The sequence below is a fragment of the Pseudaeromonas sp. HNCC25DJ182 genome, from assembly GCF_055413365.1.
Genome location: NZ_JBVAYG010000018.1, coordinates 1 through 57671 on the forward strand (window position 1 = coordinate 1; position 57671 = coordinate 57671).

The window sequence follows — 57671 nt, forward strand, 5'->3', positions numbered from 1 at the left end:
CATGACACCTATCGATCGGCGACAGAACAGCTCGATTGTCCCTCCAACCGTTAGCGGTCTAACCACTAGCCGGAAGCTCCTGCTTGCCAGGGAATGGATACTTTTGCCGATGAAATCAGGGACAAGGCGCGGGAGTGTGCGGCCAACACTTGGCGGAACAGCGGCACCAGCAGCTTATTGCCATGCTCGCTCAGGTGATCCTTGTCGTAGTACAGAGCTCTTCCGTCCCGAGTCCCCCAACAACGATCACCATCGCACAGATAGGGTAGTGGATTGAGGATCGCCACACCACAACGACGCACGGCCTCATCCTGAGCATCCCAGATAAATCGATGCCGGGCATGATACTCCGCCAGCGAGATGGAAACCGACACACTTGGCCGACCCCACATCCGATCCCGAGTTATCCGTTTGGCAACCTCGACCGGCATCTCAGGAATAGGCCGCATCAGGAACACAGGACGAGACTTCGCTAGCTGGCAACTACTCTGTACCAGACGTTTCCGGTAGTCGGCCAGAAAAGCCGGATCCGGATCTTCGTAGCGGCGCTCAAAGTAGACTACCGGCCCCTTATCCTCAGCTTGCATATCGCCCAAGGGGTAGAGGGAGCCCCGGTTGATGACCACGACGGGCACCGCCGCAGGTTGCTTTTGTAAATAGTCCCGGGCATGCGCATTGAAGCGGGCGCACTGATGACGCTCGTCAATCCCGGGGCCAAAGCGCTTGGCCTCACTGATACTCGGGCAACTGGAATAGGCCAGCAGGGTGAACCCACGTTGCCGGTCCCCCTGAGCCGCCGTCATGGCACTGCTCAACGCCATGGCATGACTATCCCCCAGCAAGATGGCATCCAGTTTCTCCCCGCCAAAATGGCAAACTGGAAATTGATCGCCACTTCCGGGTAGACACTCTTTACGCCGTGGATTTTCATTCCACTGATCCCGAGCCGCAGCCTCAACCTCAGCGTTCACTCGGCCAGTTAATTCCAGTTTCCGGATGGCCAGTGCGGGTGCTACTACCAGGAGTACGCCACTGAGTAACACCCAACCACAACGTCGGGACGGCAGTTGGCCAAGCCACACGCGCCCCGGGGTTTCGACAAATCGGTAAGAGAGGGCCCCGAGCAGCAGAGTGCCCAGCAGCGCCGCCGCAACAGCCAGGGTGCTGGATTGTAGATTGCCATAAGCCAGTAGGACCACCAGCGGCCAGTGCCAGAGGTAAATCGAATAGGAACAGCGTCCAAGCCACTGAGCCAGAGGATGACCGAGTAAACCGGAGTCGGTCCGCGCCACCAGCAGCACCAGCATAGTCCCCAACACCGGCAATGCGGCCATGCTCCCTGGCCATGGCGTATCCCCGTTGCAACCCGCGATCGCCAGGGCTATCAGGCCTAAGCCCACCCATTCACCGAGGCGGCACCATCGATCAGTGAGATGGACCCGGCTCGACAGGCACCAAATCAACCCACCCGCCACTAGCTCCCAGGCCCGGGAGCCCAGCAGGTAAAAGGCTGACGCAGGCCAATGAGCGGTCGCATAGACAGACCAGAAAAACGAGATAACGGCCAGAAGAGCCAGCCCCCGTACACAACCACGCAGCCCCCACAGTCGCCACAACAACAGCAGGAGTAACGGCAAGAGCAGATAGAACTGCCACTCCACGGCCAGGGACCAGGTATGCAGTAACCATTTGTCGTGGGAAGCAGCATCAAAGTAACCCGCCTCCTTGAGAAACCGCAGATTGGAGATAAACCCCAGGGCGCTGGCGGCATGAGTCGCCAGTAAACGGTAATCCGCCGCGGGCAACCACCACCAACCCAGAAACAGAAGCACCAGACACAGTACCAGCAAGGCTGGGACTATGCGTCGAGCGCGGGCCAGATAAAACTGTTGCCAGGAGAAGCGTCCCATCTGTAAAGCCGAAAGAATGATCCGGGTCATCAAGAATCCGGAGATGACGAAGAAGATGTCGACACCGACAAATCCGCCCTTCCAGCCCGGAAACTGAAAGTGAAAAAGCACTACGGCCGCTACGGCAAGGGCACGCAGCCCGTTCAGATCTGCTCGAAATGAACAGGAGTCAGGGTGGGTTAGAATTCGGCACTTTTCAGCCACAGAGATCTACCTAATACGGAACAAGCAACCAGTTCATTCAGCTGATTGGGTCATGAAAATTGGTGTCAGTCACAAGGCAATCGACACAGGAGAGTAAACCGGCGCAAACCCTAGCATAAGAACCGATCTGCGGTTGTGTGGTCCCTCTCAGCTGCAAGAAAATGTCGAGTTATGTTGGGGTAACGCATGGTTTGGTAATAACAGGTAAAGTCCTGGCGGCTATCGGTGTTTTCGGTCGCTTGAGTGACATACTGAAGATCGGCATTTCTCGACAGGATGTGCGCATGTTGCTTTCACCATTGAATGAAGAAGAACTGGCCTCCTTGCTGCAAAAGCAAGCCTTCGAGCCGGAAGACGTTACCGCTTGGCGTCGTCCCCGGCTACGTTGGATACTCGGCAGCTCATTGTTGGCCCTAGCCAGCCTCTGCGGGCTCTACCGCTGGTATCTGCAACAACCTCAGCTACCGACTCCCCTGCTACTGGAGTGGCAACAGGGCACACCAATCGCCATCGATAAACCGGAGCTGGTGACATGCCTGCAGAGATGGGGGCACAACAAGTCCCTGCCCGCGGCTGAGCACATACTGCTGGAGCCTTCGGATTTAGGTTGGTCTGTGGTCTGGATTTCGGCACAGCAGACTTATAACTACCAATGGACCGAGGCACAGGTACAAGCTTGTCACTGATGCGTCTGTTGCCCTGGATACTGACGATCTTTGCCCTTGGCTGCGCCTTGCTGGTGTTGTGGTTATCCAGCGATGGCCATCTGCAACGGCAACTCACGCACAGAACCTGGGCCTTCGAGCGGGAACAAGAGGTCGCCGAAGAAACCGCAGCCCTGCTGCTGGATCGCAAACTCAATCGTTGGCAAGAACAGGGAGAGTTATTGTTGCTGGCCAATGGTCAATTGCAATTTGAATCGCGGGTTGTATTCGGCAGTCTCACCGACAAACCCGCACTGCGACTATTGATCCAGGGTCAATGGTTACTCTCGGAAGGTTTCGTTTCCTTTACCACCTCGAGTATCAGTTTTCTACCGACCAATACGCCTGGCAAACAGCTATTGGCCGAACATGAATCCATGCTCGAACATCTGGTAAAAAATCGATTCAACCGCATCCGCAAAGTCATGCTGACGAATGAACATACGCTGCTGTTAAGTGAGGATGAGGAAGCGCTTTGGGGACTACAGGAACGCGCTGAAACACCGAGGCCAACGCTTGCAACCACGTTCTGGTAGTGAGCAGTGGTCAGTTCAGCCGTCACTCATGAATTCAACATCACCCCAACCGCCAAGACGTCGGGGTGAAGTGTGATTGCTAGCTAGCCATCAACATACTCATGCCATCACCAGACGATTCCGCCCCGCGGCTTTGGCACGATACAACGCCTGATCGGCGCGATTAAGCAGGACAACAGAACCTTCACTCTGATATTCCGCTACCCCGCCACTCAAGGTAATCGCAATCGTCTCGCCATTGGCCTGAATATCCAGTGCCGCCACAGCCGCTCGGATCTTCTCACCCAGCACACTGGCCGCCAGACCATCACAATCCGGCAGCAACACCAGAAATTCCTCGCCCCCCCAGCGACAGACCACATCGGATTGGCGCACTGTCGCCAGCATGGTTTGCGCCACCTTACGAATGACCATGTCGCCTACGTTATGACCAAAATGGTCATTCACCTGCTTGAACAGATCAATATCAAACAGGATCACCGAAACATTCTGCTGCTGACGCCGCGCCTGAGCCACCAGATGCTCAAAGGTGGTTTCAAACACCTGACGGCTGATCATGCCGGTCAGCTTGTCTGTTGCCGCCATCTGCTCGATACGGCGCTGATAGCGGCCCAACGTCAGATTGGCAATCACCAGTATACCCAGCGTGACCAGGCCGCTCAGTAGCAGGTTACCCCACAGAGTCTGCTGCAGTTTACCTTCTCCGGCATGGCTGGCCTGTTCGACCATCAGATACCATTTGAATTCGGGAACCAGCCGACTATTCAGATAGACCTGCTGCCCCTGGCGTTCGTACTGATAGGAGCCGCCTGGACTGGTCAGGATCTGGGTTGCAAGCGGAGCCAGGGCGGGATCAGCCTGAATCGTTTCCGGGCCCGAGTAGTTTTTCCCGTGCAGCGCCACCCGTCCCTGACGATCGATAAAATAGACACTGCGACTGTAACGCTCCTGATACTTCTCGATCAGCTCACGTACCTTGTCGACCGCCAGACCTACCCCCGTCACACCGATCAGCTTCTTGTTGAAATCATAAACCCGGTAGTTCACGAACACAGTGGTCTTGCTGCGATCTGCAGTATCAGTATCAATATTGATTTCAAAATCTTCGCCCACCGGCAGATCCCGAACCCGGAAATACCACGCATCCTCAGGGCTCTTGGCACTGACGGTTTTCAGTACACCGCTGGAGTGATAGTAACGTCCGGTCTTTTCCGAGACATAGAAGCTGGTGACCGTGCCGAAGCGTTCCTGCAACTCCTTGAGGTAACGCACCATGGGCAGGGCATCACTCTCATCGCTCAAGGCCCAGTCGCGAAGAAAGGTGTCATGCGCCATCAGGGACGAGATAAAAATCGGTCGCAGCAGATCCTGCTGGATTTCCGAATAGATGTTGTCGCTGGTCAACGGCAGAGTATTCGACTCAATCTGCTCGCTTAATGAATGGTGGGCGACCTGATAACTGCTCCAGCTGGTCAGGAAAAATGCGGACATCAATACCAGGGTAAGAACCCAGATAAATTTACGCTTATCACTCCAAAGCGCCTTTGGCATTGCTTCTCTCCTTGCGATCGCGCTGTCGAACCGGGTCCCCTTGGCAGCAGATGTAGATTGCTGTTGCTACAGAACCTCTTGATTCTACCGCCTTATTTCCATCCCGGCCGACTAGTGTACACATCTGTGGCGAAATGAGACATAACTGAAAAACGCGGCGGAGCTGATGTTCTTTCAGCCAGATAAAACAACGGCGCCATCGGGCGCCGTTGATAAATAACAAGTTGAAGCTTACATCTGAGTGCTGGCAGTGGTCTGCGGATTAAGGCGTACCGGCACACCCGTACGCTGCTCCAGCGCCTGCTTGACCACCAGAGAATCGGTATCGGCATGGGCAATAAAGCGGGTGATAGCCGTGCTCATCGGCAGCGGTGCGGCGATAGTAGAGCTCAACTCTTCGTGAGTCCGGGACAAAGGCTGGTGCACTTCCAGATAGCGACCGCCATCCGGCTCGGCACTGGCCTTCACCGGCTGATTGACGAATTGAACACGAGTACCGACCGGAACCTGCTTGAACAGATACTCGATGTCATCATTGCGCAACCGTACGCAACCATGGCTGACGCGCAGGCCAATCCCGAACGAAGCATTGGTACCGTGGATGGCATACAGATTACCGATATACAGGGCAAACAATCCCATCGGGTTCTCGGGCCCGGCCGGGACAACCGCTGGTAGTGGTTCCCCTTTGGCGGCGTACTCGGCATGCACCTTGGCAGTTGGCGTCCAAGTCGGATTAGCCTTCTTACGCTGAATCGAAGTCACCCAGTTTTCCGGGGTATCTGTGCCCAACTGGCCGATACCGATCGGCAGCACTTCAACGATATTCTTACCCTTCGGGTAGTAGTACAGGCGCATTTCGGCGACGTTGATGACGATACCTTCGCGGGGCGCATCCGGCAGAATCAACTGATGCGGGATAACCAGGGTGCTACCCGGCTTGGGCAGATAGGGGTCAACACCTGGATTCGCTTCCAGCATATTGGTCAGACCAATTTGATACTGAGCGGCAATCGCTTCCAGCGGCTGGGTGCTATCAGCTGGAACCACATATTCCATATTTTCACCGATCAACCGACTGTTTTTATCGGGCAATCCATATTCGACAGCAACGGCAGGCAAACTGATGAGGGTTGCAGCACCCAACAGGGCGGCGGCAGTGGAACGAAGGATGTTCATAAAATTCCTGTGAGATGTCCGGAAGACCAAGCAAAGTAAGTCACGTCAGGCCAGGGTGCGCACTTACACACATTTATGACTCATATAGAGCCACCTGCCCTGCTGTAACCCAAGCGGGGCATTTTTCCCCGAACCGGGTAAAAATTCAACTTTTCTGTGACCTCCCATGCATAAATAGTAGTACCCGCCAGTTCCAGGCATCCAGCTCCGAGCCTGTACGATAAATGCGCCGCGATAGTAGGCTGCCGATTGGCCGCTTCGTGATGTCACACAAGCCCGCCATCAACCCGTTACCGGAACCCACCGGGTACAAAAAAGGCGCCGTTAAGCGCCTTATCGACAGATAGGGTGTCTTGACTCAACGCTCCCGGCTCACGGCGCTAATGCCTCACGACTGAACGCCTCACCACCGCACTCGATACAGCTGACGATCCGCTCCGGATGCAACACTAGCCGGCGATGGCCACACTGGTTACACACCAGTACACCCAATGCCATGCGATCTCCGGCTTTGTACAATCCCTTGCGTTGCACTTCATCCAGCACGCTGCGCCACTCGACCTGCGTCCGGTCGGTCAGCTCCAGCAACCAACCCCAGATGGATTCTTGGAGTGCCTGATAAAATGCCGAATCCCGATAACCACCAGGTGCCTCCTCGAACTCCCGCAAGTCCTCTTTGACATATTGCGCGATGAGCGCCAACTCATCCTTGGTCAAGGCCTCCGCGGCCGCGAGATAGGATTGCGTTCGTTCGATCAGGTGGGCAAGCGAAACACCGGGCTCTGCGGCTTGCCATTCTGCCTTCAACCGCGCAATAAAGGCTTCATAACCTTGCTGTTGTTTGGGCATAGCCTTGCTCCTTGGTGAGTGGCAGTACAGGCGGAACACCTCACCGGGCGCCTCGCTCCGGACCACCGCTATTGTTGGCGGGGGGGTTTACCAGTATTCTATGGCCATTTTCCAACAGGATAGCCTATCCAATTCACACATATCGGATGTCACTGATGTCAGCCATGCAAGAACATTATAATCCCCAGGATCTGGAACCTGCCGTACAGCAGCACTGGACCAAGAATCTGACTTTCAAAGCTGTGGAAAAGGTCGACAAAGAGAAGTTCTATTGCCTCTCCATGTTCCCGTATCCGTCAGGTCGTCTCCACATGGGGCATGTGCGCAACTACACCATCGGTGATGTGATCTCCCGCTTCCAGCGTCTCAATGGCAAGAATGTCATGCAGCCCATTGGGTGGGATGCCTTCGGTCTGCCCGCTGAAAATGCGGCGATCAAAAACAACACTGCTCCTGCCAAGTGGACCTACGAGAACATCGAATACATGAAGCGCCAGCTGAAAATGTTGGGGCTTGCCTATGACTGGGATCGGGAAGTCGCAACCTGTACCCCGGAATACTACCGCTGGGAGCAGTGGTTCTTCACCGAGTTGTATAACAAGGGGCTGGTCTACAAGAAGACCTCCTCCGTCAACTGGTGCCCGAATGACCAGACCGTACTGGCCAACGAACAGGTACAAGATGGTTGCTGCTGGCGTTGTGACACCCCGGTCGAGCAAAAAGAGATCCCCCAGTGGTTCATCAAGATCACCGCCTATGCCGAAGAGCTGCTGACCGACCTGGACAAACTCGATGGCTGGCCGGACATGGTCAAGACCATGCAACGCAACTGGATTGGCCGCTCCGAAGGTCTGACCATGACCTTCGCGGTGGATGGTAGTGACGAACACTTCGACATCTACACCACCCGTCCGGATACCCTGATGGGCGTTACCTATGTCGCCGTGGCCGCAGGCCACCCACTGGCCAAGCGCGCCGCCGAGCAAAATCCGGCTCTGGCCCACTTCATCGAAGAGTGCAAGAACACCAAGGTTGCGGAAGCGGAACTCGCCACCATGGAGAAAAAGGGCATGGCCACGGGCCTGTATGCCCTGCATCCACTGGATGGCCGTCGCGTGCCCATCATGGTCGCCAACTTCGTACTGATGGACTACGGCACGGGTGCCGTCATGGCGGTACCGGCCCACGATCAGCGTGATTTCGAGTTCGCCCAGAAATATGACCTGGAAATCCGTGGCGTGATCCGGCCACTGGATGGCAGCGAGCTGGATATCAGCGCCGCGGCCTATACCGACAAGGGCGTGCTGTTCAACTCCGGCGAATTCGATGGTCTGGAATTCCAGGCTGCTTTCGATGCCATCTGCACCAAGCTCGAGGCACTGGGCAAGGGTAAACGCACCGTCAACTTCCGTCTGCGTGACTGGGGCGTCTCCCGTCAACGTTACTGGGGTGCCCCGATCCCGATGCTGACTCTGGAAGATGGCACCGTCGTCCCAGCCCCCGCCGATCAACTGCCCGTGATCCTGCCTGAGGATGTGGTGATGGATGGGGTACAGAGCCCCATCAAGGCCGATGTCGAATGGGCCAAGACCACTTTCAATGGCCAGCCGGCATTCCGGGAAACCGACACCTTCGACACCTTCATGGAGTCCTCCTGGTATTACGCGCGTTACTGCTCACCGGATTACCAGGAAGGCATGCTGGACAGTGAGCGCGCCAACCACTGGTTGCCGGTGGATCAGTATATCGGTGGCATCGAGCACGCCTGTATGCACCTGCTCTACGCCCGCTTCTTCCACAAACTGTTGCGCGACGCCGGTATGGTCAAGAGCGATGAGCCCTTCACCCGTCTGCTCTGTCAGGGCATGGTGCTGGCCGACGCCTTCTACTACACCGAGCATGGTGCCCGTATCTGGGTCAGCCCGGTGGATGTCAAGGTCGAGCGCGACGAGAAGGGACGCATCACCAAGGCCGTCGATAACGAGGGCCGTGAAGTCGTGCACGCTGGCATGACCAAGATGTCCAAGTCCAAGAACAACGGCATCGATCCGCAACTGATGGTTGAACGCTACGGCGCCGATACCGTGCGCCTGTTCATGATGTTCGCCTCCCCCGCCGATCTGACTCTGGAATGGCAGGAATCCGGCGTCGAAGGCGCTCAGCGCTTCTTGCGTCGACTGTGGAAAGCCGTTGCCGAGCATACGGCCCGTGGCGCGGTAGCACCTCTGGATGTTGCCAGCCTGACCAACGAGCAGAAGACCCTGCGTCGTGAGCTGCACAAGACCATCGCCAAGGTTTCCGATGATATTGGTCGCCGCCAGACCTTCAATACCGCCATCGCGGCCATCATGGAACTGATGAACCGTCTGGCCAAGGCGCCCCAGGAGAGCGAACAGGATCGAGCCCTGACTCAGGAAGTGCTGAGCAATGTGGTGCTGATGCTCTATCCCATCACACCGCACATCGGTTTTGGCCTGTGGCAGGCATTGGGTGGTACCGGCACCGTCGATGAAGCCCAATGGCCGATCGCGGACGCCTCTGCGCTGGTCGAGGATGAGAAGCTGGTTGTGGTTCAGGTCAACGGCAAGGTGCGTGGCAAGATCACCGTGGCCGCCGATGCCACTGAAGAGCAGGTGAAAGCCCAGGCATTTGCCGATCCGACCGTGATTAAATTCATGGACGGCAAGGAAGTCCGCAAGGCCATCTATGTGCCGGGCAAGCTGCTGAATCTGGTCGTGGCGTAAGCCTCACTACTGCTAAATATCGAGGTAACGATGAACACAGGCCTGATCCGCTGGTTGCTGGTGCCCTTGCTGGGCCTGTGGCTCACCGCCTGCGGTTTTCATATGCGTGGCGATCTGAACATACCGCCCGAGTACATGAAGCTGCAGTTGAAAGGCGATAACAAAAGCGATCTCTACCGACTGGTCGCCACCCGCATGCAGCGTGCGGGTGTGGAGCTGGTTCCTGGTGGCGAGAATATTCCCCAGCTGACACTGGGCGATATTCTGGTCACCAACCAGGTGGTGTCGGTGGACAGCCGCTCCCAGGCTGTGGAGTACAACATGCAGTTCAATACCGAGTATACGATTGCAGTACCCGACCATGAGCCGCAAAAGTTCAATGCCTCCTTCAGCCGCAACTTCCTGAACAAGAGCTCGGAAGCACTGGCCTCGAGCCGGGAACAGGAACAACGGACCCGCGAGATGCAGGAGCAGACCGCGGATCTGATCATGATCCAGCTCAGCCGCCTGAAGTATTGATGCGGCTGTATCCCGAACAACTCGACGCACACCTCAAAGCAGGGCTCAAGCCCTGCTATTTAGTGTTTGGCGATGAACCCTTGCAGAAAATCGAGACCGTGGATCGCATCCGCAAGGCTGCCCACGGCCAAGGATTTACCGAACGCTATCGCTTCAGTACCGATGACAACCCGGATTGGGATCAGGTGCAAGACTGCTGTCAGGCGCTGAGTCTGTTCGCCAACCGACAAATTCTCGAGCTGGAGCTGGGTGAAAAGCCCCCCAAGGAGTGGGCCGAGCGTATCGGGGCTATCACAGCCGCCCTGCACCCGGATTTGCTGCTGATCCTCCATGGCCCGCGACTCTCGGCCGCCCAGAGCAAAGCCAAGTGGTTCGATAACTTGTCGCGCCAGGGCGTCTATGTCCCGGTCTCCTTCCCGGATGCCCGTTTTTTCCCGCGCTGGATGCAACAACGCGCTGAACAAAGCGGCGTCAAATTGCAAAAAGAGGCGGTGCAGTTTCTGTGTCACGCCTTCGAAGGCAATTTGCTCGGCGCCGCTCAGGAGCTGGAAAAACTGGCCCTGCTCCATCTGCCCCAACCCCTGGGCTTACTGGCGCTGCAGGAGAATGTCACCCGGCAGAACCATTTCACCCCGTTTCAGCTCATCGACACCCTGCTCGAAGGCAAGGTCAATCGAGCCCAGCGCATGCTATTGCAACTGCGGGGCGAAGGCGTCGAGCCCGGCATGCTGGTCTGGAGTCTGGCCAAAGAGCTTGAACAACTGCTCAAGTTGCGGCTGGCCATGCAACAAGGCAAACCATTGGGCCCTCTGCTGGAGCAGGCCCGCATCTGGCAGAGCCGTCAGCCGTTGATACAAGGTGCGCTGCAGCGATTGGATGTACATCAGCTGCAATTGTTGATTGCCGTCACCGCTCAACTGGATCACAGCATTCGCCGTTTCGATCAGGAACAAGCCTGGTTGCTGTTGCAAAGTCTGTGTCTGGGATTCAAGGACCCCAAAGCGCTGGAGTTTTTACTGGCATGAAGCGCGCCATCGGCATTCTAGGGGGCACATTTGATCCTATTCACCTCGGTCACCTGCAACCGGCCCTGGAGGCGATGCAAACTCTGCAACTGGCCTCTCTGCGGCTGATGCCCAATCATATTCCGCCCCATAGACCACAACCGGTTGCCACGGGCAGCCAGCGCTTGGCCATGACTCTGCTGGCCGCCGCAGAGTTACCGGACGTGACGGTGGACGATCGGGAGCTGCGCCGACTCACCCCCTCCTACACCATCGACACCCTGATCGAGTTACGTCAGGAGCTGCCCGATACACCACTGTGCTTCTTGATGGGCATGGACTCCCTGCTCGGTTTGCCCAACTGGCACCGCTGGCAGGAGCTGACGGAGTATGCCCATCTGGTGGTGGCGATCCGTCCCGGCTGGCAGCCCGAACTGAGTTGCGAATTGGCGGAGTTTGTCGCCACGCATCAGGTCGATGATCCCCTTGCCGTGCATCAGCAGTTAGCAGGGCATCTGATATGGCTGCAAAATCAGCCGCTCGCCCTATCCGCTACCGAGTTGCGAACCAGGCTGGCTCAAGGAGACTCACTCGACGGACTGGTACCGCAAAAGGTGGCGGATTATATTCGCCAACAGGGGATCTATCGCCCTGCCGTGTTATAATCCGCGGCCATTTTCTATCAATTCAGACCAACCCAGGGTTGGCCGGAGGTTTCTCTTTGCAAGGTCAGGCTCTACACGATTTCATCGCGGATAAAATTGACGATTTGAAAGGTCGCGACATCACCATTATCGATGTCCGCGGCAAGTCTAGCATCACCGACTGCATGATCATCTGCAGTGGCAACTCCAATCGCCATGTCTGTTCGATTGCCGACCATGTGGCCGAAGAACTGCGTCACTCCGGTATCTCTCTACTGGGGATTGAAGGGCAGGACCTGGGCGAGTGGGTGCTGGTCGATGCCGGTGATGTGCTGATCCACGTCATGCAGGATGAAACCCGGAACCTGTACCAACTGGAAAAATTGTGGAGTGGCCACTTTTCCGAGGCTGCGGCCTGAGCATGAAAATCCAGCTGATTGCCGTCGGCACCAAGATGCCAGACTGGGTCACAACAGGCTTTAATGAATACCAGCGCCGCTTTCCCAAGGATATGCCGCTGGAGCTGGTCGAGATCCCGGCGGGTAAACGAGGCAAGAACGCCGATATCGCCCGTATTCTGCACAAGGAGGGCGAATTGACGCTGGCCGCCGCCGGTAAAAATGCCCGGACTGTCACCCTGGATATACCCGGCAAGCCCTGGACCACGGAGCAGTTGGCGCAACAGCTGGAAGCCTGGAAACTCGATGGCCGCGATGTCGCCTTGCTGATCGGTGGCCCGGAAGGCTTGGCCCCCGAATGCAAGGCGCTGGCCGAACAGAGCTGGTCGCTGTCACCGCTGACGTTACCCCATCCGCTGGTCCGGGTGGTAGTGGCAGAAAGCCTGTACCGCGCCTGGAGTATTACCACCAATCACCCTTACCACAGAGAGTGATCCATGCTGCAGCAGCGCATCTCCATCAAGGATAACAACGCCGAAGCGGCCCTGTTCCGTCGCCGCGCCATGGTCGCCATGGGCGGCGTCTTCGTGCTGACCCTGATGTTGTTGATGAATCTGTATGTGGTTCAGGTGATTCATCATGATGACTACCAGACCCGCTCCAACGACAACCGCATCAAGGTAGTTCCGGTTGCGCCGCCCCGAGGCTTGATCTTCGATCGCAACGGAGTCCTGCTGGCGGAAAATCGTCCGGTGTTCAGTCTGGAAATAATCCCGGAGCAGGTTGATGATCTGCCCCGCGTCCTCGATGAGCTGATCGGACTGCTCAAGCTGGATCCGGAAGAGAAGGAGCGCTTCCTCAAAGAGGTACAGCGTCATCGTCGCTTCAATCCCATCACCCTGGCCGACCAGCTGAGCGAAGAGCAGGTCGCCACCTTTTCGGTGAACCAGCACAAGTACCCCGGGGCCAGCATCGAGGCCTACCTGAAGCGTTATTATCCGTTTGCCGATACCTTTACCCATGCACTCGGGTATGTCGCCCGTATCAACACCACCGATCTGCAAAAGCTGGATGAGCAAGGCAAGTTGGCCAACTACGCCGCCAGTCGCGATATCGGCAAACTGGGTGTCGAAAAATATTACGAAGAGTTGTTGCACGGCCAGGCTGGTTATCAGGAAGTCGAGGTCAATAATCGGGGGCGGGTGATCCGCACCCTCAAGTATCAACCGCCGATCGCCGGGCGGGATATTTACCTAACCCTGGATCTGCAACTGCAGAAAAAGGCCCAGGAACTCCTGGCCGGACGTCGGGCAGGTATCGTGTTGATGGAGCCCAAGAGCGGCGCCGTGCTGGCCCTGGCCTCCTCGCCCAGCTATGATCCAAATCTGTTTGTACGCGGCATCCGTACCAAAGAGTATGCGGCTCTGCTCAATGATCCATCCCGTCCGTTGATCAACCGGGTCAGCCAGGGCGGCTACGCTCCCGCCTCCACCGTCAAACCGCTGCTGGCAGTGATGGGACTGAATGAAGGTGCCATCACGCCATTTAGTCGCTACTTTGGCGGCCCCTTCTTCCAACTCCCAGGCTCCAGTCATAAATTCCGTGATTGGAAGAAGTGGGGACACGGCTGGCTGGATGTCTATCGGGCCATCGAGGTGTCGGCCGATACCTTCTTCTACGATCTGGCCTACCGCACCGGCATTGATACCATCAACCGTTACATGACCGCGTTTGGCTTCGGTAACTACTCCGGCCTGGATATCTACGAAGAGACCATGGGGGTCATGCCCTCCCGGGACTGGAAGCGTCTGCGCCGCAAACAGGCCTGGTATCTGGGAGACACCATCTCCATCGGCATCGGCCAAGGCTACTGGACCGCGACCCCGATCCAGCTGGCTCGCGCCCATAGCATACTGACCCAGCATGGCCACAATGTGATCCCTCACCTGCTGAAGTCAATCCGTGAAGGGGATGGTCATCAGGAACCATTCCGCGAGCCCACCAATCAGGCGCTGAGCGTTAAGGACGACAGTTACTGGAAGGTGGCGATGGAGGGTATGTACCGGGTGATCAACGGCACCGAAGGGACCGGGCGTCGCGCCTTCGCCAATACCCCATATAAAGCAGCCGGTAAATCCGGAACGGCCCAGGTGGTTGGTCTCAAACAAGATCAGAAGTACGATGCCAAACGCCTGAAAGAGGAGCACAGAGACAATGCCCTGTTCGTTGCCTTCGCCCCTTACGAAGCCCCCAAAGGCGTGGTGTCGCTGATCCTGGAAAACGCCGGTGGTGGTAGTGCCAACGCCGCCCCTGTGGTCCGGGCCATGCTGGACGCTTATCTGATTGGCCCTGAAGCAACACCACTTCCCGCTCCTGAGGAACATCCATGAATCAACGACACGGTGTCTCATTCTGGCAGCGCTTCCATATCGATTTGCCGCTCCTGCTGGGACTGCTAGCCCTGCTGTGCGTCAGTCTGGTGGTACTCTACTCCGCATCCGGCATGCATCCCGAGATGCTGGGACGCCAACTGCTGCGTACCGGCATGGCGTTCGGGCTCATGATCTTTATGGCGCAGTTTCCGCCAGCCTTCTATGCCCGCTGGGCACCGCCAGCCTTCGCCGTCTGTATTGTATTACTGCTCTGCGTGATGGTATTCGGCCATATCGGCAAGGGGGCCCAGCGCTGGCTGGATCTGGGATTTATCAAGTTCCAGCCCTCCGAGTTTCTGAAAATCATCATGCCGATGACCATAGCGGCCTATCTGAGTCGTCACGCCCTGCCCCCGACCTTCAAACAGATCGTCATCGCCCTGCTGCTGGTGTTGGTTCCAACCCTGCAGATTGCCGAACAACCGGATCTGGGAACCGCGATCCTGGTGGCGGTCTCCGGGGTGTTCGTCATCTTTCTGGCGGGAATTAACTGGTATCTGATCCTGGCAGCCGGGCTAGCCGCCGCCAGTTTCTTGCCGGTGCTCTGGTTCTTTTTGATGCATGACTACCAACGTCAACGGGTACTGACCTTTCTGGATCCGGAAACCGACCCCTTAGGCACCGGCTATCACATCATCCAGTCGAAGATTGCCATCGGCTCTGGCGGCCTATTCGGCAAAGGCTGGCTCAATGGCACCCAATCCCAGCTCGAATTCCTGCCCGAGCGACATACCGATTTTATCTTCGCGGTGTTCAGTGAAGAGTTTGGTCTGATTGGCTTTATCCTGTTGATGTGCCTGTATCTGTATGTCATCAGCCGTTGCATGAGCATCAGCCTGCAGGCCCAAGGGTCGTTCGAGCGCTTGCTGGGTGGCGCCTTGACGCTGACCTTTTTCTTCTACGTCTTCGTCAATATCGGCATGGTCAGCGGCTTGCTACCCGTAGTCGGAGTGCCGTTGCCGCTCATCAGTTACGGAGGTACCTCCATGGTGACGCTGGCCGCCGGTTTTGGCATTCTGATGTCCATCCATACCCACCGTCGCCTGCTGGCCTGATCCGGAACTCATCCCATGCGCTATCTGCTTGCCCTGCTGCTCAGTTGTTCTGCTTTGGTCGTATCCGCGGCGGAGATCACCACGGCCGATGCACGACGATTGCAGCAGTTGAGTCAGGATCTGCAGATCCCGCTCATCGATCTGCAACAGGCCATCGGTCAGGCGCAACTGCGACAAGCAGTCATCGATGCGATTCAAAAACCCTGGGAAGCCAAGCCCTGGTACCAGTATCGCCCGCTGTTCATCACCGACGCCCGGGTGAGTAACGGAGTCACCTTCTGGCAACAACACGCCGACTGGTTGGCCAAGGCCGAGCAGCAGCTTCAAGTTCCGGCCGAGCTCATCGTCGCCATCATAGGGGTCGAGACCCGCTATGGCACCCAGATGGGGGATCATCCGGTGCTGGATGCGCTCTACTCGTTGGGCTTTCACTATCCGGCGCGGGCTCCCTATTTCAGCAAGGAGTTTGCCCAGTACGTCAAACTGGCCAAACAGCAAGGCTGGCCACTGCGGAACCCGAAAGGTTCCTATGCGGGTGCCATGGGCATGGGACAGTTTATGCCGACCAGTTATCTGCATTTTGCCCGGGACTTCGATGGTGACGGCCACATCGACTTATTCGCCAATCCCGCCGATGCCATCGGCAGCGTCGGCAACTACTTTGCCGAACATGAATGGCATTGGGGGGAGCCGGTTGCGCACCTTGCCCGAGTCGCAGATGCCAGCAAAGTGGCGGCATTACTGGATGGCAAACTGGAGATCAACCAGAGTTGGCAGCAACTACAAGCCGCAGGTGTGACCCTGAGCACAACCTTACCACCAGCCACGCCGGTGAAATTGCTTAAACTGGATCAGGCTCTGGGCGCGGAGTACTGGGTGCTACGCCATAATTTTTACGTCATCACCCGCTATAACCGTAGCCCGCTGTATGCCATGGCCGTTCACCAACTCAGCGAGAAGTTAGCTGCCGCCTATCATGACCAATAATCCGATCCTGCTGCCGTTGCTGTTGATACTGACGTTGACTGCCTGTAGCAGTCCGACGGCCAAGCGCGTTCCTCTACCTGCCCAGCCCAGCCAGGATCTGGATTTAACCGGTGTGGGTGGGGTAACGCCCAGATTCGAGCCTCCCAGCCGTATCGGCAACAAGGATTACCAGGTCTTCGGCCGCGACTATAAAGTCTGGAACGGGATCGAACACTACCGGGAAGAAGGCACCGCCTCCTGGTATGGGCCCGGCTTTCATGGTCTCTATACCTCCAATGGCGAACTCTATAACCAGGAAGATGTCTCGGCTGCGCACAAGAACCTGCCGCTGCCCTCCTACCTGAAAGTCACCAATCTGGAGAACGGCAAGGCCATCGTAGTCCGGGTCAATGATCGGGGTCCTTTCCACGGTGACCGCATTCTGGATCTCTCCCGCGGTGCAGCCAACCAGCTAGGGATCCTGGGGCCTGGCACGGCCAAGGTCCGGGTCGAACTGGTGAAAGTAACACCACCCGCCAACGCTGCCGAGATCATCGCCCGTCATGAGGCGCGGACCATCCAGCTGATGGCGACCAACTCGGCACTCAAGGCCCAAGATGCAGCCCGCGAACTGACCCAGCGCTTTGGCAAACCCATCCGGGTGGTCAACGCTAACCAGATCTATCGCCTGCACCTGGGGCCACTGGAGCGCAAAGAGGCCGAATCCATGCTGCAACGCCTGCGGGGCGCCGGCTACCAGCAAGCCTTTTTTGTGAATTGAACCTTTTGTACATTGAACCCGGGATCCGATCCGGATCCCGCCAGCGATGGTGAAAACTTGACCGTCATCCCCAAGTGGGTCAAAAATACCACCCCTCATCTTGGGCTCATTGAAACCAGCTGCGCGTCACTCTGGACCTGTGGAGTGATTCCGACGGCACTAGCACGACACTGGAATGGAACGACATGAAAGGAATCAGCTATTGGCTTCTGGCCACAGTCATGTTGTCGATATTAACGGGCTGTGTCACCGAGGTCCGTGAATACCGGACCCGCATCGCCAAAACCAAGATCCACACCGAATCCACCGATGACAGCGGCTTTAACTTCCGCACGGTCGCCGGGCCCTTGCCCGAGAGCGAACAAGCCGTCAACCAGCCGAATCGCTATGCGGTCCGCAAGGATTACGGGCGGCTGGACCCGGCCCTGATCCCCGTTGCCGGGGTTGCCCCCCGCTTCGAAACCTACAGCCGGATCGGTAACAAGGACTATGAGGTATTTGGCCAATCCTACAAGGTATGGCGGGATATCGAGCAGTACAGCGAAGAGGGCACTGCCTCCTGGTATGGCCCCGGCTTTCATGGGCAATACACCTCGAATGGTGAAACCTACAACCAGTACGAGATCTCGGCAGCGCACAAACACCTGCCGATCCCCTGCTATATCCGGGTGACCAACAAGGAGAATGGCCGCACCTTGATTGTCAGGGTCAACGATCGGGGTCCCTTCCATGGCGACCGCATCCTGGATCTCTCCTATGGTGCCGCCCAGCGTCTGGGGATCGTCGGTCAAGGGGTCGCACGAGTTCGTCTGGATCTGGTCCATCCCCCGCGTCCGGCCAATGCCGACGAGATGATTGCCCGCAGTGAAGCCAAAACCATCCAGCTACTGGCCACCGACTCGGCACAAAGGGCGCGGGAAGAGGCCAGCCGGCTGAGCCAGAAGTTCGGTACGCCCATCACCATAGTCAACGCCAATCAGGTCTATCGCCTGCACATGGGCCCCATGGCTCCCCAGCAAGCCGATGTCATGCTGGCGGTGGTCAAGGATGCGGGCCTGAACAGCGCTTACTTCGTCTATTGAGTCTGCACGCCCACAAACTTCAACCAATTCCTGGCTGCCAAGGGGATCACACTTTGCTATAGTAGCGCCCTTCGCAGAATTGCCTGCTCACAGGCTACTCACAAAGGATCACGATTTTGAAACTGGCGAAACCCTTTCTGCTTTGTGCCTCTATAGCGCTGTCGATGACGGCTGTTGCTGCAACTTCCACCCCGACGCCCGATGCGCAACCGAAGCCGGATCCGAAGCCGATGCCTGCTCCGGCTCCCGTAGCACTGCCGAGCCCACCGCAAATTGCCGCCAAAGCCTTCTTGCTGATGGACTATCACACCGGCCAGGTGCTGTTTGGCAATAACGAACATGAGCGCTTGCCGCCTGCCAGTCTGACCAAGATGATGACCTCCTATGTCATCGGCCAGGAGCTCAAATCCGGCCGTATCAAACCGGATGACATGGTCACCATCAGCCAGAACGCCTGGGCCAAAAACTACTCCGATTCGTCAAAGATGTTTATCGAAGTCGGCAAGCAGGTCAGCGTGGATAACCTGAACAAGGGGATCATTATCCAGTCCGGTAATGATGCCTGTATCGCCATGGCCGAACACATCGCTGGCTCGGAGGACTCCTTCGCCAGCCTGATGAACCAGTGGGCTGACCGTCTGGGGATGAAAGAGACCCACTTCGTCAACGCCCATGGCCTGTACAACGAAGATCACTACTCCAGCGCCTATGATATGGCCCTGCTGGGTCAGGCACTGATCCGCGATCTGCCGAGCGAATATGCCATCTACTCGCAAAAAGACTTCACCTTCAACGGCATAGTGCAGCACAACCGCAACCGCCTGCTGTGGGACAAGAGTCTGGCGGTAGACGGTATCAAGACCGGCCATGTCAGTGAGGTCGGTTACAACCTGGTGGCATCAGCGACCGGCCCGGACAACATGCGCCTGATCTCCGTAGTCATCGGCTCCGGTAGCGAGGCGCAGCGCGCCGAAGAGAGCAAGAAGCTGCTGACCTACGGTTTCCGTTTCTACCAGAACGTCACCCCGTACAAGCTGGGCGCTGAGCTGGCGACCCAACGGGTGTGGATGGGTGACAAGAGCGAGATCAAGCTGGGAACTGATCGGGACATCAGTCTGGTCATCCCCCGCAACAGCAGTGGCAAGCTCAAGGCTGACTTCCAGTTGAAAAACGAACTGGATGCCCCCATCAAGAAGGGAGAGCAAGTCGGAACCATCTTCCTGAAGCTGGATGGTAAGGATGTCGCCCAGTACCCGCTGGTCGCTCTGGAAGAGGTGAATGAAGGCAGCCTCTTCAGCCGCCTGTGGGATTACCTGATCCTGCTGTTCCAGCGCCTGATTGGCTAAGTCAGCACGCTGAAGACAGACGAAACAGGCCCTGCATGTCAGGGCCTGTTTATTGGTCCAGAATGAATAGAACCCCCGTATCACGCCAGCGCCGGCCATCCGGCGCGGCCAGCAAGAGAGAACACCATGTCGCTAAATACCAAGTTTGATGAACTCCTCGAGTTCCCCTGCCAGTTCCCGTTCAAGGTGCTGGGAGTTGCCCATCCCGAGCTGGCCGACCAGGTGGTTGCCGTGCTGCAGCAACATGCACCGGCCGACTATTCACCAACCCTGCGCCCCAGCGCCAAAGGCAACTATGTCTCGGTGAGCGTCACCGTCACCGCCACCAGCAAAGAACACCTGGAGACCATGTATGTGGCTCTGGGCAAGCTGGATTTGGTGCGCATGGTGCTGTGATCGACCTCACATCTGACTGGTAATCATCCAGTCGCTGGTTATAATGACCGGCGAATTTTACAAAAAGGAAACAATGTTGCAGCAAATGCCCTTGATCGTGCGTCATCTCGGCATCCGTCCCTACCTGCAAACCTGGCAGGATATGCAGACGTTTACCGATCAGCGGGACGCCGACACCCCCGATGAAATCTGGTTGCTGCAACACGAGGCTGTCTACACCCAGGGCCAGGCCGGTAAAGCCGAACACCTGCTGCATCAGACCGATATCCCGGTGGTGCAGTCGGATCGTGGCGGCCAAATCACCTACCATGGTCCCGGCCAGCTGATTGCCTATCTGCTGATTGATGTCCGCCGTAAAGGTCTGGGCGTTCGGCAACTGGTGACGGCGATGGAGCAGGCGGTCATTGCCCTGCTCGCCCGCTCCGGGATCGAAGCGGTCGCCAAGCCCGATGCCCCCGGCGTCTATGTGGCAGGCGCCAAAATTGCCTCACTGGGGCTGCGCATCCGCCGCGGCTGCTCGTTCCACGGCCTGGCACTGAACGTCAACCTGGATCTGACCCCCTTTAGCCATATCAATCCTTGCGGCTATGCCGGTCTGGCGATGACCCAGACCGCCACGCTGGGCGGCCCGCAAACCGTGGCAGAAGCCGAGCCCCTGTTACTGGGTGAGCTGACCCGTTTGATTGACTATTCCACCTGGACTGAACTAACCGAGAGCTGAGTGATGAGCAAACCTGTACGCGTAGAGCCCGGCATCAAACTGCGTGATGCCGACAAGATGGCGCTGATCCCGGTGAAATTCATGCCGGATGCCGATGAGGCACCGCTGAAGAAACCGGACTGGATGCGTATCCGTCTGCCCGCCACCAGCGAGAAGATCCAGGCGGTGAAGAACATCATGCGCAAGAACAATCTGCACTCGGTGTGTGAGGAAGCCTCCTGTCCGAATCTCTCCGAGTGTTTCAACCATGGCACCGCGACTTTTATGATCCTGGGCGCTATCTGCACCCGCCGCTGCCCGTTCTGCGATGTCGCCCATGGCCGCCCACTGGCACCGGACAGCGACGAGCCGCGCAAGCTCGGCCGCACCATTGCCGAGATGAAACTCAAGTATGTGGTCATCACCTCGGTGGATCGGGACGATCTGCGCGACGGCGGTGCCCAGCACTTTGCCGACTCGATTCGCGCCATCCGGGAAGAGTCTCCCAGCACCCGCATCGAGACCCTGACCCCGGACTTCCGCGGCCGCATGGACACAGCGCTGGAGATCTTCAAAACCAATCCACCGGATGTATTCAACCACAATCTGGAAACCGCACCGCGCCTCTACCGCGTGGCGCGTCCGGGAGCCGACTACAAATGGTCGCTGGAGCTGCTGCGCCGTATGGGTGAGCAGCATCCGGATATGCCGACCAAATCCGGCCTGATGATGGGTCTGGGGGAGACCAACGACGAGATAGTCCAGGTACTCAAGGATCTGCGCGCCCACGGCGTCACCATGCTGACCCTGGGCCAGTATCTGCAGCCCAGCCGTCACCACCTGCCGGTGAAGCGCTATGTGCCACCCCACGAGTTTGATGAGCTCAAGGCCATCGCGCTGGATCTGGGCTTCACCCACGCCGCCTGCGGCCCCTTCGTCCGCTCCTCCTACCATGCCGATCTGCAAGCCCAGGGTAAGGAAGTTAAATAATCCCGTCACAGCACACAGCATCACCGGCTGTGTGCTGATCAACCGGTTTAGGGCTGTGCCGGATCTCTGTCCTGAAACGGCCGTTACTCCCCGCAATATCGACGACAACCATCCCATGCTGAAATCCTATAATGAAAGTAGGGTCGAAGCCGGATGGATAGCCTCTATACGACTGGAACAATAACCACTGGGCTTGTCTGAGGGGTTGCTGTGCAAATGAGATCTGTCATTGAGCACCGAAAACTGCCGCCTTATGTGATCGGATTTGCCGGGGCCGGAGTTGTGCTGTGCATGCTATTGGCGGAAGGCTGCGCCTCGCGGCCAGAGCCTGTATCGCAGACCATAGAGGTTCGCATTGCCAGTGATGTGCGGGAATGGCGAGGCCTGATTGCCTGCCAGGCCAGTAATGCACGAGGACATTGGGACTTTGTTGCGCCGGGCGAAGTTACTGTGCTGATGTCGACGACGGCATTGCGCATTGTCTGCCAAGCACCGGTGGGAGCGGTCGCTGAAACCAAGAGCTCGGTCAGTTATGTCTCTCGTCAGCAACAGGGGCAGAACAGCGCTCAAACCGGGGCTTGGGTTGGCGCCGGAGCAGGAACAGCACTTGCGGTGGCATCGGCCCCGTTTTTGGGCGCTGGGGGGCTGCTGTTTATTGTCGGCGGAGCCGGAAAGGGTTACGAATATGGGAGCTTTATCGGCTTGCTACAACCTGACCAAATTCAGGGCTACCCCTCACCCATTACGGTACAACTGCTTCCAGCGGCCAAGAAGAACTAATGGATAACAGACGTGGTAGACGCTCTGGGATTATGAAGAATTTGCAGCACCACCGGGCACATGAGTAAGCCCATCCATGATCGGCAATAGTCTTTTCGCTGGAGTCATCCCAAGACAGCAAATTTTATGTTCTGAAGCACCTATTATCTGGAATATAATGAACAACACTAAACAATTAAAAAAGCGGTGAATAATCATCACCGCTTTGGATAATCACCATTTCGACGATTAATTATTTCAATTTAACAATCAATGCATCAATCTGAGTTTGTGTTAGATAACCATTCGAGATCATATAGGTCGTCATTTCCTGCTGCAAATTAACACTGCTATCATCCAGATCAATCTTGAGCATTTTTTCGAATGAGTATTTCAGCAGTTTATAATCGCGGAATTCTTTAATTGCCATATTATTAGAACTTTGATAATCACTGACAATATCGTTCCATGACGCCCCCATCAAGGAAGCAATCACCGCCGAAAATACTCCTGTTCTATCAGTCCCTAACCGGCAGTGTATTTCCACCGGTGCCTGATTGGCATCACTAATAATAAACTCGACTACTTGTTTAATCCAACCACCAAACTTGGCACTGTCAGAGTTAAAATAGACCGTATTATAGTCCGCATCGGGCAAATACAAATTATGGCCGGCATCAATCAATGCCTGATGATAGCTGGAAATAGTTTCATTTTTTGCCGCATCCAGGGTCGCCGTTTCATCCTTATACAGAGTGATAACGCTCTGAATCCCTTTCTCCTGCATATAGGTCTGTACTTGCGCCACCCGGGCATCTTCGGTATCAAACTGCGAGCGCGATTTCTTGAACGGATGATAAGAGCGATACAATTTGCTGGTCCCGGGAACCAGACGGAAATTGGATACCTTTTGCTTATCCGCTTCGCTGGTCAAATCAAACTCGGCCAGGGTTTTTACGGTATTTGCCGTGTCCAGGTTGGCAATGATTTGTGTCATATCATCGCCCGGGAACACCAGGATATGGTTGCGGTCATTACCGCCGGTAATATAGTCAGCTGGTGTGGTCGTCGACATATCCAGCCAGGCCGCGGTTGCCGCAACCCCATCCACAGTCCCGGTCACGACAAATTTGAATTCCGGTTGTCCACTGTTACCTGGGATCGCCACACTACTGTTGGGTAATGATAAATACCAAATACCATCATCGGTTGTACTGGCGGTCATTGCAAAGCCGGAGGTCAGCGTCCAGCCATTGAATGAACCACGCACATCAATGCTCTCAATCGTGGTTATCTTCTTGGCATCGAGTTGGTCCTGCTCTTTAGCGACATCGAAAATAAACACCGTATTATCACTATCGGCTGAGAATCCACGACTACGAATATCATCCGTTAATGTGACCGGCACATCACTGGTAACCCCCGGATCGACGATAACGTTATCATCCGATGAATCATTACACCCGCTGATTGCCAACACAGCGGCAAATATAAAAGCAGCTGCACTGAACTTTATTTGTTGTTGCATGGTCAGTCCTTGAATATTAATTTGTTTGTGCGTGGTTATGTATTTGTTACGCTACTGTTTAAATCATCAATTGTATTGACTGCTCACGCTATCACGCCACAACGGGTCAAATTCGAGTCCCTATCACATTCGCAATATATATAGGTGACATTTTTTCGCTCACCCACCGGCGATCTCTTATCTCGGTGATCAGTTTTGCCTCTGACTCCTCGTTGATTCGGCGGTTATAGGCTATCGCTTTGCGATACACCCCGTTACAGTAGGACCAGAGCTCAGCGGCTATCTGGCGCAAGGAATGATCATGACAGAAGGACCACCCACTGTGATCGACGGCAACCCGGGCGAGCAGAGTCTGCAGCTACTTGATAACCAATTTCTGGCCAATCTGCGCCAGCAGATGCTGCGATTTGCGCTGCTGCAACTGGCTGACCATGCGCTGGCGGAAGATGCCGTACAAGAGGCACTCACCGGTGCCTTGCAGAATGCCCGAGCCTTCGGCGGCCGGGCGGCACTCAAGACCTGGGTGTTTGCCATTCTCAAGCATAAGATTGCCGATACCCTGAGGTACAAGCTGCGCGTCACCGACGCCAGCAGTCTGCTGCGCAGTGAGGATGAAGAACAGGACTTTGCCGCCCTGTTCGATGCGCGTGGTCATTGGCCTGCCAACGAGCGGCCGGGCGATTGGGGAAATCCCCACGAGGCGGTGCGCGAGGGACAATTCTGGCGCGTATTCGAGGCCTGTCTGGAGAATCTGCCGGGGGCTCAGGCCCGCGTCTTTATGATGCGTGAATTTATCGAGCTGGAATCCGACGAGATCTGCAACGCCGTCGAGATCTCGCTGAGTAATCTGAATGTCATGCTCTACAGAGCCCGCATGCGGTTACGCGAGTGTCTGGATAGCCACTGGTTTATGGAGCAGAAGTCATCATGCTGAACTGTCGCGAGGCCACGCGCCTACTCTCGGAAAGCCTGGATCGGCCTCTGACCCTCAATGAACGGATGATGCTGAAACTACATCTGATGATGTGTAGCGGCTGCCGCAATTTTGACCAACAGATGGGCTCCATCCGTCAGATCACCCAGCTGTATGTGCAGGGAAAACAGCCGCCGGAGGATGACTCCCACTCTTGAGTCGGAGCATCTTGACCCGGCAAGCATCCACAAGGACTTGCCGATGACTCAGAGCGCGGTGACACCATACCGGCGCGCCAACCCATGATCCAGCGAGAAGCGCCCCGCCCCCTTGGCCAGCAAAAACAATAACGCGACCGCCCAGACGCCATGGGTGGCATAGGCATCCGGGTAAACCAGCAGTTGGATGGTCGCTGTCATGACCAGCAACCCGCTCGCCGCCAGGCGGGTACCCAACCCCAGCAGCAGTAGCACAGGGAACAGATGTTCCGCCGAGGCCGCGACGAGTGCCGCCACTTCCGGATCGAGCAGTGGCAGACGATATTCCTCCCGAAACAGATACAGGGCCGAATCACTCAGCCGGGGCCAGCCCAACTCGACAGTCCCCGAGAGCAGATCGATGACCAAGCCTTCGACCTTGGTCTGCCCCGATTGCCAGAAGATGGCGGCGATGGAAAAACGCGCCAGTAAGGCGATAGCACTGTCCGGAATGCGCTGACAACCGTCACGCAGCAGGGCGATGATGGCGAATACGCGACTGATTCCAGCCCGCTTGAGCTCTGTCGGGTTGTTCATCTCTTATCTCCCGGGATTCATGGGACAATGGGGCAATGGGTCAGAAAAGCCCATCACGGCCCCCTGCTGGATCAGAAGCGTCAAGCCTGGGGTTACCTCGAATCCGGCATGCTGCTGGCTGGCCAGTGCCATGGCCGCGCCCAGCGTCAGCCCGCGCTGCAAACCGGTAATGAACGCATGGGTTCCCGCATCCACAGGGATCAGATCTACGGTCAGCCCTGTTCGCAGCAGCAGCGCCTGTTGGGGATCATCGAGTCTCAAGCTTGCCAGCTGTTGCTGGACTGGGGGCGACGTCGTCAGTGCTCCATCCCCCTGATGGGCGGCCCAGATAGAGACCACCGCATAGGGTGAACGGATCAGTTGCAACGACGGATGCAGGATGAGTCGTCGATCCGGCAAGTGCTCGACATCAGCCCAGACCGCCGCCAGTGTGGTCATAGCGACACGAGAGCCATCCGCACTGTGAAACGCCCGGATGCGCAACCATTCCAGCTGCGCAACATCGGCCAGATAGGGTACGGCAGCAGCTGGAGCAAACTGATGGATAAATGGCGGCAGTCGATCGCCGTATTCCGCAAGAATGGGCGACTCAGGAGGGTACTCCCGCACATAGATTAGGGCCATGGCTCGAAAAAATGGCTCCCCGACCAGGGCTTGTACCACCGGAAAACTATCCGCCAAGGCATCGATTAATGACGCCAGTACATTGTTGCGGTAGACAGCAAAGCGGCGACCCGGATCGGAGCCATTCCAGGTGTGGAGCCCCGCCGGCAATTGTCGCTCCGGATCGACTACCCCCTGATAAAAATCCAGCTGGCCGCTCATAGCGCAATCGCCTGCGGTGGCGATTGCCGGATAGCCGCCCCGGCCAGACGCAGTTCAGCTTGTTGCGCCTCGGCGCACAGGGTCGCCAGTGACGGGATATTCTGATCCCGTTCAATCAGGGTCGGAACGGGCCCCAACTGCTGCAAGGCAAACTCATACAAGAGCCACACCGCCTCGGCGATGGGAGCGCCATGGCTGTCGATCAGCAGCGGATCGCCAGCCGCATCCCAGTCCCTGGCAAATCCAGCCAGATGGATTTCGCCGATCCACAAACCGGCCAGCGCCTGAATATAGGCATAAGGATCTCGGCCATGGTTGATGCTGGAGACATAGACGTTATTGACATCCAGCAACAAGCCGCAGCCGGTGCGTTGCAGAATGTCGCGGATAAACTCGGATTCACTGCGATCCGAGGTGGCAAACTCCAGATAGGTCGCCGGATTTTCCAGCAGCAAGGGTCGCTGCAAGGTCTCCTGCACTTGCTCGATATGCATACAGACCCGTTGCAGGGTCCCGGCGTGATAGGGCAGCGGCAACAGGTCATTCAAAAAGTGCCCGCCATGGCTGGCCCAAGCCAGATGCTCGGAGAACAACTCCGGCTGATAGCGATCCAGCAGGGCAGCCAGGCGTTGCAAGTGGGCCTGGTCGAGCGGTTGCTCCCCGCCGATGGATAGCCCGACGCCATGAATCGATAAGGGATACAGCTCGCGGATCCGGGTCAAGTAATGATGAAATGGCCCGCCACCGACCATGTAATTTTCAGCATGGACTTCAAAAAAGCCCACCGCGGGTCGAGTCTCTAGGATCTCGATAAAATGTTCAGGTTTGAGGCCTATTCCCGCACGAAGGGGCATCGCCCCTCCGTGTTGGTATGAGGAAGCAACAGGCCGCATATGATGGAGCCTCACAGTATTCATGGTCGGCTTCCCTCCGTGATGGCCGCTCAGCCCTGTTTGGCCTGGAAGGCGTCTAATTGCCCCATGCCAGTCGGCGATGTCGGGGATGCGGTTTGTACGCAGGTTCCTGCCGGCACCATCTTCCAGGCATTGCCCTGATAATCCATCTTCGCCGTGCCGGCGCAGGTGGTCCCGGCCCCGGCTTTGCAATCATTCTTACCCTTGAGGGCGACGCCGTAACATTTTTCCATCCCGGCGGTATCCGCAGCAAAAGCCGGGACAGCCGCGACAGTCAGTACGGATCCCAACGCCAGGGCAAGGGTGGCAGCAGCAGTTGATTTGGTCATGGTGGAGCTCCTGTAGAGGTCAATCAAGGTGGGCATTGGCCCGGGTCATGGCAGTCGAGAGGAGAAGCCAAATTCGCCGATTCTCTTCTCTTGCTGTGACATAGTCGGAGTCACCTTGAGTTTTCTTACACTAACTTTTAACTTTTTTTACTCGCGCGATCCCGGCCAACCGGCTCCGCCAACCCCAGTGAGCCCCGCACATGGCGGGTGCATAAAAAGGCCAGGGTCTTCTCCGGTACCAGTGAGTTTCCGATGTCAGTGCGTTCACGAAGGCGAGGTACCCTGTTGAGCTAACCATTAGTGCTGGGGATGATGGCAAAGTCACACCGCAGTGGCGCATTTTTGCGCAATCAGCCCCTTGTAACGCCCGGAGGGATGAGCAACCGTTTACCCGCTTCCTTCGGGGTAGTACCCTGAGGGCGTCTTTGAAGGAAACTGGATAGCCGCCATCCGGTTTCACATCGGGAGCCCAACCAGCAGCGATGTCACAGCAACTCCACTCCCGGCAACGACTTCGCGACGCCCTGCGTCAGGGGATGTCTGCCGGATACCAACGGCTCATCCGACTCGCCCACCATCGCCGGGTCTGGCAGTTGCTGGGCTGGACGGCAGCGAGCCTGTTGCTGTTATCCGTGCTACTGGTGATCCTGGCGGACTATCTGGTCTCCGATATGCGCAAATACAGTTATCAGGATGCGGCGCTCATCCCCTACAACAAGGTCGCCGTGGTATTGGGCACCTCGCGCTTTCTCAGCGATGGCGGGCGCAACGAGTACTTTCACAACCGCATCGCCGCCGCCGCCGAGCTCTACCGGCAGGGCAAGGCTTCCTACTTTTTAGTCTCCGGCGACAACGCCACCCTGAGCTACAACGAACCCCGCGAGATGCGCCGCGCCCTGATCCGCGCCGGGATCCCGGCCGAGCGCATCTACAGCGACTACGCCGGTTTTCGCACCCTGGACTCCATAGTCCGCGCCAATGCGGTGTTCGGACAACGCAGCTACACCATAGTCTCCCAGCAATTTCACAATGAACGGGCTCTCTATCTGGCCCGTCATTTCGGCATTCAGGCCATCGGCTTCAATGCCCGGGATGTGGATGCCTACTCGGGGCTCAAGACCCGCATCCGCGAACTGATGGCGCGGGTGCTGTGTCTGCTGGATGTCTACATCCTCGACAAACAACCCAAGTTCCTCGGCGAGCCGGTGCTGATCGGTTGAGCGCCATTGCGCGCCTTTACACTGTCCGCTCCATCACAGAGCCAATAAAACCGGCCGCACAAACGTGTATTCCCGAGCCAGCTTTCGGTAGCATAGCCCCCTGTCATAACCCGCTTTTATCGAGGTAGTTCCGATGAGTCGTCACCCGCAACCGCGCGATCAAGCCTGGCTCCAGATCGCCGTCGGCTTGTCGACCTCGATGCCCGGCGAGTTGCAATACCAGCGTCTGGTGCAGGCGATCTGCGATGTATTGCCCTGCGATGCGGTGGCGCTGTTGAAGTTGCAGGAAGGTGAGCTCCTGCCGGTGGCCCTGCACGGCCTGGCCCCCGAGCTGATGGGGCAACGCTTCATTCCCCGCGAGCATCCGCGACTGGCGCGGATCCTGGAAAGCCGCGACCCGGTGCGCTTCCCCGATGAGGCCGGGCTGCCCGACCCCTTCGATGGCTGGTTGGCCAATGATCCAGAGCGCAAGGCGGATGTGCATGCCTGCATGGGCTGCGCCCTGTATGTGGATCAGCAACTGGTGGGCGTACTGACCCTGGATGCGCTGACCCCAGGAGCCTTCGATGGCATCGACGATATGACAGTGGCCGCCTTTGCCGCGCTCTCGGCCGCCACCCTGCGTAATGTGGCGCTGATCCGCGCCCTGGAGCAGGCCAGCGAGCAACAAAAAGCCCTGGCCCGGGAGCTGGTGCAGGAAGCCCAGCGCCGGGAGGGAGAGCTCATCGGTCATAGTCCCCTGTTGCAGCAGTTGCGGGAGGAGATCCGCCTGGTCGCCGCCACCGATCTGGCGGTGCTGATCACCGGTGAAACCGGCACCGGCAAGGAGCTGGTCGCCCGCACCCTGCACGCCCAATCTCGCCGGGCCGAGCAGGCACTGGTCCATGTCAATTGTGCGGCTCTGCCGGAGTCGATTGCCGAGAGCGAGCTGTTTGGTCATCTCAAGGGCTCCTTTACCGGCGCCATCAGTGATCGGGCCGGCAAGTTCGAACTGGCCGACGGCGGCACCCTGTTCCTCGATGAAATCGGTGAGTTGCCGCTGAGTTTGCAGGCCAAATTGCTGCGCGCCCTGCAACAAGGGGAAGTGCAGCGGGTCGGTGCCGACAAACCGCACCGCGTCAATGTGCGGCTGCTGGCGGCCACCAACCGGGATCTGGAGCTGGAGGTACGCGAGGGGCGGTTTCGTGCCGATCTCTTCCACCGGCTAAAGGTCTATCCCATCGCCGTGCCGCCGCTGCGCGAGCACATCGCCGATCTGGAGTTGCTGTGCGGCTACTTTCTCGATCTGGCCCGCAGCAAGTTGGGGCTCAAACAGATTGGCCTGCATCCGCTGGCACTGCTACGGCTGCGGGAGTATGACTGGCCGGGCAATGTACGCGAACTGGAGCACCTGCTGATGCGCGCCAGCCTCAAGGCGGCGCGGGAGAATGCCCAGCGGCCGCTGATCCGCGCCGAACAGCTGGATCTGCACGCCCAGAGCCACCCTGAGCCCGCTCCATCGGATGCGAGAGCGGCAGAGCAGCCCCCCATCTCCGTTACGCCAACCCTGGATCAGCTGCCGCTGCGCGATGCCGTCGATGCCTACCAGAAACAGCGCATCCTGCAGGCGCTCCATGCCCAGGATGGTAACTGGAGTGCCGCCGCCCGCGAGCTGCAGCTGGATCGCGCCAATCTCAATCGCTTGGCCAAACGTTTGGGACTGGCTTAAACCGCAGCGCCATAGCCGATTGCTGCATGTCGGACAGCAATCATTTGCGGCTGCTCCGGTTTTTCCCCGCTCCCCAGCACGCTAGAGTGAGGCATCTGTTATCCATTGGTGCTGACGAGTCAGCCATTGAGGAGCCATACCATGTCTCAGGATCCCCTGTTCTGCCCGCTGCGACTGGGCCATTTCCAACTTGCCAACCGCATTGTCATGCCGCCCATGACCCGCTCCCGGGCCAGTCAGCCCGGCGATGTGGCCAATGCCCTGATGGCCGAATACTATGCCCAGCGCGCCAGTGCCGGCCTCATCATCAGTGAGGGGACCCAAGTCTCCCCCTTGGGCAAGGGCTACGCCTGGACACCGGGTATCTACAGTGCCGAGCAGGTAGCCGGCTGGCGTCTGGTCACCGATGCGGTCCACGCCAAGGGCGGGCTCATCTTTGCCCAGCTCTGGCACGTCGGCCGGGTCACTCACAGCGATAATATTGGCGGTGCCCAACCCATATCGGCATCGGCCATCAAGGCCGAAGGCGTGCGGGTATTTATCGATAACGGCAGTACCGAGCCGGGTTTTGTTGAAGTATCAGCACCTCGGACGATGAGCCAGCAGGATATCGACACAGTGGTTGCCGAATTTCGTCAAGCCGCCCGCAATGCGATGGAGGCGGGTTTTGACGGCATCGAGCTGCATGGCGCCAATGGCTACCTCATCAATCAGTTCCTCGACTCCGGCTCCAATGCCCGCACCGACAGCTATGGCGGCAGCCTGGAAAACCGCCTGCGCTTCCTGCGCCAGGTGACCAGCGCCGTGATTGCTGAAATTGGTGCCGAGCGGGTGGGCGTCCGGCTGGCACCACTCACCACCCTCAATGGCACCGTCGATGCCGATCCGGAGGAGACCTACACCGCCGCCGCCGCCCTGCTGGGAGAGCTGGATATTGCCTACCTGCATATTGCCGAAGCCGATTGGGACGATGCCCCCGTGATGCGGGATGCCTTCAAGGCTGCACTGCGCGCGGCGTTTCCCAATACCCTCATCTATGCCGGGAAATACGATGCCGAGCGGGCTCGCGCCGCTATTAACGCCGGTTGGGCCGATCTGATCGGTTTTGGCCGTCCCTTCGTCGCCAATCCGGACTTGCCAGAGCGCATCCAGCATCAGCGGCCCTGGACCCCTCATGATCCGGCGACTCTGTTTGGCGGTGGTGCCCACGGCCTGACCGACTACCCGCGCAGTGATTCTTAAGGGAGCTAGGCCAGAAGTTCGACAACCGCAGACACCCAGGGCGGCCATTAGGCCGCCCTGGGTTTTCTGATCGCCTAAAACTAAAGAGTGAGACAGGAGGCGGAGGGAAAATAAACCGATTCGCGCCTATTCATTCACGAAAAACAGGGGCACGCAGCGGAAAGCTACGGCAGCCAAGATGGGGGCCAGGAACATCGCAGGGTTATGGCGCGCTCAGCCAGCTTAATTGATAGCCATGCTTGCCCAGCTGTTTGGCCTGGTACATGGCCCGGTCAGCACAATCCAGCGCCTGGTCGTAACCCACACAGTTCCCCTGCCACAAGGCTACGCCGATACTCATGCCGATCTGGATCGGCTGACCATCCAGCTCCTGATAGTCGGCACTATGGGCCAATAACTGTTCGGCTAACTGGCGGACGGTTGCTTCGCTGACCTGCTGATCCAGATAGATCACAAACTCATCCCCACCCATGCGTGCCAGCAAACCACTAGGGGGCGTCACATGCCGCAGCCAGTCGGCAACCCGTAACAACAGTCGATCGCCACAGGAGTGGCCCAGGGAATCATTGACCGCCTTGAAGTCATCCAGATCGATAAACAGCAAGGCCGCGACCTCCTGCACCTGCGCCATCCGCCACTGACTGGCCTCGGAGAACGCCTGCCGGTTATAGAGTCCGGTCAGCGGCTCGCTCTGCACCTGCTGAGCCAACCGCAGCTCATACTCCTTGCGCTGGGTCACATCGACATGGGCGCCCATGATGCGCAACGGCAATCCATCGGCATCCCGCTCGATGATCCGACCCCGATCCCACAGCCAGGTTACCGAGCCATCCGGCGACAAAGTCCGGTATTCGGCTTCGTAGAAGGGATATTGCCCCTTGAGATGGCCAAAGTAGCTCTCCAGCGCGGCCGCAGCATCCTCTGGATGTAACTTGGCGCGCCAGAGCTCAAAGTGCGGGGCCATCTGGCCATGCTCAAAATGCTGCAAATTGAAAACCGTCAGTTCTCCGGTGGGAATAATTCCTTGCCACAGACAGAGCCCGGTACCATCCAGCGCGGCATTGAGCTTTTCATGCAACAACCGGTTTTCTTGCTCGAGCTGGGCCAGTTGAGACCTTAGCGCCGCCAACTCGTGGGGGGATACCGATGTCATATCGGATTGCGAGTTCATAAGCAGCATCTCTTGTTCATCTGCCTGACGGGCTGACACCATCTCGACTACATCCTTCTTGACTGCACGCATTCCGGGACACCATGACCCATATCTATCACCCGGGCTTCCGGACTCGATCGTTATTCTGGAAAACTCCAATAAACCGGTTGAATCAACTAGATTTTCCGTCATCGAGAATATCGTTGTGAGCGATGAAATAAAAGACGGTTAGTTAGCGATATCCACAACTTCAGGACATAAAAAAACGCCGCAGGGAGCTGCGGCGCCAAGTGTGATCGTAAAAAAGTGTGATCGCGGAATAAGAAAGGCCGATGACAAACTCAGACTCAAACCGGTAGGATAGCCGCGCCTTGTCGTTGTTGGCGCTCACTGACCAGCGTCAATCCCAGCGCCGCCAGCACGATCAGGGCCCCCACCCAAGGGGTGTGCATCAGTCCCAGATGCTCGACCACCAGACCACCGACCACAGAGCCAATGGCAATCCCGATATTGAAGGCCGCAATATTCAACCCCGATGCCACATCCACGGCATTCGGCGCATGATGCTCGGCTTCTTGCACCACCAGCACCTGCAGCGCGGGCACATTACCAAAGGCAAAAGCCCCCCACACCAACACCGTCAACACCACCAGCAGCGGATGGCTGGCGGTGAAGGTCAGGGCTAACAGAATAACAACCAGACCGGAGAACAGGATCTTGAGAGCCGGGAGCGCACCTTTCTTATCGGCCAACTTGCCGCCCCAGATATTACCCACCGCCACGGAAACCCCATACACCAGCAGGATCAAGCTGATACTGGAGGCTGAAAAACCACTGACCTGCTGCAGGATCGGCGCCAGGAAAGTAAAGGCGGTGAAGGCACCGCCATAGCCCAGCGCCGTCTTGGCATAGACGCGCAGCAGCGCAGGCTGGGTCAGCACGGTCAGTTGCTCCCGCAAGGATGCCGTAGCGCCCCGTGGCAGGTTGGCCGGGATCAGACAGTAACTGCCCACGCAGGCGATGAGACCCAATGCCGAAACCACCAGAAAGGTCTCCCGCCAGCCGAACAGTTGCCCAATCCAGGTTCCCAACGGCACTCCAGTGACCAGCGCGACCGTCAAACCGGTGAACATGATGGCGATAGCAGTGGCCGCCTTCTCTTTAGGCACCAGGCTGGTTGCAATGGTCGAGCCGATGGAGAAGAAGACGCCATGGGCCAAGCCGGTCAGCACCCGAGCCAGGATCAGGGTGCCATAATCCGGAGCCTGCCAGGCCAGAAGATTGCCTAGGGTAAACAAGGCCATCAGACCAACCAGCAGCCACTTGCGGGGTAATTTCCCGGTCATCGCCGTGAGCAGAGGCGCGCCGATGGCAACCCCCAAGGCATACAGGCTGACCAGCAAACCGGCCGAGGGCAGAGTGACTTGCAGTTGTGAGGCGATAGTCGGCAGCAAACCGACAATCACAAATTCCGTGGTGCCAATCGCAAAGGCACTGAGGGTAAGGGCAAAAAGCGCCAGTGGCATAACATTCTCCTAGCTGTAGTGAGCGATATAAACCGATGGCGCCTAGTATGGGGGGCTGCTTTATGTGCAAAAATGACGATAAAATCAGAAATAAAATGTTACTGGAGCAGCAATGAAGACCCATTCCGATGAATTGGCCCTCTATGTAGCCGTGGTGGAAGCCGGGAGTTTTCGCCAGGCGGCAGAAAATCTGGGCATCGACAATTCGGTGGTCAGCCGTGGCGTCAAACGACTGGAGGCCAAACTGGCCACCGTGTTGCTCCATCGCACCACACGGCGGATCACATTGACCGCCGAAGGGGAATGGTTCTACGAACGCGCGGCGCTGATCCTCAACGAAATGAGCGCCGCCGAGAGCAACTTGCTGGCCCGACGGGAGCACCCCAGCGGGATCCTCAAGGTGGATGCCGCTTCGCCGTTTATCCTGCATCAACTGGTGCCCATCATCGGTGAATTCCGCCAACGCTATCCGGACATAGAGCTGCATCTGGAAAGTTCGGATGGCTTTATCAACCTGTTGGAGCGCCGCATCGATGTCGCCATCCGGATCGGAGAGCTGACGGATTCTTCGCTGCGTGCCATGCCGCTGGGACACTCGCGACTGCGCATTCTGGCGGCGCCGACCTATCTGGCCCGCGCCGGAACGCCGCACCTGCCAGCCGATCTCGTGCATCACCAGCGCTTGGGGTTTATCACCCCGGAGCATCTCAACCACTGGCCGCTGCTCGGTGAGCATGGTGATCGGCTGCCGATCACCCCCCAGATCCGCGCCAGCAGCGGCGAAACCCTGCGTCAGCTGGCTCTGGCCGGAGAGGGTCTGGTCTGCTTGTCGGATTTTATGACCGCAAGCGATCGGGCCAGTGGCGCCCTGGTCGAAGTGTTGGCGCGCTCCAACAGCGGCGCCTCGCGCCCGATCAATGCGGTCTTCTACTCCGATGCCCAGCGCAATCCGCGATTACGGGTCTGGCTGGATTTCCTGCGCGAGAAGCTGGCTGCAGGCAACCACTAACAGAGCGCTTCATGATGTGACTTCGCCTGCCCCATGAAGCACTCACTTCGCAGCCAACCCGGATCGGGTCGGCATCTATACTCTTAACAGGTCTGTTTCAGCACCGGTGATCCTATGGCTTTGCAACCCCATGTCCGGCTTATATCCCGGCGCCCTGCCCGTCCTGATAGCAAGCAAGATGTCGCGCCCATCGCCAGACGATACGGACTCTTGTCCTTACTGTTCGCCGGGCTGCTCCTTGCCCAGGCGCAGGCAACCTGCCTGATCACTCTGGGTTACCACGACGAGCCGATCCCGCCCTATATCGAGCGGAATGTGCCCAGTGCCGAGCCTCAAGGCAGCGCGTTCCAACTGGTGACCCAAGCCGCCCGCGAGTTGGGGTGTCTGATTGTCTGGCAGCGGCTGCCAAATCTGCGCGTCCTCCATGCCACCATCCACGAACAGAGTGATGGCGCCCTCTTCTACTCCTGGACCAAGGCCCGCAACCAGCAGCTGATCTACCCGCAGCGGGATGGTCGCCTCGATGCCAGTCGGCGCCTGGCAACCTTAAATTATGTGCTCTATCGGCGTCAGGGTGCCGATGTCGATTGGGATGGGCAAACGCTCACCCCGCACGCCTGTGTGGTTGGATTCAATGAGGGGTGGTCGATTGGCGGTTATCTGGACGAACAGGCCATCCCCCACAGCGGTGCCAATGGCAGTGAACAGAATCTCAAACGTCTGGAAAAAGGCCGGATCTGCGCTTATGCCACACTGGAGGAATCCGGTGATGCCGCCATTGCACAGTTTCCGGGACGCTTCGAGAAGTTGCCCATTTCCTTGCTGCGTAAGGACTACTTTTTGGTGTTTAACCCCTTTTACTACCGGCAACATAGTCAGCAGGTGGAGCAGCTCTGGAACAAAATTGGTCAGCTACGCGAGCAGACCCAGGCCCGTCCCGGAATCGAGTCAAAATAACACCCAGAGTCAATATGACTCAGATTCTTGCCAGGTCAAATAGACGCACAACAATCCATTAACAAACATATCTTATTGTTTATATTCAATAAAACTACCTGGCACGCTCCTTGTAATCCCTATTCTGGTCTGGCCCCCGAATGACGAATTCGGCCGCCTCTATTTAGGGATTTGTGCAAGGAGCTCTCCATGTTTTGCGTCCAATGTGAACACACCATTCGAACCCCGGTTGCCACTGGTTGCAGCTACGCCATGGGCATGTGCGGCAAGACCAGTGAAGTTTCGGATCTGCAGGATGTACTCATCTATCTGCTGCAGGGTGTCAGCGCCTACGCCCTCAAGGCCCGGGAGTTTGGCATTGTAGATCGCAGCATCGACGCCTATGTTTGTCAGGCCTTCTTTGCCACTCTGACCAACGTCAACTTCGATAGCCAACGCATCATCGCCTTCATCGATGAAGCACAGCGTAACCGTGCCAGTCTCAAGGAGCGTTATGAAGCTGCCTGTCTGGCCGCCCGTCAAACCCCGACCCTGATGACAGGTCCTGCCGCCGTCGAGCTGACCAGCGAAAAAGCCACCCTGCTGACCCTGGCTCCCAGTGCCGCGGTCAATCGCGGCCTGAGCGAAGTCGGAGCCGATATTCTCGGCCTGCGCCTGCTGTGTCTGTATGGTCTCAAGGGCGCCGCCGCCTACATGGAACACGCCCGGGTGCTGGGTGAGCAGGATGATGCGGTCGGTGCCGAATTCCACGACATCATGGCCTGGCTCGGCACCGATCCGAGCGATATGAACGAACTGCTGGCCTGTGCCATGCGCATCGGCACCATGAACTACCGCATCATGGCCATGCTGGACAAAGGCGAAACCGAAACCTTCGGTCACCCCGAGCCGGTACAGGTCAATATCAAGGCGGTGGCGGGTAAAGCCATCCTGGTCTCCGGCCACGATCTGCATGATCTGCAGAAGATCCTCGAGCAAACCGTCGGCACCGACATCAACGTCTACACCCATGGTGAAATGCTGCCCGCCCACGGCTACCCGGAATTGAAGAAGTATCCCCATCTGGTCGGCAACTACGGCACCGCCTGGCAAAACCAGCAAAAAGAGTTTGCCGCCTTCCCCGGGGCCATCGTCATGACCTCCAACTGCATCATCAATCCGGATGTCGGTCAGTACCGGGATCGGATCTACACCCGCAGCATCGTCGGCTGGCCCGGAGTCACCCACCTGGAAGGAGATGACTTCTCGGAGGTGATCGCCAAGGCACAATCTCTGGCCGGCTACCCGCATAGCGAGATACCGGCTTACACCAGTACCGGCTTTGCCCGCAACGCGTTGATGGCGGCGGCTCCGGCGGTGATCGATCAGGTCAAGGCCGGCAACATCAAGCACTTCTTCCTGATCGGCGGCTGCGATGGTGACAAGTCCGAGCGCAGCTACTACACCGACATGGCCAAGGCGGTACCGGACGACTGTGTGATCCTGACCCTGGCCTGTGGCAAGTTCCGTTTCAACACCTTCGAATACGGCGACATCAACGGCATTCCGCGTTTCCTGGATGTTGGCCAGTGCAACGATGCCTACTCAGCCATCCAGTTGGCCATCGCCCTGGCCAACGAATTCGGTTGTGGCGTCAACGAGCTGCCACTCTCCCTGGTGCTTTCCTGGTTCGAGCAGAAGGCGATTGTCATCCTGCTGACCCTGCTCTCCCTGGGCATCAAGGGCATTCGCGTCGGTCCGACCGTACCGGGCTTCCTGACACCGAACCTGCTGGCCTATCTGCAGGAGAACTTCGATCTGAAACTGATTGGCACCGTTGAACAGGACTTGGCCGATATGCTGGCCGCCTGATGGGCTGGCCCTCTGCTCCTCGAGAGCCGAGGGCCATTATTTCTGTTCACCCGCGGCGACAGCCTGATGACTGAACGATCCGGCGATAACCGAACGACCAGAAATTGCCCAACGATCAGGGATTACCGAGAGAGAACGACCGTAGCAACGGTCAGCTACCGACAGGAACCCGTTATGATGCCACTTTCAACTCTGCTCACAGCCCCACTCTGGAGCGAGGGCGAACGTGAACTGATATGTCTGCACCGGCAGGATGAAACCCGGGATGGCGATACCATCACCGCCACCACCCTGGTGTTTCAGACCCATGCCCAACCGAGCCGTTTTCACTATCGGCCCGGTCAATTTTTACTGTTGAGCGTCACGCTCGACGGAGAGCGCCTCCATCGCGCCTATTCACTCTCCTCCGCCCCCACCCGTCCCAACACGCTGGCCATTACCGTCAAGCGAGTCGCAGGTGGACGTGTCTCCAACTATTTACTGGACACCCTGCAGCCGGGGATGACCCTGCGAGCATTGGCTCCCAGCGGCCAGTTTCATCTGCCCGACACCCTACCCCGCAATCTGCTGCTGCTCAGCGGCGGCAGCGGCATCACCCCCATGCTCTCCATCAGCCGCACCCTGCTGGATCTGCATGCCGATTGCCAGATCCATTTCGTGCACAGTGCACGTCACGCCGGTGATCTCATCGCCCGGCAACAACTGCTGCACTGGGCCCAGCATCATCCCAATTTTCATCTGACTCTGCTGCTCGAGCAGGCCACGAGCGATCTGCCGTGCCACGAAGGGCGTCTGAGTGCCGAACTGCTCGCCCAGCTCACGGCACCGCTGAGCGATTACGCCATCTTCCTGTGTGGTCCCGGCGGTTACATGAATTCGGTCAAGGAGCTGTTGGCTGCAGCGGCCTATCAGCACATTGCCCTGTATCAGGAAGATTTTTCACCCAGTATCGCCCCGGGACCAGCCCCTCATGTCGGTACCAGGCCACAGGGCGCCACTGCCGATGTCGGCCTGTCGGCTCCCGGCTTCAGCCTGTCGGTCCCGGCCTTTGGCCATCAGAGCCATATCGGCGCGGATGAGACCTTGCTGGCCGCTCTGGAGCGCGAAGGATTGCCGATCATCGGTGCCTGCCGGGCCGGGGTCTGTGGCAGTTGCAAGTGCAAGCTCGAGCAGGGCGAGGTCGAAAGCGGCCCGCAACTGGCCCTGAGCGCCGAGCAGATTGCCGAAGGCTATGTGCTCGCCTGCGCCAGTACGCCGCGCAGTGACCTGCAAGTCACCCTGGGCTAAGCCTCTGCCAACAGCAGACCCTATTGATGGTTTATCAGTGCGCTCCGTCGGCGGGGCGCCGATTAGAAGGATCCAAACAATGCACACTCCTCCCAAGCAGCGTCTGGTCGTCGTCGGCAACGGCATGGTCGGACACCGTTTTTTAGAAGAACTCTGTGAGCGCAGCGATGCGGGCCAATTCGAGATCACCGTGTTTTGTGCCGAACCCCGTCTGGCCTATGACCGGGTTCACCTCTCTTCCTATTTCTCTCATCACACCAGCGAGGAGCTCTCCCTGGTCAAGCCCGGCTTCTACGAGAAGCAGGGCATCCGCGTGCTGCTCCATGAGGCGGTCAAGCAGATCGACACGGCTCAGCGGTTGGTGCATTCCAACAAGGGCACAGTCGTCGAGTACGATGCCCTGATCCTGGCCACCGGCTCCTACCCCTGGGTGCCGCCGATCACCGGCAGCAGCCATCATGAATGTTTCGTCTACCGTACCATCGAAGATCTCAAAGCCATCCGCGCCGCCGCCAAGCAGGGCAAGAGTGGCGTGGTCATCGGTGGTGGCTTGCTGGGCCTGGAAGCCGCTGGCGCCCTTAAGGCGCTGGGGCTGGAAACCCATGTCGTGGAGTTTGCACCCGTGCTGATGGCCGAACAGCTGGATCGCATGGGCGGTGAACTGTTACGCCGCAAGATTGAGGCCATGGGGGTACAGGTTCATACCGGCAAGAGCACTCAGGAGATCCTGATGCACGGCGGCAAAACCGCTGCCCACCGCCTGAACTTTGCCGATGGCAGCCAATTGGAAGTGGATGTGGTGGTGTTCTCCACCGGCATCCGCCCGCAAGACACGCTAGGGCGCTACAGCCAGCTGGCGATTGCCGAACGGGGCGGTATCGTCATCGATGATCACTGCGTCACTTCGGATCCGCATATTTATGCCATCGGCGAATGTGCCGCCTGGCAGGGCCGCTTCTTCGGTCTGGTCGCCCCGGGTTACAAGATGGCCCAAATCGTGGTCGATCAGCTGCTCGGCGGCAACAGTCGCTTCGAAGGCGCCGATATGAGTGCCAAGCTGAAACTGCTTGGGGTTTCAGTCGGCTCAATCGGTGATGCCCACGGTCGCACGCCCGGCAGCCATAGCTATGTATTCCAGGATGATCACGCGGGGATCTACAAGAAGATCGTGGTCAGCGCCGATGGCCAGAGCCTGCTCGGCGCCGTGCTAGTGGGCGATGTGGAGGATTACGGCAATCTGCTGCAGATGAAGCTTAACGGGCTGCCATTACCGGCCCATCCGGATAGCCTGATCCTGCCCGCCTATGCCGGTGCCAAACCGACGCTGGGCGTCGATGCCCTGCCGGATAGCGCCCAGATCTGCTCCTGTTTTGATGTCACCAAGGGACGCATCGCCGCCGCCGTGGCCGCGGGTCACCACACGCTCGCCGCCCTCAAGGCCGAGACCAAAGCCGGAACCGGTTGTGGCGGCTGCGTGCCCCTCATCACCCAGGTGCTCAACAGTGAACTGGCCAAGCAGGGGGTCGAGGTCAAGAATCACCTCTGCGAACACTTCCCCTACTCCCGCCAGGAGCTGTTCCACCTCATCAAGGTAGGCCAAATCAAAAGTTTCGAGCAGGCCATTGCGCAACACGGCCACGGCTATGGCTGCGAGGTGTGCAAACCGACCATAGGCTCCATTCTGGCATCCTGCTGGAATGAGTATGTGCTCTCTCCCCAACTGACCGGGCTGCAGGACACCAACGACATCTTCCTTGGCAACATGCAAAAAGATGGCACCTACTCGGTGATCCCGCGGATGGCCGGTGGCGAAGTCACCCCCGAGGGCCTGATGGTGGTGGCCGAGGTGGCGCGGGATTACAAGCTGTATACCAAGATCACCGGCGCCCAGCGCATCGGCCTGTTCGGCGCTCATAAAGATGATTTGCCCGCCATCTGGAGTCGACTCATCGCCGCCGGGTTCGAAACCGGTCAGGCTTATGCCAAGGCCTTGCGCATGGTCAAGACCTGCGTCGGCAGCACCTGGTGCCGTTTCGGCGTGCAGGACAGCGTCGGTCTGGGGGTCGAACTGGAGCACAGATACAAGGGGATCCGCTCCCCGCACAAGATGAAGTTCGGGGTCTCCGGCTGTACCCGTGAGTGTGCCGAAGCCCAGGGCAAGGATGTCGGCATCATAGCGACTGACAAGGGCTGGAACCTGTATGTCGGCGGCAACGGCGGCATGAAACCGCGCCATGCCGATCTGCTGGCCAGCGATCTGGATAAAGAGACCCTGATCCGCACCATAGATCGCTTCTTGATGTTCTACATCCGTACCGCGGACAAATTGCAGCGTACCGCCAGCTGGCTGGACAACCTCGAGGGCGGTCTCGACTACCTGCGCGGCGTCATCCTCGAGGACAAGCTGGGTCTCGCCGCCGAGCTGGAAGCCGATCTGGCGGCGGTACGCGCCGACTATGCCTGTGAATGGCAACAGACAGTCGCCGATGTCAGCCAGTTGCCACGCTTTGCCCACTTCATCAACAGCCCGCAGCCGGATCCCCTGGTGCAATTTGTCGCCGAACGCCACCAGCACAGACCCGCCGCACCAGCCGAACGTATCCCTGTCTATCAGATCCACCTGGAGGAGCAGCCATGAGCAACCCGAACTGGACCACGATTTGTTCCCTGGACGCCATAGTTCCAGGTACCGGCGTCTGCGCCCTGTTGGGGGTGCAGCAAATTGCCATTTTTCGTCCCCGGCTCAATGACGAGCTGTTTGCCCTGGACAATATCGACCCGTTTGCCCAGGCCAGCGTGCTCAGTCGTGGCTTGATTGCCGAGCATCAGGGCGAACTCTGGGTCGCCAGCCCGGTGAAGAAACAACACTTCCGCCTGCGGGATGGTCACTGTCTGGAAAACGGTGACTTTTCGGTGCGCAGCTTCCCGGTGCGCGTGGCAGCCGGTCAGGTGCAGATAGCGATCTAATCTTCTGTCGCGGGATGCGTGCATCCCGCGCTATTCAATCTCAAGGAGCACTCCATGTTTACGGACACCATCAACAAGTGCGCGGCCACCGCCGAGCGAATCGTCAAACTCGACCGGCAAAACCCGTTCGGCTTCTGGGTGGCCTCGGCCATGGCCGGGGCCTATGTGGGGCTGGGGATCATCCTGATCTTCACCCTGGGTAATCTGGTCGATCCGGCCCTGCGTCCTTTGGTGATGGGCGCCACCTTCGGCATCGCCCTGACGCTGGTGATCAATGCTGGTGCCGAGCTCTATACCGGCCACACCATGTTCCTGACCTTCGGAGTAAAAGCCGGTCGTGTCAGCATCGGACAAGCCTCCCGCGCCCTGTTGCAATCTTGGGCCGGCAATTTGCTCGGCTCTGTGTTAGTCGCCTGGCTGTTCTTGCAAAGTGGTGGCGGCAAGTTACTGCCCGATGCCAGCAGCCTGCTGCACTCGGCCGCACTGGCCAAGACCCAGTTGCCGGTCATGGTCTTGCTGGCCAAGGGCATGCTGTGTAACTGGCTGGTTTGTCTTGCGATCTGGATGTGCCAACGGGTGGAAGGCAGCGCCAAGTTCATCGCCATCTGGTGGTGTCTGTTGGCCTTTATCGCCTCCGGTTACGAGCACTCCATCGCCAATATGACATTGTTTGCTCTCTCCTGGTTTGGCGCCCACGGACCGGACTACAGCCTCTCCGGCATCGGCTACAACCTGCTGTGGGTGACGATCGGCAATACGCTCTCCGGCGTGATCTTCATGGGTCTGGGCTACTGGTATGCCACTCCGGCGGCGCAACGCCCCCAGGCTCGCGGCGCGACTGCCGCACCCGTCGCGGCCAACGAACAAACCGCGTAACCCGGTAACCCACTCCACAAACACAAACGCCGGTGCATACCTGCACCGGCGTTTGCTGATGATATCCCTCTGTACACGCCCGGCTGGCGGGTTACTTCTTCTTGGTGGGGTGACGCTCTTCGCCATTGACCAGCAGTTGATGAAAATCACCATTGCTGCGGTAGTAGATCTCCGAGCCTTCGGTGACAGCACCATAATCCTTGCCATCGACACTGACCCGGCTCATCTTCACCGCGACCACATGACCGTCGACCTCCATGTGTCCGCGTCCAACCAGACGCCCCTCATTGGCCATCACAGAGACGTTGCCCTCGTTGGCAGGCCCTTTGTCATATGGACTGGTCCGGTCACACGCCGCAAGCATCCCCACCAGCAACAGTGACACGCCCCAAGTCATCCTACGTTTCATGAACAGCCTCCACGCTTCTTGAACCCATGCCCAGCATTATGCACAAGATTTGCCAATCTGGATGAGTGACACAAAAATTCCAGTTAGCGGCCCCAGGATCCGTAACATCAGCAGGAACCACGCCACGATCTGCCCCAGGAGAGACAAACGTTTGGCTATTTAGCAAAATTAATAGAATCAATCAGATATAAAACTGGATCTCCCAGCACAAGCGCCTAAAATATCGCCCATTTTCAAACCCCTCCCTTCATTGCCAACGAGAAGTTTATGGATACCCAATCGTCACCCCATACCGCGGCAAGCCCACGCCCGGCGTCAAATTCACATCATGATCTGGTCTATGGCCTGGATGCCAGACCACCGCTGCCGCAGACTGTCTTTGCCGCCCTGCAACATATGCTGGCCATGTTTGTCGGCATCATCACCCCGCCACTGATCATTGCCAACGCACTGGGACTCAGCGGCGAGGACACCCGCTATATCGTCTCCATGTCGCTGTTGATGTCCGGGGTTGCCTCCTTTATCCAGAGTCGGCGCTTCGGTCCTGTGGGCTCGGGTCTGCTCTCTGTGCAGGGCACCAGTTTCAACTTTTTAGGGCCCATTATCGCCTCGGGTCTGGCCCTCAAGCAGGCGGCTATGCCAACCGAACAGATGCTCGGCACCCTGTTTGGCACCATACTGATCGCGGCTATCAGCATGATCATCGTCAGTCGCTGCCTGCATCTGATCCGTCAGGTTATCACCCCGCTGGTCACTGGCATCGTCGTGCTACTCATCGGTCTGACCCTGATCAAGGTCGGTCTTATCAGCATGGGCGGCGGTTTTGCCGCCATGGGGAACGGTAGCTTCGGCAGTGGCGAAAACCTCGGCCTATCACTGCTGGTGCTGGTGACCATAGTGCTGCTGCAACGCAGCCAGAACCCCTGGTTGCGACTCTCGGCCATCGTCATCGCCATGCTGGTCGGTTATATCGCCGCCTTCTTCATGGGACGACTCAACCCGCTGCAAGGCGCCGAGGCCTGGATCGCCGTGCCGCAACCCTTCCGCTTTGGCATCGGCTTTGACTGGCAATTCTTCATTCCGATCACCGTCATCTTTGTGGTGACGGCCCTGGAAGCCATAGGTGACATGACCGCCACCTCCGATGTCTCCGGCGAGCCGGTCGATGGCCCGGTTTATATGGCCCGCATCAAGGGCGGCGTACTCTCCGACGGTCTCAACTCCATGCTGGCCGCCGTGGTCGGCACCTTCCCGATGTCGGTGTTTGCCCAAAATAATGGCGTCATCCAGCTGACCGGCGTGGCCAGTCGCTATATCGGTTTCTTCATCGCTGCCATGCTGGCGTTGCTGGGTCTGCTGCCTGGTGTGGCGGCCTTTATCCAGCAAATTCCGGAGCCGGTTCTGGGCGGTGCCACCGTCGTGATGTTCGGCACCATAGCCGCCGCCGGGGTGCGTATCATCTCCCGCGAAGTGCTGGATCGGCGCGCTCTGATGATTTTGGCGGTCTCCCTGGCCATGGGCCTGGGAGTGGCGCAGGTACCGGAAGTGCTGCAACACCTGCCGGAGTTGCTCAAGAGCGTGCTCTCCTTTGGCGTCGCCACCGGTGGCATCACCGCCATGGTACTGAACCTGTTGCTGCCCCGCCGCAAAGTAGTGGTTGCCAGCTAACCTCTGCAACGGCCTAAAAAATCAGGGGCGCTAGAGCGCCCCTTTGTCTTGATGGCCTGAAGCTGTGCCCGCCATGCTCGGAACTTGTGTGAGCATGGAGCCAAGCGCTGGGTGATTGGGATGGGTCAAGCGGAAGTGCCGCAGATGTTCGTCGGCTTGTTGGGGCTCGCCACTGCGTTGCAGGGCCATCGCCAAAGACAATTCGGCCTCCAACACGCCACGCCCGAACGCCTTTTCCAGATAGAAAACGGCACGCTTGTGATGACCCGAGGCCAACAGGAACTGGCCATAGCGGTAGAGGGCATCCCCGTCTTCCGGGCTTTGCAACAACCAGCGATTGAAGGCCAGCTCGGCACGCTCGGCCGCACCGCGAACCCCCAACTGATAGCCCATGGTTGCCAGCAGGGCACAACGCTTGAGCAGCGCGGTCGTCCCCTGCTCCAGTACCGCTAACCCGACAATCGACTCTAGCGCCTGCAGGTCGGCCATCACCCGTTGCCGCTCATGATGGGCATCACCTCCAGATGATGGGGCGGCCTGGGTATGCGCCGCCAAATCGGCCAGCCACGAGTCGAGATAAGCAAAATCAATCTGGCTACGAGTGTGCGCCTTGTCGATCGTCACCAACCGCTCGGAATGATAATGACCATACTCGCCCGCAGATATCTGCTGGGTGAATACCGACAATACCAACCCCATGCAACCCCACATACAGCAGCGCATCTTGATCCTGTGTCTAGGTTAAACGATGAGAGCCATATTAATCCGCAGGTTGCGAACTGTCTGCTTTTTGAACGATGGATGAGCTGAAATTTGGTGGTGGCTCACTCATCACAAGCACGGCCGGGATAGCCGGGTAACGTGGCCGCCGCCGGCAAACACGCCAGAATCTCACTGGCTTTGAGCAAGGTAGGCAGATTATCCGCCGTGACCTGACGCCAGTTGAGTTTTTCCCCCAGATATTGCGCCCAGGCAAACTCGATGAAGTAGATTTGACCCTGCTTGGCATACAGTCCTGCATCTTCGGCAAAGCCTGCCAGGGAGCGATAGGGATAATCGGGTAACAGCGCGATATGATTGGGCAACTGCTCAGGCTTGACCTCATGACCACGCTCATCCTTAAGCCAGGCCCAATGATGGGCCTGCATCTGCGACCAGAACAGCTCAGGTTCGGTCAAGATCCCCTCAATCACCACGGGGACCTCCCGCATCCCCAAGCTCCACAGGGTGCGCGTCAAATGATGACGATCCACCAGCCAGAAACGACCATCCGGACCAATCACCACCGGGATGCGTTTCTTTTCAGCCAGGGCCCATAACTTCTTGGCGCTTTTATGTTTCAACGCCTTGGCTTCGGTCTGCACCTGCAGCAAACCGACACCCGGCTGGGTCGGATGCAACTGATTAATGGCTAATCGACATACACTGCCAATCTTCAAATCAGGCTGGCAGGGATCAGCGGTCTGTTTAGCCCACAACAGGGGAGAGCAAAGAGAGAGAAAGATGAAGATCAGGGTACGACGAATTGCATCCCATACCCGGTACCCGACACGGCACCCTCTTCGAAAATTGCCCAACTGCATGTGTAATTCCGCCATAATTTGCCGACCGAGGCTCAACAAAGAATCCGCGGAGGCTCGAGTCCACCATCAAGTTCTGGCTACTCTACGCCTTGGCAAAAATGGATGGCAATGAAGCACAGAGCCGTCGCCACAAAACCAGGCAAGGGCTTGATGTATATCAAACGAGACTGGAATCAGTGCGGAGCCGGCGTTCCCCACTCCCGTCGAACTTGGTCATACACGGGTAACAAACCATAACGAGACCAGATACCCTGCACTGAATCGGCAAACACTCCCATGGGTAATGCTTTGCGTAACTTATTGAGCGTCGCAGGTGAAAGTTCGGGATGACAAGCCAGCCAGCGTTCGACTCGCGCCAGAACCATGACTCTCTCTATCATCCCCCCCTCCGGCTTGGCCATCAGCAGCTCAGGCAACACATCACTCACCAGCAGATCAAAACGGTTGGCCTGCAACATGGCAATTCCATTCCCGGCTTTGGCTAGCGGTTCATAGCGGATGGCAGCGTTATCCAGTAACTCGTTCAATTCGGCCACATCGATGGCCCCAACCCGATACTGACGCAACTGTTCCAGATTGGCCATCTTGCCGACTGTTCCGGCTCGGGCATAGACAGCTAGCGTAATGGGAGCCACCCGCCCGATATAACGAATGGTCTCTGCCTCTCCGGGAGCAAAATTAACAGCCAAGCCACAACTGTTCGGTTGCACAGCAAGCCGCTTCATCAAGCGCCGAACCGGCATCGCCTGATAATGCACATCGATGCCCTGCTCCTTCGCTAATTGCGTAAACGCGTCTATGTAAGGGCCACCCAGTTGACCACCCTGCAGGATAATAAAAGGCGGATAGAGGTCGGCATATACCTCGATCTGCGGAATTGCAGCCCAGCTACTACCGGTGAGTAAGCAGCCCCACAAAAGAAAGATCAGACATTTCACGGGGATTACTCCTTTGCCATCACGGCAGAGTCACCAATTGAACCGGTGTTTGCACAATACCTGGTAAGTCCGCTTGTTTAGTCCCTTGCGCGAGCGCGTGCAAGGCCAGTTCAATCGCATATTCAGCCTGTCGGTTCGGATACTGATCCGCAGTCACCAGCACGCGACCATCCTGAAGGTAACGGCGAATACCGGGAATGTGGTCATAGCCTGCGATCAGCACCTGTCCCTGTTTATCTGCGGCAGCCACCGCCTGGACGGCCCCAATCGCCATATTGTCATTCCCGCAGAGTAAGGCACGCAATCCGGGTTCCGCTTGCAGCAAATCGGCAGCCGCCAGACGACCTTGCTCCACATCCCAATAACCGGAACGGATGCCCGCCACGGACAAACCGGCGCTCCGCAAAGCAGCGCGAAAACCATCGCTTCTGGCCCGAGCATTAATGGAGCCGGGAGGCCCTTCAATCAAGCCGACACGGCTCCCGGCAGGCAATTTTTTAGCCACAAAATCACCAACACTACGCGCACCAGCAAAGTTACTGGGCCCCACAAAGGGAATGTTAACACCCTCCAGAGCCAAGGCCCGGTCGTCCAACTTATTATCCATATTGATGACCAGAACACCTGCGGCAATGGCTTGCATCAACACCGGCAACATGGCGACCGAATCCGTCGGCACGATAATCAGAGCGTCTATTTTTTGCTCTAGCAAACGACGAATAATCAGTTCCTGTCCCGAAACATCGGTTTCGGCCTTCACCCCTTCCACCGTCAACCGTAATTGCTCTGGATGTGCGGAGGCGTAAGCCTTGGCGCCATCCGCCATCTGAACGAAAAATTCGTTTTGCATCGACTTCAGCACAATAGCTACCGCCGGCGGCTCACTGGCCCATACCCATGAGGATTGGGTTAACAACAAGAGAGGCAGACAACACCAGAGTCTCAACCACGTCATATGGTGTTCCTTCTTTGGAGGGATAAGGACAAGCCATAACAACTGCTGACTTCAAGTGTAAGTGACCGGCCCCTATGCGGTTGAAAATAGAGCCTGGTTTTGATAACTGGCACCACAAAAAACCGATGTGCTCGCTACTTTTCTTGATGTGATTCAAGGCGTACCTTAGAACCCTTGCCACACAGAGCCACCATTCATCCTGATGGTTCATTCGTTTTATCTCTGGAGTATTTCTACCCATGCATCTGGCGCATTCCTATTTCAGCCAACTCAACCACGATTATCTGGCCGTTCACCATCAAAAGGAGACCCTGTTCTGGGACACCTATATGGGGATCAGCGAGGATCACGAAGGTTTCGCCGCGGCCGAAAAGCAGTACAAACAATTCATCGCCAATGGCCAGCGACTGGGGGAGTTGCGCACCCATATCCAGCGTCTGGAGCAGCAAGATCCCAGCACAGAGCGCGATGATTTACTCGTAGGTTTACGGGGCTGGTACAGCTTTTTTGACTGTAACGCCATTGAAAACCCCAGCGCCCAAGCCGAACTGGAGTACTTGATTGAACTCGAAGCCGCGCTGTTCGCCCGTCGCAAGAACTTCAAACCCAGCCACCTGGATGGCAGGGGAGAGCGCGTCGAGGCTTCATTAGGTGCCCTGCTGACGAATCTGGCGACCAACGAGGTGGAGGAGCAGCGTCTAAGCTCCCACCAGGCCCTGCTGGGAGTAGAACAGTGGGTGCTGGAACATGGACTCATCGCTATCATTCAGCAACGCAACCGCTTCGCCCGCAGCCTGGGCTATCGCAACTACTTTGACTACAAGGTCCAGAAAAGCGAACGCATGACCCCGGAACAACTGTTTGCCATCCTCGATCGCTTCGAAGAGCAAACCCGGGATGTGAATCAGCGGAGTCTTGAACAACTCAAGGAACAACGCGGAGCAAGCGCAACTGCGCCCCATAATGTACGCTTCTTCAGCAGTGGCGATGTTAACCGCAAGCTGGATGCCTATATGCCGTTTGCCTCGGCACTGTCACGCTGGATCCGCAGCTTTCAGCGTTTGCGTATCGATTTTTCCGGCGCCAATCTGACGCTGGACCTCCTCGAACGTACCGGCAAGTATGAAAATGGCTTTATGCATGGGCCAGTACCGGCATTTCTCAATGCCGGTCAATGGCAACCGGCGACCATCAATTTCACCAGTCTGGCGAAACCGGATCAGGTTGGCAGTGGCCTCAATGGTCTCAATACCCTGTTCCATGAAGGAGGCCATGCCGCCCACTTCGCCAATATCCGGCAAAATGCTCCCTGTTTCTCCCAGGAGTTCGCCCCGACTTCCATGGCCTATGCCGAAACCCAGTCCATGTTCTGCGACAGTCTGCTAGATGATGCTGACTGGTTGACCCGCTACGCCACCGACCCGCAAGGCATTCCCATTCCCGCCAGCCTGATCCACGAGATGATTGTCGCCAAGCAACCGATGCGCGCCTTCGGTGAGCGTCACATCTTGCTGGTGCCCTACTTCGAGTGGGCCTGTTATCAAATGACCGACGAGCAGATGACACCCGCAGCCCTGACGACCCTGGCTCGCGAGGTGGAACAACGCATTCTCGGCATTGCAGCCAGTCCTCGTCCGACGCTGGCGATCCCGCACTTGCTCTCCCAGGAGTCAGCCTGCTCCTACCATGGCTATCTATTGGCTCTGATGGCGGTCGAGCAGACCCGGGCCTTCTTCTTGCAACGGGATGGCTACTTGACCGACAACCCGGCTATAGGGCCAGACCTGACGCGTCACTATTGGCAACCGGGCAATCGACTGACCCACGACGAGACCCTGCGCAGCCTGACCGGCGAAGGATTCAACCCGGATTATCTCGCCAACGTCTGCACCCTGAGCGTGGAGGCTTGCTGGCAGGCCGCGCAGGCCAGCATTGCAGCCGCCGCCTTACGCCCGATACCGACGGAGGAGTTTGCATTGAATGCTCATATCCGCCTGATGCATGGCAGCGAACTCATTGCCGACAATCAGGAAAGCGATGCTCAGATGTGCGAGCTATTCGCCGCCTGGATCCATAGTCACTACGGGTAGATGCCCACAAAAAAGCCCCGAAAGGGGCTTTTTTTTCCTTCTCTTACAAGGATTAACGTTCTTTGCTGAAGTTTACCCCTCACCCGCTTGTTCGTGTCCCTACTGATTCCAGATACTTGGAACTTGGAAAGTTTGATAAAACGGCAGGCTCGAGATGCTGGCACAGACGGCTGATCGAGTGAGGAATTTGTATATGAAGTCCATGATCTGGTTCAGTGTTGGTCTGTGGGTCTCGACAGCTACCATGGCGCAACCGGGCGCTCCAATGCCCGAAGGCTTCCCCCGCGATCAACCGGGACGCTTCGCTCCCCAACCTCATCGATATATGTCACCACATCCAGCTCCAGGTCTGATGGTCGATATTTTGCCACCAGGATACAAAACAGTGCTGTTTGCTGGCTTGACCTATTTTGTGTTCAACGAAATTTGGTATCAACTCCACGGCGGGCGCTATGAAGTGGTGGCTCCCCCCCCACAAGCAGTCATCCAACCAGTTGCAACAGACAATCCCTATTACGAGAATGGTCTGACCCGGGTGGACATCAACGGCGCTCGCTATTATGTCCGTGATGGGCGCTACTATCGCCGTACCGCTGAGGGTGACTATCTGGAAGTACCGCCTCCGCAGTCATGATCGCTGGTAAAATGTTCCTCACTTACGCCAAACCACCGTCATACATGTGCAAATCTAGCCCGAGTTGGCAATCCAAGGCATGCCTTGCGATCTGAAGAACGTCAACGCCTCGCAAGAGGCTATCCAATCGCGCAAAAAAAGCGTCCTCCGAGGAGGACGCAATACGATCAACGTGGAAACAAAGGATAGTTTTATTGTGCTGCGATTGAGTAAGCCAAGGTGCTGTCATTGAAGGTCACCAGGTAGGTGCCGACAACTGCGGTCTTGATATCCGAACCGCTCAGGTTCGCCACGCCATCGGCATTGGTATCACCGTAGTTTTTGGTCCAGTCGCCCAGAACATCAAACTTGAAACGTTGGGTTCCAGAACTATCGCCCGCACCAGTGAACGTGATGGTTGCTTGCCAAGTATTGTTAGCCACCAGTTTCATCGCCGTTGAACCCCAGTTGTTCGGAGTACCGCGGAAATTGAGGCTGGTCAGATTGCCGGTATAGATAGGGTTATCATTACCGGAAACCTTGGTCAGCGTGTACTTCAGGGTCGAGTCGTTGAACTGAACCTTGTATTGGCCCACAACGGTACTGTAGATATCAGCGCCGCCCTGCTCGGCCGTGCCGTCCTTGTTGGTATCGCCGTAGTTCTGCGTCCAGTCACCCTTGACGTCGAACTTGAAGCGCTGGTTGGCTTGGCCGTCGAAAGTCACAGTGGCTTCCCAGACGTGATCAGCAACCAGCGTCATAGCGGCGTTACCCCAGCTGTTGGCTGTACCACGGAAGTTGAGTGTCGGCAGCGTCTGCAAGAAGATACCGGCATCATTGACCGTTACCACAGCGCTAGCCGTAGAGGTCAGCCCTTCATTATCGGTCACTGTCAGTGTGATGGTCTGGGTGCCCTTGGTATTAAAGGTGACGCTTTCCGTCTTACCGACACCACCGGTTGACCAGCTATAGCTGACGATTTGACCATCATCGGTTGAGCCGGAGGCGTCCAGTACTAGTGTGTCACCCACTTTGACGGTCTGGGTCTTTGGTGAGACCGCCGCCACAGGAGCTTGTCCGCCACTGACCGCAGTCAGCGTATACTTCATGGTCTTTTCATCAACTTCGACATGGTATTTACCAACGCCGCTGAACAGGATGTCACTGGTGCTAGCCTTATCCAGAACCCCGTCGGCACCGGTATCACCGTAGTTTTCGGTCCAGTTGCCATAGACATCGAACTTGAAGCGTTGCGCCCCTGCAGTATCACCGGCACCAGTAAAGGTCACATCGGCAGCCCAAACGCGGGTGGTCGGATTGACCGTCATGGCGGTAGTTGCCCACGCATTCTGCGTACCACGGATAAACAGGCTCGGGAACTTGGGCGTCACACAACCTGCAGGGTTGGTACAGTCACTCTTGGCTCCAATGTGGATAGCCGCAGCTTGCATGGCACCCACGGTGAAGGTGGCATTACCACTGGCATCCACGGTGATGGTGCTACCGCTACACAGGGCGGTACCCGCCAGAATGTTGCAGTAGTTGCCAGCCGGCAAGCCAGTCTGCAGTGTCTTGGTCAGCGATGAAGACTCATTGTTGATGACAATGAAACCCTTGGCGCCACGGCCAAACGCAATCTGGTTATTGCCGTTATCCCACCAATTCAGCACGCTTGGTGCATCTTTGGTGACGTTATGGAAGGAGACCATGTTGGCTATGTTGCTCCAACGGTGTTCGCAATTCCAACCTGAACCAGCTGAACAAGCAGTTGCCGCTGGGCCACCGGCATCGGTATTCGAACCATAGTCGTAACCGGACATCACCTGTGGGTATTCGCCATAGGGCCAAGCCAGCATAAAGACGTTGGCCAGGTTATACAGGGCGCCATCCTTGTAGGTCAGCATGCCACCACCACCATGGCCACGCTCACGGTCATGATTGACAACAAAGACTTCTGCCTTGTTGGATGGCAACAGTCCCCAGCTTTCGCCAAAGGTCTTCAGGTTCTTGATTTGCCCTTTGAAGTTGGATGCCAGATCGGTACCGTACTTAAATTCAGTCACCACACCCAGACCTGTGTATTCACTCGGTTGGATCGGTTCACCATAGGCGCCAATGACTTCCTGGAAGATGAACGGATTACCGGCCTGAGCGTAGATAGCGCCCAGATCCGAGGTGGTCATGTGCTTGGCGGCATCAATCCGGAAACCGGCGACACCCCAACTGGTCAGCGTTTTCATATAATTGGCGATTTGGCCCTGAACATAACTGGATCCAGTGTTCAGATCCGGCATGCCGAGCAAACCACAGTTTTGTACCTGATAGCGGTCACCGTAGCTACTGATGGAGCAGGGGCTGTGAAAATCGTTATAACCCAGGTAGGGATAGTTGCGATCGGAATAGCTGCTGCCGGCCGTACCGGTGCCGGTACCACTGGCCATCTGGTTGAAGACCGCATCGACGTAAATCTTGACCCCGGCGGTTTTACAACGCTGAATCATGCTCTTGAGCTCAGCTTCGTTACCACCACGGCTGGTAAATTTGGTGTAGGAAACCGGTTGGTAGACATTCCACCACTCGGAACCCTGTTTGTGTTCGTTCGGCGGCGTAATCTGTACCGCATCAAAGCCCTTGGGGCCGAGTACGGTTTCACACTCATTGGCGATGTCATTAAACTTCCATTGAAACAGATGCACCATGACACCGGCGTTGGCCGCGTTGCTGGCCAACGCCAGAGCGACGGCTGCGCCCAGCGTCAAAGCACTGAACTTCAGTTTCTTCATTGCGATATTCCCTTCATGTTGTGTCGTCAAGGTGGAATGCCTAGTGCGTTCTTTGCGAACGTCTATTCGTCATCTCTGTTGCATTCCGTTTCGACAGAGATGAGCTGCCTGCAGACACCAAATTCATTGATACGCCGCAAGACAGATTTGATACCCGTGGAATCCAGTCATTGAGTCATGGAGAAAAATCACGCAGCGGCGCAATTTGCAACGAATAAACATAAGATGATGATTTTAAATCATAAAAAACGAGAGACCTGACGAGTCAACAGAGGAAGGCATGGGTGTAACCGGTCTCAGTGGCGGTCATTATCCACCTTTTAGAGGGTCGGTCAGCGTCTTCATTGATATAAATGTAATTTGTGTGAATGAAATTGTTTTCAATTGTAAAGGATGTCGGTTTTGACGTGATCCAGGCCACGGCGTGCCACATTCAGGCCTGACAGTTGCTAAGGCTTTCCCTACAGTGGGGCCATCCTGGTTGTAAGGGAACGAATCCAATGAAATCGACTATGCAGTATCTGGTGCTCGGTCTGGCTCTAGCGGGTGTCCCGTTGCTGGCCGAAGCCGATGAAAACGGGGCGATTGGCTTGACCAGCCAGGTTGGTCATCTGGCCGATGCCCATACCCTGTTGAACGAACAGCATGAATTGAAGCTGGTCGACATCGAGCAAAAAGGCGATCAGGCCTATCTGCGTCTTCAAGCTCGTGATGGTGAACAGTTACTGGTCCGCACCCTGGCCGGGAACCCGGCTCCGATGAATTTGCAAGTTGGTTCACAGGTACAAGTAGCCCATGAAAGCCGTGGCTGGAGCTTCAGCCACGCCGAAGAGTTATTGGCCTTCGTTCCTAACCAATATGGACGAGCGCTACTTCTGGATCCCGGAGTCTGAGTCCTCATCAAGCGAGTCTAACGCGACCCGGCCACCGGCTGCCTTGTCTGATGGCCAGTGGTTACCTCAGCCATTTTTGCCAGAATTGCGCCACTCCAGCCGCCTCATCCAGCGCGTAAGGCGCAAAGCCGAATTTACGATAAGCGCCCTGCGCTATCTGATTGTTACCCAACACCTCCAGTGTCAGTTTGCAGCAGCCTCGCTCGTGGGCGATCTGCTCTAATTCCGCCAGTAATGCCTGACCGACACCCCGTCCCCTGAACAGGGGCAACACCGCCAGGTCATGGATATTCAGCAAAGGGCGCGCCGCAAAAGTAGAAAAGCCGGCAAAGGCAGTGGCTAACCCCGCAGCCCGACCGTCGACATACGCCAGCAGCCCGACCGCACCAGGCACCTCGGCCAATCGGCCCGCAAGTACTGATTTGACAACAGGCTCCAAACCATGACCCCCACCCATGGGATCCCGAGCATATGCATCCAGGAGCTCCACCAGGATTTGAGCTGACTCGGGGTGTGAAAAGTTAATTCGTCTGATCTCGACATTCATCCTTACTGCCCTCCTACTTGGCATGTGCTCATCCTAATAGATTGGCAAGCCAGGTGCAGCAGGCTTGATCCTGGCCCCTAACGGGCGTCAAATATCTCCAGACCCCGATTCGTCTTCCTGTACAGGAGCACGCCATGTATATCGTCCTGCTGACTTATATCCGCCCCTTGACCGAAATTGATGCCCTGATCCCTGCCCATCGCGAATTCTTGCAACGCCACTATGATGCAGGTCACTTCCTGCTCTCCGGTCGCCGGGAGCCGAGAACCGGCGGTGTGATCCTGGCCTCGCTGCCCAGTCGCGCTCAGCTCGAACAACTGTTGCATGAGGATCCATTCGCTCAAGCCAAGGCCGCTGAGTACGAGATCCTGGAATTTACTCCGACCATGACGGCTCCGGAATTAACCGACTTGCTGCAGTCCTGAGGGAGCCCCCCATGCTTTTAGATTGGCAAGAGTGCGTCTTTGCCATTACCAGTCGGCAACAACTCACGATCGGTGATCTTCAACTCGCCGTTGGTTCCTGTACCGCTGTGGTCGGCAACAATGGCAGTGGCAAGAGTGCTCTGGCACGCGCGTTATGCGGTGAGCTAACACTGGCAAGCGGCGAGAGCCGACAACAGCCTGTTGCGGTGCGGCTTTCATTCGAGCAACAGCAGGCACTGATCGAGCAGGATTGGCAACGCCGCAATACCGATATGGCCACCGAGGATGAGGAGTTAGGTTTTACCGCCGCGGAACTACTCCACGCCATCGCCGAGCCGCACGCCATCGATATCCTCTGCCGTCGTCTCGGCATTCGTCATCTTTTGGAGCGCCCTTACCGTTTTCTCTCCAGCGGCGAGGGACGCAAGGTGCTGCTAGCGCAAGCTCTACTGGCCGAGCCGGAACTGTTAGTATTGGATGAGCCCTTTGATGGTCTAGATATCGAGGCCCGGGGCCAGCTGATGCAGCTACTGGGCGAGCTACATGCCGCAGGCCAGAGCCTGGTCCTGATCGTCAATCGCTTCGAAGAAATCCCGCTATTTGCGGATCAATTGGGTCTGCTGGCTGACTGTCAGCTACTAAGATCCGGCTCCCCGGCTACCTTGCTTGCTGACCCGATTATGGCGCAGCTGGCTCATGTCGAAGCGCTGCAGCAGATCCGCTTACCGGCGGCTCCGACTGCAGACATGGATCGCCCAGCCTTCACCGGCCCCTTGGTGCGGATGCGTCAGTTGAATGTGGTTTATGGCGAGCAACGCGTGCTGAACCGGCTGGATTGGGAACTGAATCCTGGTGAGCATTGGCACATCGTCGGTCCTAATGGCGCCGGTAAGTCCACGCTGCTATCGCTGATCACCGG

53 protein-coding genes and 1 pseudogene (1 of these 54 running past the window's edge) are annotated in these 57671 nt (G+C 57.3%); 36 read left to right on the top strand and 18 right to left on the bottom strand.

Annotated features, from left to right (window positions below; genetic code table 11):
- Positions 1-65: 65 nt before the first annotated feature.
- Positions 66-2114: an acyltransferase family protein gene (locus tag ACZYUB_RS13845; protein WP_463948768.1), complete on the bottom strand. Its 2049-nt coding sequence runs from the start codon at positions 2112-2114 to the stop codon at positions 66-68.
- A gap of 284 nt (positions 2115-2398) precedes the next feature.
- Between ACZYUB_RS13845 and ACZYUB_RS13850 the strand changes: the two genes are divergently transcribed.
- Both ACZYUB_RS13850 and ACZYUB_RS13855 read left to right on the top strand, forming a co-directional pair.
- Entirely contained in the window at positions 2399-2800 is a 402-nt protein-coding gene (locus ACZYUB_RS13850) for a hypothetical protein (protein WP_463948769.1), read from the top strand.
- A complete protein-coding gene (locus tag ACZYUB_RS13855) occupies positions 2791-3354 on the top strand; it encodes a hypothetical protein (RefSeq protein ID WP_463948770.1) in 564 nt (187 codons plus the stop codon). Before ACZYUB_RS13850 ends, ACZYUB_RS13855 begins: the two co-directional genes overlap by 10 nt.
- Before the next feature lie 99 nt (positions 3355-3453).
- Here ACZYUB_RS13855 and ACZYUB_RS13860 read toward each other — a convergent pair whose 3' ends face one another.
- The 3 genes from ACZYUB_RS13860 to ACZYUB_RS13870 all read right to left on the bottom strand — a co-directional run bounded on the left by ACZYUB_RS13860 (position 3454) and on the right by ACZYUB_RS13870 (position 6933).
- Entirely contained in the window at positions 3454-4905 is a 1452-nt protein-coding gene (locus ACZYUB_RS13860) for a sensor domain-containing diguanylate cyclase (protein WP_463948771.1), read from the bottom strand.
- Positions 4906-5136: 231 nt separating this feature from the next.
- On the bottom strand, positions 5137-6084 hold the full coding sequence (locus tag ACZYUB_RS13865; protein WP_463948773.1) for a L,D-transpeptidase family protein: 948 nt from the start codon (positions 6082-6084) through the stop codon (positions 5137-5139).
- Between the two features lie 372 nt (positions 6085-6456).
- Positions 6457-6933, bottom strand: coding sequence for a zinc ribbon-containing protein (locus ACZYUB_RS13870; RefSeq protein WP_463948775.1), 477 nt, complete (start codon positions 6931-6933; stop codon positions 6457-6459).
- Positions 6934-7097: 164 nt separating this feature from the next.
- On the opposite strand from ACZYUB_RS13870, the gene leuS reads away from it, so the two are divergent.
- From leuS to ACZYUB_RS13950, 16 genes are all read left to right on the top strand, one after another.
- Positions 7098-9677 carry a leucine--tRNA ligase gene (gene leuS, locus ACZYUB_RS13875; RefSeq protein ID WP_463948777.1) on the top strand — a complete coding sequence of 860 codons (2580 nt, stop codon included), beginning with the start codon at positions 7098-7100 and terminating at the stop codon, positions 9675-9677.
- 30 nt (positions 9678-9707) lie between these two features.
- A complete protein-coding gene (locus ACZYUB_RS13880) occupies positions 9708-10196 on the top strand; it encodes an LPS-assembly lipoprotein LptE (protein ID WP_463948779.1) in 489 nt (162 codons plus the stop codon).
- On the top strand, positions 10196-11221 hold the full coding sequence (gene holA, locus ACZYUB_RS13885) for a DNA polymerase III subunit delta (protein WP_463948781.1): 1026 nt from the start codon (positions 10196-10198) through the stop codon (positions 11219-11221). The genes ACZYUB_RS13880 and holA overlap by 1 nt, the downstream gene beginning before the upstream one ends.
- Positions 11218-11865, top strand: coding sequence for a nicotinate-nucleotide adenylyltransferase (gene nadD, locus ACZYUB_RS13890; RefSeq protein WP_463948783.1), 648 nt, complete (start codon positions 11218-11220; stop codon positions 11863-11865). Before holA ends, nadD begins: the two co-directional genes overlap by 4 nt.
- 56 nt (positions 11866-11921) lie before the next feature.
- Positions 11922-12263 (top strand): ribosome silencing factor, encoded by a 342-nt coding sequence (rsfS, locus tag ACZYUB_RS13895; protein ID WP_463948784.1) that lies wholly within the window; start codon positions 11922-11924, stop codon positions 12261-12263.
- Between the two features lie 2 nt (positions 12264-12265).
- The gene (rlmH, locus tag ACZYUB_RS13900) at positions 12266-12736 is read left to right on the top strand and encodes a 23S rRNA (pseudouridine(1915)-N(3))-methyltransferase RlmH (protein WP_463948786.1); all 471 of its coding nucleotides are present in this window, start codon (positions 12266-12268) and stop codon (positions 12734-12736) included.
- 3 nt (positions 12737-12739) lie between these two features.
- The gene (gene mrdA / locus ACZYUB_RS13905) at positions 12740-14632 is read left to right on the top strand and encodes a penicillin-binding protein 2 (RefSeq protein ID WP_463948788.1); all 1893 of its coding nucleotides are present in this window, start codon (positions 12740-12742) and stop codon (positions 14630-14632) included.
- Entirely contained in the window at positions 14629-15729 is a 1101-nt protein-coding gene (gene rodA, locus ACZYUB_RS13910; RefSeq protein WP_463948790.1) for a rod shape-determining protein RodA, read from the top strand. Before mrdA ends, rodA begins: the two co-directional genes overlap by 4 nt.
- Before the next feature lie 15 nt (positions 15730-15744).
- Positions 15745-16716 carry a lytic murein transglycosylase B gene (gene mltB, locus ACZYUB_RS13915; protein WP_463948791.1) on the top strand — a complete coding sequence of 324 codons (972 nt, stop codon included), beginning with the start codon at positions 15745-15747 and terminating at the stop codon, positions 16714-16716.
- On the top strand, positions 16706-17476 hold the full coding sequence (locus ACZYUB_RS13920; RefSeq protein ID WP_463948792.1) for a septal ring lytic transglycosylase RlpA family protein: 771 nt from the start codon (positions 16706-16708) through the stop codon (positions 17474-17476). Before mltB ends, ACZYUB_RS13920 begins: the two co-directional genes overlap by 11 nt.
- 185 nt (positions 17477-17661) lie before the next feature.
- A complete protein-coding gene (locus ACZYUB_RS13925; protein WP_463948794.1) occupies positions 17662-18558 on the top strand; it encodes a septal ring lytic transglycosylase RlpA family protein in 897 nt (298 codons plus the stop codon).
- A 113-nt stretch (positions 18559-18671) separates the two neighbouring features.
- A complete protein-coding gene (locus ACZYUB_RS13930; protein ID WP_463948897.1) occupies positions 18672-19904 on the top strand; it encodes a serine hydrolase in 1233 nt (410 codons plus the stop codon).
- Between the two features lie 126 nt (positions 19905-20030).
- Positions 20031-20300 carry a DUF493 family protein YbeD gene (ybeD, locus tag ACZYUB_RS13935; RefSeq protein ID WP_463948796.1) on the top strand — a complete coding sequence of 90 codons (270 nt, stop codon included), beginning with the start codon at positions 20031-20033 and terminating at the stop codon, positions 20298-20300.
- A gap of 73 nt (positions 20301-20373) precedes the next feature.
- Positions 20374-21021, top strand: a complete 648-nt coding sequence (gene lipB, locus ACZYUB_RS13940) for a lipoyl(octanoyl) transferase LipB (protein WP_460881226.1) — start codon at positions 20374-20376, stop codon at positions 21019-21021.
- 3 nt (positions 21022-21024) lie between these two features.
- Positions 21025-21990, top strand: a complete 966-nt coding sequence (gene lipA / locus ACZYUB_RS13945; protein ID WP_463948797.1) for a lipoyl synthase — start codon at positions 21025-21027, stop codon at positions 21988-21990.
- Positions 21991-22206: 216 nt separating this feature from the next.
- Positions 22207-22770, top strand: coding sequence for a hypothetical protein (locus tag ACZYUB_RS13950; RefSeq protein ID WP_463948799.1), 564 nt, complete (start codon positions 22207-22209; stop codon positions 22768-22770).
- Positions 22771-23002: 232 nt separating this feature from the next.
- Here the strand turns inward: ACZYUB_RS13950 and ACZYUB_RS13955 are convergent, their stop codons facing one another.
- On the bottom strand, positions 23003-24277 hold the full coding sequence (locus ACZYUB_RS13955; RefSeq protein WP_463948801.1) for a tyrosine-protein phosphatase: 1275 nt from the start codon (positions 24275-24277) through the stop codon (positions 23003-23005).
- Positions 24278-24578: 301 nt separating this feature from the next.
- On the opposite strand from ACZYUB_RS13955, the gene ACZYUB_RS13960 reads away from it, so the two are divergent.
- Positions 24579-25211 (top strand): RNA polymerase factor sigma-70, encoded by a 633-nt coding sequence (locus tag ACZYUB_RS13960; RefSeq protein WP_463948803.1) that lies wholly within the window; start codon positions 24579-24581, stop codon positions 25209-25211.
- Entirely contained in the window at positions 25205-25408 is a 204-nt protein-coding gene (locus tag ACZYUB_RS13965) for a zf-HC2 domain-containing protein (RefSeq protein ID WP_463948804.1), read from the top strand. Before ACZYUB_RS13960 ends, ACZYUB_RS13965 begins: the two co-directional genes overlap by 7 nt.
- Before the next feature lie 48 nt (positions 25409-25456).
- On the opposite strand, the gene ACZYUB_RS13970 is transcribed toward ACZYUB_RS13965, so the two are convergent.
- The 4 genes from ACZYUB_RS13970 to ACZYUB_RS13985 all read right to left on the bottom strand — a co-directional run bounded on the left by ACZYUB_RS13970 (position 25457) and on the right by ACZYUB_RS13985 (position 28052).
- Positions 25457-25984 carry a DoxX family protein gene (locus tag ACZYUB_RS13970; RefSeq protein WP_463948806.1) on the bottom strand — a complete coding sequence of 176 codons (528 nt, stop codon included), beginning with the start codon at positions 25982-25984 and terminating at the stop codon, positions 25457-25459.
- Positions 25985-25987: 3 nt separating this feature from the next.
- Positions 25988-26809, bottom strand: coding sequence for an HvfC/BufC N-terminal domain-containing protein (locus ACZYUB_RS13975; RefSeq protein WP_463948808.1), 822 nt, complete (start codon positions 26807-26809; stop codon positions 25988-25990).
- Complete coding sequence (bufB, locus tag ACZYUB_RS13980; RefSeq protein ID WP_463948810.1) at positions 26806-27663, bottom strand: MNIO family bufferin maturase; 858 nt, start codon at positions 27661-27663, stop codon at positions 26806-26808. The genes ACZYUB_RS13975 and bufB overlap by 4 nt, the downstream gene beginning before the upstream one ends.
- 89 nt (positions 27664-27752) lie before the next feature.
- On the bottom strand, positions 27753-28052 hold the full coding sequence (locus ACZYUB_RS13985) for a BufA1 family periplasmic bufferin-type metallophore (protein ID WP_463948812.1): 300 nt from the start codon (positions 28050-28052) through the stop codon (positions 27753-27755).
- A gap of 617 nt (positions 28053-28669) precedes the next feature.
- Here ACZYUB_RS13985 and ACZYUB_RS13990 point away from each other — a divergent pair.
- The 3 genes and pseudogenes from ACZYUB_RS13990 to ACZYUB_RS14000 all read left to right on the top strand — a co-directional run.
- Positions 28670-29269 (top strand): annotated as a pseudogene (locus ACZYUB_RS13990) (SanA/YdcF family protein); the annotation flags it as partial.
- A gap of 136 nt (positions 29270-29405) precedes the next feature.
- Entirely contained in the window at positions 29406-30980 is a 1575-nt protein-coding gene (gene norR, locus ACZYUB_RS13995; protein ID WP_463948814.1) for a nitric oxide reductase transcriptional regulator NorR, read from the top strand.
- Between the two features lie 141 nt (positions 30981-31121).
- Positions 31122-32222, top strand: a complete 1101-nt coding sequence (locus ACZYUB_RS14000) for an alkene reductase (RefSeq protein WP_463948816.1) — start codon at positions 31122-31124, stop codon at positions 32220-32222.
- Between the two features lie 202 nt (positions 32223-32424).
- On the opposite strand, the gene ACZYUB_RS14005 is transcribed toward ACZYUB_RS14000, so the two are convergent.
- Positions 32425-33465: a diguanylate cyclase domain-containing protein gene (locus tag ACZYUB_RS14005; RefSeq protein WP_463948818.1), complete on the bottom strand. Its 1041-nt coding sequence runs from the start codon at positions 33463-33465 to the stop codon at positions 32425-32427.
- Positions 33466-33722: 257 nt separating this feature from the next.
- Positions 33723-34901, bottom strand: coding sequence for an MFS transporter (locus tag ACZYUB_RS14010; protein WP_463948820.1), 1179 nt, complete (start codon positions 34899-34901; stop codon positions 33723-33725).
- A 112-nt stretch (positions 34902-35013) separates the two neighbouring features.
- On the opposite strand from ACZYUB_RS14010, the gene ACZYUB_RS14015 reads away from it, so the two are divergent.
- The 7 genes from ACZYUB_RS14015 (at position 35014) to nirC (ending at position 43848) form a co-directional block, all read left to right on the top strand.
- Positions 35014-35910, top strand: coding sequence for a LysR substrate-binding domain-containing protein (locus ACZYUB_RS14015; protein WP_463948822.1), 897 nt, complete (start codon positions 35014-35016; stop codon positions 35908-35910).
- Between the two features lie 114 nt (positions 35911-36024).
- On the top strand, positions 36025-36867 hold the full coding sequence (locus ACZYUB_RS14020) for a hypothetical protein (protein ID WP_463948824.1): 843 nt from the start codon (positions 36025-36027) through the stop codon (positions 36865-36867).
- Positions 36868-37056: 189 nt separating this feature from the next.
- Positions 37057-38718 (top strand): hydroxylamine reductase, encoded by a 1662-nt coding sequence (gene hcp, locus ACZYUB_RS14025; RefSeq protein ID WP_463948826.1) that lies wholly within the window; start codon positions 37057-37059, stop codon positions 38716-38718.
- Positions 38719-38892: 174 nt separating this feature from the next.
- Positions 38893-40005 carry an FAD-binding oxidoreductase gene (locus ACZYUB_RS14030; RefSeq protein WP_463948828.1) on the top strand — a complete coding sequence of 371 codons (1113 nt, stop codon included), beginning with the start codon at positions 38893-38895 and terminating at the stop codon, positions 40003-40005.
- Positions 40006-40084: 79 nt separating this feature from the next.
- Positions 40085-42643 carry a nitrite reductase large subunit NirB gene (nirB, locus tag ACZYUB_RS14035; RefSeq protein ID WP_463948830.1) on the top strand — a complete coding sequence of 853 codons (2559 nt, stop codon included), beginning with the start codon at positions 40085-40087 and terminating at the stop codon, positions 42641-42643.
- Complete coding sequence (gene nirD / locus ACZYUB_RS14040) at positions 42640-42972, top strand: nitrite reductase small subunit NirD (RefSeq protein WP_463948832.1); 333 nt, start codon at positions 42640-42642, stop codon at positions 42970-42972. Before nirB ends, nirD begins: the two co-directional genes overlap by 4 nt.
- Before the next feature lie 54 nt (positions 42973-43026).
- On the top strand, positions 43027-43848 hold the full coding sequence (gene nirC / locus ACZYUB_RS14045; RefSeq protein ID WP_463948834.1) for a nitrite transporter NirC: 822 nt from the start codon (positions 43027-43029) through the stop codon (positions 43846-43848).
- Positions 43849-43939: 91 nt separating this feature from the next.
- On the opposite strand, the gene ACZYUB_RS14050 is transcribed toward nirC, so the two are convergent.
- Positions 43940-44257 carry a hypothetical protein gene (locus tag ACZYUB_RS14050; RefSeq protein WP_463948836.1) on the bottom strand — a complete coding sequence of 106 codons (318 nt, stop codon included), beginning with the start codon at positions 44255-44257 and terminating at the stop codon, positions 43940-43942.
- Between the two features lie 267 nt (positions 44258-44524).
- Here ACZYUB_RS14050 and ACZYUB_RS14055 point away from each other — a divergent pair, with 267 nt between their 5' ends.
- Positions 44525-45925 carry a nucleobase:cation symporter-2 family protein gene (locus ACZYUB_RS14055; RefSeq protein ID WP_463948838.1) on the top strand — a complete coding sequence of 467 codons (1401 nt, stop codon included), beginning with the start codon at positions 44525-44527 and terminating at the stop codon, positions 45923-45925.
- Between the two features lie 30 nt (positions 45926-45955).
- On the opposite strand, the gene ACZYUB_RS14060 is transcribed toward ACZYUB_RS14055, so the two are convergent.
- The 4 genes from ACZYUB_RS14060 to ACZYUB_RS14075 all read right to left on the bottom strand — a co-directional run bounded on the left by ACZYUB_RS14060 (position 45956) and on the right by ACZYUB_RS14075 (position 49401).
- A complete protein-coding gene (locus tag ACZYUB_RS14060) occupies positions 45956-46624 on the bottom strand; it encodes a hypothetical protein (RefSeq protein WP_463948840.1) in 669 nt (222 codons plus the stop codon).
- A gap of 125 nt (positions 46625-46749) precedes the next feature.
- A complete protein-coding gene (locus tag ACZYUB_RS14065) occupies positions 46750-47508 on the bottom strand; it encodes a ParB-like protein (RefSeq protein ID WP_463948842.1) in 759 nt (252 codons plus the stop codon).
- Positions 47509-47681: 173 nt separating this feature from the next.
- Positions 47682-48446 carry a hypothetical protein gene (locus ACZYUB_RS14070; RefSeq protein WP_463948844.1) on the bottom strand — a complete coding sequence of 255 codons (765 nt, stop codon included), beginning with the start codon at positions 48444-48446 and terminating at the stop codon, positions 47682-47684.
- Between the two features lie 19 nt (positions 48447-48465).
- A complete protein-coding gene (locus tag ACZYUB_RS14075; RefSeq protein WP_463948846.1) occupies positions 48466-49401 on the bottom strand; it encodes a substrate-binding domain-containing protein in 936 nt (311 codons plus the stop codon).
- A 239-nt stretch (positions 49402-49640) separates the two neighbouring features.
- Between ACZYUB_RS14075 and ACZYUB_RS14080 the strand changes: the two genes are divergently transcribed.
- Both ACZYUB_RS14080 and ACZYUB_RS14085 read left to right on the top strand, forming a co-directional pair.
- A complete protein-coding gene (locus ACZYUB_RS14080; RefSeq protein WP_463948848.1) occupies positions 49641-51491 on the top strand; it encodes a M3 family metallopeptidase in 1851 nt (616 codons plus the stop codon).
- Positions 51492-51684: 193 nt separating this feature from the next.
- Positions 51685-52125, top strand: a complete 441-nt coding sequence (locus tag ACZYUB_RS14085; RefSeq protein ID WP_463948850.1) for a DUF6515 family protein — start codon at positions 51685-51687, stop codon at positions 52123-52125.
- A gap of 191 nt (positions 52126-52316) precedes the next feature.
- Here ACZYUB_RS14085 and ACZYUB_RS14090 read toward each other — a convergent pair whose 3' ends face one another.
- The gene (locus tag ACZYUB_RS14090) at positions 52317-54887 is read right to left on the bottom strand and encodes an alpha amylase C-terminal domain-containing protein (RefSeq protein ID WP_463948852.1); all 2571 of its coding nucleotides are present in this window, start codon (positions 54885-54887) and stop codon (positions 52317-52319) included.
- Between the two features lie 500 nt (positions 54888-55387).
- On the opposite strand from ACZYUB_RS14090, the gene ACZYUB_RS14095 reads away from it, so the two are divergent.
- Complete coding sequence (locus tag ACZYUB_RS14095) at positions 55388-55780, top strand: hypothetical protein (protein WP_463948854.1); 393 nt, start codon at positions 55388-55390, stop codon at positions 55778-55780.
- Positions 55781-55841: 61 nt separating this feature from the next.
- Here the strand turns inward: ACZYUB_RS14095 and ACZYUB_RS14100 are convergent, their stop codons facing one another.
- Positions 55842-56327: a GNAT family N-acetyltransferase gene (locus ACZYUB_RS14100; RefSeq protein ID WP_463948856.1), complete on the bottom strand. Its 486-nt coding sequence runs from the start codon at positions 56325-56327 to the stop codon at positions 55842-55844.
- Between the two features lie 134 nt (positions 56328-56461).
- On the opposite strand from ACZYUB_RS14100, the gene ACZYUB_RS14105 reads away from it, so the two are divergent.
- The gene (locus ACZYUB_RS14105; protein WP_463948857.1) at positions 56462-56752 is read left to right on the top strand and encodes a YciI family protein; all 291 of its coding nucleotides are present in this window, start codon (positions 56462-56464) and stop codon (positions 56750-56752) included.
- An 11-nt stretch (positions 56753-56763) separates the two neighbouring features.
- Positions 56764-57671, top strand: partial view of a molybdate ABC transporter ATP-binding protein ModF gene (gene modF, locus ACZYUB_RS14110; RefSeq protein ID WP_463948859.1) — the 5' portion only. 550 nt of this gene lie beyond the right edge of the window; 908 of the gene's 1458 nt are visible here — the first part of the coding sequence; its start codon is at positions 56764-56766; its stop codon lies beyond the right edge, outside the window.

Coding starts and splice junctions, on each gene's coding strand:
- ACZYUB_RS14000 (WP_463948816.1), top strand. CDS start 31,122: ATGTCTCAGGATCCCCTGTTCTGCCCGCTGCGACTGGGCCATTTCCAA.
- ACZYUB_RS13975 (WP_463948808.1), bottom strand. CDS start 26,809: ATGAGCGGCCAGCTGGATTTTTATCAGGGGGTAGTCGATCCGGAGCGA.
- ACZYUB_RS14105 (WP_463948857.1), top strand. CDS start 56,462: ATGTATATCGTCCTGCTGACTTATATCCGCCCCTTGACCGAAATTGAT.
- ACZYUB_RS14015 (WP_463948822.1), top strand. CDS start 35,014: ATGAAGACCCATTCCGATGAATTGGCCCTCTATGTAGCCGTGGTGGAA.
- ACZYUB_RS14095 (WP_463948854.1), top strand. CDS start 55,388: ATGAAATCGACTATGCAGTATCTGGTGCTCGGTCTGGCTCTAGCGGGT.
- mltB (WP_463948791.1), top strand. CDS start 15,745: ATGCGCTATCTGCTTGCCCTGCTGCTCAGTTGTTCTGCTTTGGTCGTA.
- ACZYUB_RS14005 (WP_463948818.1), bottom strand. CDS start 33,465: ATGCGTGCAGTCAAGAAGGATGTAGTCGAGATGGTGTCAGCCCGTCAG.
- ACZYUB_RS14055 (WP_463948838.1), top strand. CDS start 44,525: ATGGATACCCAATCGTCACCCCATACCGCGGCAAGCCCACGCCCGGCG.
- ybeD (WP_463948796.1), top strand. CDS start 20,031: ATGTCGCTAAATACCAAGTTTGATGAACTCCTCGAGTTCCCCTGCCAG.
- ACZYUB_RS14010 (WP_463948820.1), bottom strand. CDS start 34,901: ATGCCACTGGCGCTTTTTGCCCTTACCCTCAGTGCCTTTGCGATTGGC.
- norR (WP_463948814.1), top strand. CDS start 29,406: ATGAGTCGTCACCCGCAACCGCGCGATCAAGCCTGGCTCCAGATCGCC.
- nadD (WP_463948783.1), top strand. CDS start 11,218: ATGAAGCGCGCCATCGGCATTCTAGGGGGCACATTTGATCCTATTCAC.
- ACZYUB_RS13870 (WP_463948775.1), bottom strand. CDS start 6,933: ATGCCCAAACAACAGCAAGGTTATGAAGCCTTTATTGCGCGGTTGAAG.
- nirC (WP_463948834.1), top strand. CDS start 43,027: ATGTTTACGGACACCATCAACAAGTGCGCGGCCACCGCCGAGCGAATC.
- nirD (WP_463948832.1), top strand. CDS start 42,640: ATGAGCAACCCGAACTGGACCACGATTTGTTCCCTGGACGCCATAGTT.
- ACZYUB_RS13865 (WP_463948773.1), bottom strand. CDS start 6,084: ATGAACATCCTTCGTTCCACTGCCGCCGCCCTGTTGGGTGCTGCAACC.
- bufB (WP_463948810.1), bottom strand. CDS start 27,663: ATGCCCCTTCGTGCGGGAATAGGCCTCAAACCTGAACATTTTATCGAG.
- ACZYUB_RS13860 (WP_463948771.1), bottom strand. CDS start 4,905: ATGCCAAAGGCGCTTTGGAGTGATAAGCGTAAATTTATCTGGGTTCTT.
- ACZYUB_RS13950 (WP_463948799.1), top strand. CDS start 22,207: ATGAGATCTGTCATTGAGCACCGAAAACTGCCGCCTTATGTGATCGGA.
- ACZYUB_RS13955 (WP_463948801.1), bottom strand. CDS start 24,277: ATGCAACAACAAATAAAGTTCAGTGCAGCTGCTTTTATATTTGCCGCT.
- ACZYUB_RS14020 (WP_463948824.1), top strand. CDS start 36,025: ATGGCTTTGCAACCCCATGTCCGGCTTATATCCCGGCGCCCTGCCCGT.
- lipB (WP_460881226.1), top strand. CDS start 20,374: ATGTTGCAGCAAATGCCCTTGATCGTGCGTCATCTCGGCATCCGTCCC.
- lipA (WP_463948797.1), top strand. CDS start 21,025: ATGAGCAAACCTGTACGCGTAGAGCCCGGCATCAAACTGCGTGATGCC.
- ACZYUB_RS14080 (WP_463948848.1), top strand. CDS start 49,641: ATGCATCTGGCGCATTCCTATTTCAGCCAACTCAACCACGATTATCTG.
- leuS (WP_463948777.1), top strand. CDS start 7,098: ATGCAAGAACATTATAATCCCCAGGATCTGGAACCTGCCGTACAGCAG.
- rlmH (WP_463948786.1), top strand. CDS start 12,266: ATGAAAATCCAGCTGATTGCCGTCGGCACCAAGATGCCAGACTGGGTC.
- holA (WP_463948781.1), top strand. CDS start 10,196: ATGCGGCTGTATCCCGAACAACTCGACGCACACCTCAAAGCAGGGCTC.
- ACZYUB_RS13925 (WP_463948794.1), top strand. CDS start 17,662: ATGAAAGGAATCAGCTATTGGCTTCTGGCCACAGTCATGTTGTCGATA.
- ACZYUB_RS13920 (WP_463948792.1), top strand. CDS start 16,706: ATGACCAATAATCCGATCCTGCTGCCGTTGCTGTTGATACTGACGTTG.
- ACZYUB_RS14030 (WP_463948828.1), top strand. CDS start 38,893: ATGATGCCACTTTCAACTCTGCTCACAGCCCCACTCTGGAGCGAGGGC.
- ACZYUB_RS14065 (WP_463948842.1), bottom strand. CDS start 47,508: ATGCAGTTGGGCAATTTTCGAAGAGGGTGCCGTGTCGGGTACCGGGTA.
- mrdA (WP_463948788.1), top strand. CDS start 12,740: ATGCTGCAGCAGCGCATCTCCATCAAGGATAACAACGCCGAAGCGGCC.
- ACZYUB_RS14085 (WP_463948850.1), top strand. CDS start 51,685: ATGAAGTCCATGATCTGGTTCAGTGTTGGTCTGTGGGTCTCGACAGCT.
- ACZYUB_RS13970 (WP_463948806.1), bottom strand. CDS start 25,984: ATGAACAACCCGACAGAGCTCAAGCGGGCTGGAATCAGTCGCGTATTC.
- ACZYUB_RS13985 (WP_463948812.1), bottom strand. CDS start 28,052: ATGACCAAATCAACTGCTGCTGCCACCCTTGCCCTGGCGTTGGGATCC.
- ACZYUB_RS13880 (WP_463948779.1), top strand. CDS start 9,708: ATGAACACAGGCCTGATCCGCTGGTTGCTGGTGCCCTTGCTGGGCCTG.
- ACZYUB_RS13850 (WP_463948769.1), top strand. CDS start 2,399: ATGTTGCTTTCACCATTGAATGAAGAAGAACTGGCCTCCTTGCTGCAA.
- ACZYUB_RS14050 (WP_463948836.1), bottom strand. CDS start 44,257: ATGAAACGTAGGATGACTTGGGGCGTGTCACTGTTGCTGGTGGGGATG.
- ACZYUB_RS13965 (WP_463948804.1), top strand. CDS start 25,205: ATGCTGAACTGTCGCGAGGCCACGCGCCTACTCTCGGAAAGCCTGGAT.
- nirB (WP_463948830.1), top strand. CDS start 40,085: ATGCACACTCCTCCCAAGCAGCGTCTGGTCGTCGTCGGCAACGGCATG.
- rodA (WP_463948790.1), top strand. CDS start 14,629: ATGAATCAACGACACGGTGTCTCATTCTGGCAGCGCTTCCATATCGAT.
- ACZYUB_RS13960 (WP_463948803.1), top strand. CDS start 24,579: ATGACAGAAGGACCACCCACTGTGATCGACGGCAACCCGGGCGAGCAG.
- ACZYUB_RS14090 (WP_463948852.1), bottom strand. CDS start 54,887: ATGAAGAAACTGAAGTTCAGTGCTTTGACGCTGGGCGCAGCCGTCGCT.
- ACZYUB_RS14060 (WP_463948840.1), bottom strand. CDS start 46,624: ATGGGGTTGGTATTGTCGGTATTCACCCAGCAGATATCTGCGGGCGAG.
- hcp (WP_463948826.1), top strand. CDS start 37,057: ATGTTTTGCGTCCAATGTGAACACACCATTCGAACCCCGGTTGCCACT.
- ACZYUB_RS14075 (WP_463948846.1), bottom strand. CDS start 49,401: ATGACGTGGTTGAGACTCTGGTGTTGTCTGCCTCTCTTGTTGTTAACC.
- ACZYUB_RS14100 (WP_463948856.1), bottom strand. CDS start 56,327: ATGAATGTCGAGATCAGACGAATTAACTTTTCACACCCCGAGTCAGCT.